The sequence below is a fragment of the Pedobacter sp. Leaf216 genome (assembly GCF_001421515.1).
Classification (GTDB): domain Bacteria; phylum Bacteroidota; class Bacteroidia; order Sphingobacteriales; family Sphingobacteriaceae; genus Pedobacter.
In genome coordinates, this window is sequence record NZ_LMKM01000010.1 from 1 (window position 1) to 57,671 (window position 57,671).

At 37.6% G+C, this 57,671-nt stretch carries 44 protein-coding genes and 1 pseudogene (1 of these 45 running past the window's edge); 19 read left to right on the forward strand and 26 right to left on the reverse strand.

The window, feature by feature from the left end:
• Positions 1–90 precede the first annotated feature (90 nt).
• Together ASE74_RS08845 and ASE74_RS08850 are read right to left on the reverse strand one after the other, a co-directional pair.
• Positions 91–1,803, reverse strand: a complete 1,713-nt coding sequence (locus ASE74_RS08845) for a RagB/SusD family nutrient uptake outer membrane protein (protein ID WP_157255384.1) — start codon at positions 1,801–1,803, stop codon at positions 91–93.
• A gap of 16 nt (positions 1,804–1,819) precedes the next feature.
• Positions 1,820–5,089, reverse strand: a complete 3,270-nt coding sequence (locus ASE74_RS08850; RefSeq protein WP_082458711.1) for a TonB-dependent receptor — start codon at positions 5,087–5,089, stop codon at positions 1,820–1,822.
• 592 nt (positions 5,090–5,681) lie between these two features.
• Here ASE74_RS08850 and ASE74_RS08855 point away from each other — a divergent pair.
• Entirely contained in the window at positions 5,682–6,983 is a 1,302-nt protein-coding gene (locus tag ASE74_RS08855; protein WP_055907362.1) for a DEAD/DEAH box helicase, read from the forward strand.
• Between the two features lie 214 nt (positions 6,984–7,197).
• Here ASE74_RS08855 and leuS read toward each other — a convergent pair whose 3' ends face one another.
• Positions 7,198–10,026, reverse strand: coding sequence for a leucine--tRNA ligase (gene leuS, locus ASE74_RS08860; RefSeq protein WP_055907365.1), 2,829 nt, complete (start codon positions 10,024–10,026; stop codon positions 7,198–7,200).
• A 196-nt stretch (positions 10,027–10,222) separates the two neighbouring features.
• On the opposite strand from leuS, the gene ASE74_RS08865 reads away from it, so the two are divergent.
• Together ASE74_RS08865 and ASE74_RS08870 are read left to right on the forward strand one after the other, a co-directional pair.
• Entirely contained in the window at positions 10,223–10,393 is a 171-nt protein-coding gene (locus ASE74_RS08865; RefSeq protein ID WP_157255385.1) for a hypothetical protein, read from the forward strand.
• Entirely contained in the window at positions 10,375–10,674 is a 300-nt protein-coding gene (locus ASE74_RS08870; protein WP_055907371.1) for a type II toxin-antitoxin system RelE/ParE family toxin, read from the forward strand. Before ASE74_RS08865 ends, ASE74_RS08870 begins: the two co-directional genes overlap by 19 nt.
• Before the next feature lie 150 nt (positions 10,675–10,824).
• Here ASE74_RS08870 and ASE74_RS08875 read toward each other — a convergent pair whose 3' ends face one another.
• Entirely contained in the window at positions 10,825–11,232 is a 408-nt protein-coding gene (locus ASE74_RS08875; protein WP_157255386.1) for a hypothetical protein, read from the reverse strand.
• Between the two features lie 199 nt (positions 11,233–11,431).
• On the opposite strand from ASE74_RS08875, the gene ASE74_RS08880 reads away from it, so the two are divergent.
• The 13 genes and pseudogenes from ASE74_RS08880 to ASE74_RS08945 all read left to right on the forward strand — a co-directional run bounded on the left by ASE74_RS08880 (position 11,432) and on the right by ASE74_RS08945 (position 22,010).
• Complete coding sequence (locus ASE74_RS08880) at positions 11,432–12,310, forward strand: ABC transporter permease (RefSeq protein WP_055907594.1); 879 nt, start codon at positions 11,432–11,434, stop codon at positions 12,308–12,310.
• Positions 12,310–12,537 carry a DUF3098 domain-containing protein gene (locus ASE74_RS08885; RefSeq protein WP_055907377.1) on the forward strand — a complete coding sequence of 76 codons (228 nt, stop codon included), beginning with the start codon at positions 12,310–12,312 and terminating at the stop codon, positions 12,535–12,537. The genes ASE74_RS08880 and ASE74_RS08885 overlap by 1 nt, the downstream gene beginning before the upstream one ends.
• 38 nt (positions 12,538–12,575) lie before the next feature.
• Entirely contained in the window at positions 12,576–12,779 is a 204-nt protein-coding gene (locus ASE74_RS08890) for a DUF2281 domain-containing protein (protein WP_055907380.1), read from the forward strand.
• Positions 12,779–13,165 carry a type II toxin-antitoxin system VapC family toxin gene (locus tag ASE74_RS08895; RefSeq protein WP_055907382.1) on the forward strand — a complete coding sequence of 129 codons (387 nt, stop codon included), beginning with the start codon at positions 12,779–12,781 and terminating at the stop codon, positions 13,163–13,165. Before ASE74_RS08890 ends, ASE74_RS08895 begins: the two co-directional genes overlap by 1 nt.
• Positions 13,166–13,182: 17 nt before the next feature.
• On the forward strand, positions 13,183–13,977 hold the full coding sequence (locus ASE74_RS08900) for an undecaprenyl-diphosphate phosphatase (RefSeq protein WP_055907385.1): 795 nt from the start codon (positions 13,183–13,185) through the stop codon (positions 13,975–13,977).
• A 133-nt stretch (positions 13,978–14,110) separates the two neighbouring features.
• On the forward strand, positions 14,111–14,842 hold the full coding sequence (gene truB / locus ASE74_RS08905; RefSeq protein WP_055907388.1) for a tRNA pseudouridine(55) synthase TruB: 732 nt from the start codon (positions 14,111–14,113) through the stop codon (positions 14,840–14,842).
• Positions 14,839–15,699 (forward strand): YitT family protein, encoded by an 861-nt coding sequence (locus tag ASE74_RS08910; RefSeq protein ID WP_055907391.1) that lies wholly within the window; start codon positions 14,839–14,841, stop codon positions 15,697–15,699. The genes truB and ASE74_RS08910 overlap by 4 nt, the downstream gene beginning before the upstream one ends.
• Before the next feature lie 109 nt (positions 15,700–15,808).
• A complete protein-coding gene (locus ASE74_RS08915; protein WP_055907395.1) occupies positions 15,809–16,804 on the forward strand; it encodes a bifunctional riboflavin kinase/FAD synthetase in 996 nt (331 codons plus the stop codon).
• Between the two features lie 651 nt (positions 16,805–17,455).
• Positions 17,456–19,669, forward strand: coding sequence for a cation:proton antiporter (locus ASE74_RS08925; RefSeq protein ID WP_055907400.1), 2,214 nt, complete (start codon positions 17,456–17,458; stop codon positions 19,667–19,669).
• A gap of 137 nt (positions 19,670–19,806) precedes the next feature.
• The gene (locus ASE74_RS08930) at positions 19,807–20,841 is read left to right on the forward strand and encodes a DUF2157 domain-containing protein (RefSeq protein ID WP_055907403.1); all 1,035 of its coding nucleotides are present in this window, start codon (positions 19,807–19,809) and stop codon (positions 20,839–20,841) included.
• 68 nt (positions 20,842–20,909) lie between these two features.
• A complete protein-coding gene (locus ASE74_RS08935) occupies positions 20,910–21,398 on the forward strand; it encodes a DUF1016 N-terminal domain-containing protein (RefSeq protein ID WP_055907406.1) in 489 nt (162 codons plus the stop codon).
• Complete coding sequence (locus ASE74_RS25090; protein WP_055907409.1) at positions 21,389–21,583, forward strand: PDDEXK nuclease domain-containing protein; 195 nt, start codon at positions 21,389–21,391, stop codon at positions 21,581–21,583. The genes ASE74_RS08935 and ASE74_RS25090 overlap by 10 nt, the downstream gene beginning before the upstream one ends.
• 4 nt (positions 21,584–21,587) lie before the next feature.
• Positions 21,588–22,010: pseudogene (locus tag ASE74_RS08945) on the forward strand (secondary thiamine-phosphate synthase enzyme YjbQ).
• Positions 22,011–22,012: 2 nt separating this feature from the next.
• Here ASE74_RS08945 and ASE74_RS08950 read toward each other — a convergent pair.
• The 4 genes from ASE74_RS08950 to ASE74_RS08965 form a co-directional block, all read right to left on the reverse strand.
• On the reverse strand, positions 22,013–22,984 hold the full coding sequence (locus ASE74_RS08950; protein WP_055907412.1) for a YihY/virulence factor BrkB family protein: 972 nt from the start codon (positions 22,982–22,984) through the stop codon (positions 22,013–22,015).
• Between the two features lie 155 nt (positions 22,985–23,139).
• Positions 23,140–24,459: a DUF3887 domain-containing protein gene (locus ASE74_RS08955; protein ID WP_055907415.1), complete on the reverse strand. Its 1,320-nt coding sequence runs from the start codon at positions 24,457–24,459 to the stop codon at positions 23,140–23,142.
• A gap of 154 nt (positions 24,460–24,613) precedes the next feature.
• Positions 24,614–24,991 carry a DoxX family protein gene (locus tag ASE74_RS08960; protein WP_055907418.1) on the reverse strand — a complete coding sequence of 126 codons (378 nt, stop codon included), beginning with the start codon at positions 24,989–24,991 and terminating at the stop codon, positions 24,614–24,616.
• Positions 24,988–25,407 carry a VOC family protein gene (locus tag ASE74_RS08965; RefSeq protein WP_055907422.1) on the reverse strand — a complete coding sequence of 140 codons (420 nt, stop codon included), beginning with the start codon at positions 25,405–25,407 and terminating at the stop codon, positions 24,988–24,990. Before ASE74_RS08965 ends, ASE74_RS08960 begins: the two co-directional genes overlap by 4 nt.
• A gap of 132 nt (positions 25,408–25,539) precedes the next feature.
• Here ASE74_RS08965 and ASE74_RS08970 point away from each other — a divergent pair, with 132 nt between their 5' ends.
• Complete coding sequence (locus ASE74_RS08970; RefSeq protein WP_055907425.1) at positions 25,540–26,526, forward strand: GlxA family transcriptional regulator; 987 nt, start codon at positions 25,540–25,542, stop codon at positions 26,524–26,526.
• Between the two features lie 237 nt (positions 26,527–26,763).
• Here ASE74_RS08970 and ASE74_RS08975 read toward each other — a convergent pair whose 3' ends face one another.
• The 16 genes from ASE74_RS08975 to surE form a co-directional block, all read right to left on the reverse strand.
• Positions 26,764–27,153 carry a hypothetical protein gene (locus tag ASE74_RS08975; RefSeq protein WP_055907428.1) on the reverse strand — a complete coding sequence of 130 codons (390 nt, stop codon included), beginning with the start codon at positions 27,151–27,153 and terminating at the stop codon, positions 26,764–26,766.
• A 327-nt stretch (positions 27,154–27,480) separates the two neighbouring features.
• On the reverse strand, positions 27,481–28,170 hold the full coding sequence (gene rpiA, locus ASE74_RS08980; RefSeq protein ID WP_055907431.1) for a ribose-5-phosphate isomerase RpiA: 690 nt from the start codon (positions 28,168–28,170) through the stop codon (positions 27,481–27,483).
• A 304-nt stretch (positions 28,171–28,474) separates the two neighbouring features.
• Entirely contained in the window at positions 28,475–30,448 is a 1,974-nt protein-coding gene (locus ASE74_RS08985; protein ID WP_055907434.1) for a c-type cytochrome, read from the reverse strand.
• 11 nt (positions 30,449–30,459) lie between these two features.
• Positions 30,460–31,869: a DUF1080 domain-containing protein gene (locus ASE74_RS08990; protein WP_055907437.1), complete on the reverse strand. Its 1,410-nt coding sequence runs from the start codon at positions 31,867–31,869 to the stop codon at positions 30,460–30,462.
• 148 nt (positions 31,870–32,017) lie between these two features.
• Positions 32,018–34,306: a GH92 family glycosyl hydrolase gene (locus ASE74_RS08995; protein ID WP_055907439.1), complete on the reverse strand. Its 2,289-nt coding sequence runs from the start codon at positions 34,304–34,306 to the stop codon at positions 32,018–32,020.
• Between the two features lie 40 nt (positions 34,307–34,346).
• Complete coding sequence (locus tag ASE74_RS09000) at positions 34,347–35,018, reverse strand: basic secretory protein-like protein (RefSeq protein WP_055907442.1); 672 nt, start codon at positions 35,016–35,018, stop codon at positions 34,347–34,349.
• A 281-nt stretch (positions 35,019–35,299) separates the two neighbouring features.
• On the reverse strand, positions 35,300–36,271 hold the full coding sequence (locus ASE74_RS09005; RefSeq protein ID WP_055907444.1) for a basic secretory protein-like protein: 972 nt from the start codon (positions 36,269–36,271) through the stop codon (positions 35,300–35,302).
• 259 nt (positions 36,272–36,530) lie between these two features.
• Complete coding sequence (locus tag ASE74_RS09010) at positions 36,531–37,406, reverse strand: ROK family protein (protein WP_055907447.1); 876 nt, start codon at positions 37,404–37,406, stop codon at positions 36,531–36,533.
• 67 nt (positions 37,407–37,473) lie between these two features.
• Complete coding sequence (locus tag ASE74_RS09015) at positions 37,474–39,741, reverse strand: GH92 family glycosyl hydrolase (protein WP_055907450.1); 2,268 nt, start codon at positions 39,739–39,741, stop codon at positions 37,474–37,476.
• 105 nt (positions 39,742–39,846) lie between these two features.
• Entirely contained in the window at positions 39,847–42,291 is a 2,445-nt protein-coding gene (locus tag ASE74_RS09020; RefSeq protein WP_055907453.1) for a glutaminase family protein, read from the reverse strand.
• Positions 42,292–42,511: 220 nt separating this feature from the next.
• Positions 42,512–43,516, reverse strand: coding sequence for a LacI family DNA-binding transcriptional regulator (locus ASE74_RS09025; protein WP_055907458.1), 1,005 nt, complete (start codon positions 43,514–43,516; stop codon positions 42,512–42,514).
• Positions 43,517–43,711: 195 nt separating this feature from the next.
• Positions 43,712–45,382 carry a RagB/SusD family nutrient uptake outer membrane protein gene (locus ASE74_RS09030; RefSeq protein ID WP_055907461.1) on the reverse strand — a complete coding sequence of 557 codons (1,671 nt, stop codon included), beginning with the start codon at positions 45,380–45,382 and terminating at the stop codon, positions 43,712–43,714.
• Positions 45,383–45,392: 10 nt separating this feature from the next.
• On the reverse strand, positions 45,393–48,551 hold the full coding sequence (locus ASE74_RS09035) for a SusC/RagA family TonB-linked outer membrane protein (protein WP_082458712.1): 3,159 nt from the start codon (positions 48,549–48,551) through the stop codon (positions 45,393–45,395).
• Positions 48,552–48,762: 211 nt separating this feature from the next.
• Positions 48,763–49,866 (reverse strand): lipid-A-disaccharide synthase, encoded by a 1,104-nt coding sequence (lpxB, locus tag ASE74_RS09040; RefSeq protein WP_055907464.1) that lies wholly within the window; start codon positions 49,864–49,866, stop codon positions 48,763–48,765.
• 150 nt (positions 49,867–50,016) lie between these two features.
• Positions 50,017–50,289, reverse strand: a complete 273-nt coding sequence (locus tag ASE74_RS09045) for a hypothetical protein (RefSeq protein ID WP_055907467.1) — start codon at positions 50,287–50,289, stop codon at positions 50,017–50,019.
• 12 nt (positions 50,290–50,301) lie between these two features.
• Positions 50,302–51,141 carry a 5'/3'-nucleotidase SurE gene (gene surE / locus ASE74_RS09050; protein WP_055907469.1) on the reverse strand — a complete coding sequence of 280 codons (840 nt, stop codon included), beginning with the start codon at positions 51,139–51,141 and terminating at the stop codon, positions 50,302–50,304.
• A 223-nt stretch (positions 51,142–51,364) separates the two neighbouring features.
• Between surE and ASE74_RS09055 the strand changes: the two genes are divergently transcribed.
• Entirely contained in the window at positions 51,365–54,298 is a 2,934-nt protein-coding gene (locus tag ASE74_RS09055) for a pitrilysin family protein (RefSeq protein WP_055907472.1), read from the forward strand.
• Positions 54,299–54,511: 213 nt separating this feature from the next.
• Here ASE74_RS09055 and ASE74_RS09060 read toward each other — a convergent pair whose 3' ends face one another.
• Both ASE74_RS09060 and ASE74_RS09065 read right to left on the reverse strand, forming a co-directional pair.
• Positions 54,512–55,561, reverse strand: a complete 1,050-nt coding sequence (locus tag ASE74_RS09060) for a glycoside hydrolase family 130 protein (protein ID WP_055907475.1) — start codon at positions 55,559–55,561, stop codon at positions 54,512–54,514.
• 63 nt (positions 55,562–55,624) lie between these two features.
• The gene (locus ASE74_RS09065) at positions 55,625–55,810 is read right to left on the reverse strand and encodes a CsbD family protein (RefSeq protein ID WP_055907479.1); all 186 of its coding nucleotides are present in this window, start codon (positions 55,808–55,810) and stop codon (positions 55,625–55,627) included.
• A gap of 199 nt (positions 55,811–56,009) precedes the next feature.
• Here ASE74_RS09065 and ASE74_RS09070 point away from each other — a divergent pair, with 199 nt between their 5' ends.
• Positions 56,010–57,671, forward strand: the 5' portion of a protein-coding gene (locus ASE74_RS09070; protein ID WP_055907481.1) for a TonB-dependent receptor. 1,428 nt of this gene lie beyond the right edge of the window; only the first 1,662 of its 3,090 coding nucleotides appear in the window; its start codon is at positions 56,010–56,012; its stop codon lies off the right edge, out of view.

Consider the following 57,671-nt stretch of genomic DNA (forward strand, 5'->3'; position numbering starts at 1 on the left):
TTTGGTACCTGCTCCTGTAAGCCGATACCGAGGGGCCTACCCTCATCAATCAGACAGCACTGATTTGCTCGCGCAAATCATTCATGTCGCTCAATAACCCGGACTTTGTTTCAGTACTCCTTTACTTCTATCAATCTGATCTTGTGGTAAAGGGAAATAATCATCTCTGCTTTCGATTGTAATTCCTTTTAGGTAATTAAAGTATCCACCTTCAAAAGAAAAATAACTCTCAAGCGTTTGTTTAGCGATGCCCCAGCGTACAAGATCGAAAAAGCGGTGGCCTTCCAATGCCAATTCCAACCGGCGTTCAAAACGCACTGCATTTCGGGCATAGGTATCATTCGGAAATGATAAGTACTCACTAACTTTATACGCGGCAGCTGGTGCACCATTTATAGTTTTAGGTGTTATTTTTGCTGCACGCGCCCTCACAATGTTTACCAAAATTAAAGCCCTTGCCAAATCGCCTTTTTCTACTGCGCATTCTGCAGCCATTAAATAAACATCACCTAACCTTATCAGATTTACATTTAACCCGGTTACGTTTGTATTACCAGGGGCTGTTCCGCTCGAAATTTGCGCAACATCAATGGTGTTTTTAACGGCAAGGAAAGGGCCGCCGTTACTTGCATCACGAATCCAGGTATCACCAGGCATTAAACCCCAATCGCGGTATGGCACCCCACGTCTGCCAATTGTCGATTCAATTCGTGGATCAAGAGGCAAAGTTTGGTCAACAGTGTAACTGGTTTTGTCTGCAACGCTTAAGCCATAATCAGATTTATACGGGTTAGTGCGGTAACTACCATCCAATAACGGTAAACCAGTAGTACTTACCTTAAATGAGTTGGCCAAATCAATGGTTGGTTGGAAAAAGCCACAACAGTTAACCGGTGCATTACCATATGGAAAGTTAAGCATATCACCAACATTTCCATTGTCTCCGCCGGTACCATCTGTTCCAACCGAATGCTGAACAGACATAATCGTTTCAGGGCCATCTTCTTTGGTAATGTCGAAGTTATCGGTATAAGGCATATCAACTAAGCTTGGTTTTGCCAATATCACCGCATTCAAAAGGTCATAAGCCTCGGTATATTTCTTTTGGTATAAAAATACCTTTCCCAAATATGCCTGGGCAGCATATTTATCTACACGGCCTTTCTGGTTTTTGGGTTTGGTTGTACTCAGGTTGGCAACAGCAAACTGAAGATCATCTACAATATTTGGATAGATGTCTTTATCATTTGCAACAAAAGTACCACTTGTAGTTTCGGTAATGTAAGGCACAACTTTAAATATCCGTACCAAGAAGAAATAGTAATGTGCCCGAAGTAATCTTGTTTCGCCCTGGATTTCTTTTGCACGGGCATCGCTAAATTTTGCAGTTCCTTGGCCGGCCTGTAAATTGGCTAAAATTTTAAGGGTATTGTTACACCGTTGAATGCCTTCAAAACACCTGTCCCAAATATTCGATAAATTATCATTGGTACTGGTTGGTGCATGTTGTTCTATCGCATTCATTGGTGGCTGATCGCCTATTTCACTTCCTTTATGTGCATTATCCGAAGCAACCTCCCCAAACAACCATTGGCTTGGTGCTGCGCCATAATTGCCATATGTTCCATTTACGTTGCCATTTAGCAAGCCATAAGCCCCTACCAATAAACCTTCAACACCATCTTGTGTGGTAAGCTGATCTTCTGTTAATTCACCCTGTGGCTGAAGCGTTAAAAACTCCTTTTTGCAGGAAAAGGTACTGCAAATTAATAGGGAGAGCAGAATATATTTTATATGTTTCATTTTGATATATTTTTAATTAAAATCCAACATTAATACCGATTAAAAACTGACGTGGTGAAGGATACACCCCTTTATCAACCCCTAGTGCAGAAAAAGTATCTGCCGGAGGACCTGAACTGCCAACTGAAGAAGCAGCATCCCTGGTTTGACTTACCTCTGGATCCAGACCTGTGTATTTGGTAATGGTGAAAAGATTGGTTGCACTTACGTATACCCTTAACCTGTTGATACCCGCTTTTTCGCCAAAGGCTTTAGCTACCGGAATTGAATATCCAATTTGCAAATTCTTTAATCGTAAAAAACTACCATCCTGAACATAGTAACTAGAAGAAGCCAGTTCAACATCTGATGCACCTACATAAGCTGATGGGATAAGGCTCGATGGATTTGATGGGCTCCATGCATTTAACAACCTGGTGCTTTTTGCACCTGCAAACGATGGGAAATCGGTAAAATAACGCGTAGCCTCAAATAACTCATTGCCTTGTACACCATATACAAAAGCAGAAATATCGAAGTTTTTATAAGAAGCATTTAAGTTTACACCGTAGGTAAAATCAGGGTTTGGGTTACCAATAATGGTTCGGTCTTTAGGATCGATTATACCATCGCCATTAATATCCTCGTAACGCAAACCACCAACCCTTGCACCCGCATACGATGGGTTGTTGTTTTTATCTGCAGTACTCTGATAAATTCCGGCAGTTCTGTAACCAAAGAAAGATCCGAAAGCTTCTCCCTCTTGTAATACACTGGTTTGTAAGCTTCGGTAATTACCATAAATCTGATTAAAAATACCAGGTGCCAACCTTACGATTTTATTGTCGTTTTTAGAAAGGTTTAAACCGATATCAAATTTAAAAGGATGCTCTGCTGTTCTTCCATAATGATAGGCTATGTTAAATTCGACGCCTTTATTGCTCATATCGCCAATGTTTACATAAGGCGAACTTCCTAAACCTACTACGCTGGAGGGTAGAGGCAGATTATAAAGCATATCGGATGTTTTTTTGCTGTACCAATCTAATGATCCATCAACAGCACCTCCTAAGAAAGTAAAATCAAGACCAATATTTAGTGCTTTTAACGATTCCCATTTTACATCAGCATTTTGATAGGCATTTTGCCAAACACCAGTAGTAAGGCCGTTAACCCCGCCAACAGCATAAGCCGAGTTAACAATAGAACTTTGGTACCTGTTGATGTACTGGTATGGAGGAATCCGTTGGTTACCCGTTTGGCCATATCCAACGCGTAATTTTAAATCACTTATCCATTTAACATCCTTCATAAATTCTTCTTCAGATAACCTCCAGGCTGCACTTGCTGCCGGATAATAACCGTATTTGTTTGCAGGCCCGAAGTTGGAAGAACCATCGCGGCGAATGGTAACGCTCGCTAAATAACGGTCGTGATAAGAATAATCTGCCTTTGCAAACAATGAAAAGAGTGATCCTATTGATCCATAACTCGAATTGCTGATGTTAGACGAGCCTGTATTGAGGTAATAATAATCCTGACTGCCTAAAATGAAATACCCATTTCTACCGGCATTGAGTTGCCTTGTTCTCGATCGGATGGCCTCCGTACCAACCAATACATTTAACCTGTGTTTTTCATTAAAAACTTTACTGTAATTTAAAGTGTTCGTCCAGGTCCATTCTGTGTTATATCCCTGGTATTCATTGAGGCTATTTGAGTTATTACCTTCAGAAAATTCAAGATTCGGGTAACGCATCGATAAACCGTTAAAGTTCTCATAGCGGATACCAAAATTTGTTTTTAAAACTAAGCCGGGAATGATATCGCCTTCAGCATAAACGTTACCAAAAAAGAAATTACTTTTATTCTTATTGTCTTTCGCGCGATAAAGAAAAGCAACAGGATTTTCTGCATTTCCTAACTGACTGCCGCGGCTCCCTGCAAAATTGCCTGCAATATCGTAAACAGGAATAATGGTAGGAATCCGGTATGCCCAACCCAATGCACTCCCCTGATCCTGGTAATCGCCAGAAACATTGGGATTTACTCCTAAACCAAAACCCTCAGAATAACTGTACTGAGCATTTTCGCCAAAACGAACCCTCTTATTAAATGCCGAGATATTGGTGTTCGATCTGAAATTATACCGTTTAAACCCGGTATTTTTAATTGTTCCTTTTTGATCAAGATAACCTCCTGAAAAGGTATATGTGGCATTTTCACCCCCTCCTGTAGCACTGATTTGATAATTTTGAACAGGTGCAACCTCAGTAATTTCATCAAACCAGTTGGTACCGGCCTTATTTGCTTTTGTAATTTGATAAAAAAGATCAGGATCGCGGTTATAATTGTATTTAGAAGGATCAGCATCGGCTGCAGTAACATCCTGGCCGAGTTTTAAACCAGCTACCAAATAATCTGGCAATACAGGTACAGAACCTGATCCATAATTTTTTCCTGCGGCAACAGGTAATCCTGCATTGGTATAACCATCAAATATATACTGAGCATATTGTTGAGGGTTCATCATCTCCGGAAAACTGTTTTTCCTTGGCACCTGGGTACCATAATAAGAATCGAGGGTAATTCTTGGAGCCCCTACCACACCCTTTTTAGTGGTAATGATAACAACACCATTATTTGCCCTTGAACCATAAATAGAAGCCGATGAAGCATCTTTCAATACCTGAAGGCTTTCGATATCATTTTGGTTAAGCCATGATAATTTACCTTCAAAAGGCACGCCATCAATAACATATAGCGGTTCGTTATTATTAATAGTACTAATACCCCTAATTCTGATCTGTGGTGTAGATCCTGGTGCACCATCATTAATAATTTGTACACCAGTAGCTTTACCCTGTAAGGCTTCTACTGCACTTGCCGCGGGTTGAGCTTTTAACAAGTCCATGTTTACCACCGCAACTGCACCGGTTAAATCTTTTTTGCGCTGCGAAGAATAACCCGTTACAATAACTTCTGTTAGGTTGTTATTATCGGCTTGTAGTACTACGGTGATATTGGTTTGTTTACCAACAGCAACTTCTTTGCTGCCATAACCAACAAAGGAAATTACCAAAACATCAGTAGGTTTTGCAGTTAACGAGAAAGCTCCGTTTTCATCTGATGTGGTGCCTCCGGTTGCATTTTTAATTTTAATTGAAGCACCAATCACAGGTAGTTTATCATCACTGCCGATAATTTTACCCGTAATTTTTGATTGGGCCGTTGCGCCAAGGGCAAATAACATCCCCAAACACAAGAGAAGAAAACTCCTCTTGATAAAAGATAGATTTTGTTTCATAGTTTATAAGTGATTAGGTGAATAAGCTTACTCATACAGCTGACCTGCTTAAAGATTTAATCTTTAAAACAGCATCAGTTCATTGTCGTAGTTTTTACGGCAACAGATCGGGTATTTTGGGTTGTAAGGGTATTGAATTGCCGAAAATTAGGCGCGTATCCAAAAAGGAAAGATTTCTCCTGATAATGGGTAGTTTTGTTCTCATAAGGATTTTGGTTAGTTAGGGATATTTGGTTTTTATTGATTAATTACATATTGGTATTTTTTAGTCAACAATTTGCTAGTGTACAAAATACACTTCAATTAAAATAAATATACATATAATTAATAATTATACTACAAAAAATAATTTAGCAAAAAGATTAATTGATTCTTATTTATATTTAATGCTTTGCATGGCATATAAAGGGAGATCTTAACAATAATCCAGCGCAACATTTATCATTAAGCGGATTTTGAAACATTTTATGTATATTTGCCCCCGAAGCAGGAATAAGGGCTTGTCGTTCTCAATGGCATATTCTCTCCGCAAGTTAGTCCTTCAATAAATGATCGTTCTAGCTTCTTCGATAAATATTACATAAAAACATACATGTTATTCAAAGAATTAAACCTCATTGAGCCAATTTTAAAGGCCCTTGAGACCGAAGGTTATACTCAACCTACACCAATACAGGAGCAATCCATCCCAACAATATTACAAGGCAAAGATTTATTAGGCTGCGCACAAACCGGAACCGGAAAAACGGCCGCTTTTGCTATCCCAATGTTGCAGTTATTGCACGAAAAACACGTTAATACCAAAGCTACAAAAAACATTAAAGCTTTAATTTTAACACCAACCCGCGAACTTGCCATCCAGATTGAAGAAAGCTTTAAAGCTTACGGCCGTAACTTAAACTTACGCCATCTGGTAATTTTTGGCGGCGTAAATCAACACTCACAAGTAGAATCGCTTAAAAAAGGGATTGATATTTTAGTGGCTACACCAGGCCGTTTACTGGATTTAATGAACCAGGGTTTTATCAATTTAAATACCATTGAGCTATTTGTGTTAGATGAAGCTGACCGTATGTTAGATATGGGCTTTATTCACGATGTGAAAAGAGTTGTGGCTAAATTGCCTGCAAAACGCCAGACTTTATTTTTCTCTGCAACAATGCCAGATGAGATTCAGAAGTTGGCAAATACCATCTTATCCAACCCAACCAAAGTAGAAGTTACCCCTATTTCTTCTACCGCAGAAACAATTGTACAATCGGTTTATTTTGTTGATAAGCCAGATAAAAAGAAATTACTCATCCATCTGCTAGAAGATAAAGATATTCAAACAGCACTGGTTTTTACCCGTACCAAACATGGTGCAGACCGGATAGTAAAAGATTTAGCCCATGCCGGCATTAAAGCAGCAGCAATTCATGGAAATAAATCTCAAAACGCCAGACAAAGGGCATTAACTGATTTTAAAGATAGAAAAATCCGTGTGTTGGTGGCTACTGATATTGCTGCGCGTGGTATAGATATCGATCAGTTATCGCACGTTTTCAATTTTGAATTGCCGAACATCCCTGAATCTTATGTACATAGAATTGGCCGTACCGGACGTGCGGGTGCTAACGGAATTGCAATATCATTCTGCGATGCCGAAGAAAATGAGTACTTATTGGATATTCAGAAACTGATTAAAATTACCCTACCTGTTGTTGATGATCATCCTTACCCGTTAAGCTGGGAAAGCATGTTGGCTAAAAACCAGGTGAAACGCAAACCACAAGCACAATCAAAAGGTGGCGGTGGTGCTAAAAAAAGTGGCGATGGCAATATGAGTGGCAAACCACGCAACGCCAGCAACAATAGAAGATTTGGTGGAAACAGAAAAAGAGGTGAAAGATAGAAGCTCAAAGACCAAAGCAGAAAGACTAAAGTTTTAATGCTCATCTTATAAAAACCCGAGTTGTAATACAGCTCGGGTTTTGTTTTTCACCCCCATAAATGATTCGAAAGCAATGACGAGAAATAAGAAAACCCGAATTAATCTCTTAACCGGGTTTTCTCTTTATCAACTGTTTAGGAAAGCTTTCCGCTTTAGTCTTTAAGCTTAAAACTCCTTAAACAACTACATTAATAATCTTTCCTTTAACGAAAATGATCTTTTTGGTGGGTTTTCCGTCCAAAAACTTCTGGAATTGCTCATCAGCTAATAAAATACTTTCTACTTCTGGCTGAGCCAAAGTTAAGCTCAAATTCAGGTTCATTTTCATTTTACCATTAAGAGAAACCGGATAAGCAAATTCATCTTCTACCAGGTATTCTGGCTTAAAGGTAGGGAATGCAGTGTATGACAATGTTCCAGCCTCATTACCCAATAATACCCATAATTCTTCACAGATGTGTGGCGCATAAGGGGAAAGAATTACTACCAAATCTTTCAAAACCTGACGGTTTTTACATTTCAGATCTGTTAGTTCATTTACCGCAATCATAAAGCTTGATACCGATGTATTAAATGAAAAACGCTCAATATCATCCTGTACTTTTTTAATAATTTTATGAAGTGATTTTAATTCTGCTTTTGTAGGTTCATTGTCGTTTACATGGAATGCCCACTCTTCATTGTGGAACAAACGCCAAAACTTACGCAAGAACTTAAATACACCTTCAATACCATTGGTATTCCATGGTTTGCTCTGCTCCAAAGGCCCCAAAAACATTTCGTACATCCGTAATGTATCCGCACCATAACGCTCAATCAAATCATCGGGATTAACCACATTGAATTTTGATTTCGACATTTTTTCAACTTCCACACCGCAGATGTATTTTCCACCTTCGAGTATAAATTCTGCATTTGCATATTCTTCTCTCCAGGCTTTAAACTTAGTAATATCTAAAGTATCGTTTTCAACAATGTTCACATCAACATGCAATGCCGAAGTTTTATATTCTTTTCTTAAACCAGCAGAAACATATGTATTGGTAGGTTTTCCGTTTTCATCATTAATGCGATAAACAAAATTACTTCTACCCTGGATCATCCCCTGGTTAATCAGTTTTTTGAAAGGTTCTTCTTCTTTGGTATAACCTAAATCTTTTAAAAATTTATTCCAGAAACGACTGTACAATAAATGGCCTGTAGCGTGCTCAGAACCACCGATGTATAAATCAACATCTTTCCAATATTCAACAGCTTCTTTTGAGGCAAACTCATTGTTGTTATTGGCATCCATATAACGGTACCAGTACCAACTGCTTCCTGCCCAACCTGGCATGGTGCTTAATTCGTAATGCCCACCATCTTGAGGTAACCAGTTTTCGGCCCTGGCCAAAGGTGGCTCCCCGGTTTCAGTTGGTAAGTATTTATCAATTTCTGGCAACAACAATGGCAACTCTTCTTCTTTTACCAAATAAGGTAAGCCATCTTTAAAATAAACTGGAATTGGCTCACCCCAATAACGCTGACGACCAAAAATTGCATCACGCTGGCGGAAATTCACCTTTGCTTTACCTACTTTTTCTATTTCTAACCAATTATTTAAAAAGGAAACAGCTTCTTTATATTCCAATCCGTTAATAAAACCAGAATTGATGTATTTCCCTTCTTTTGTTGGATCAGCCTGTGTATCAATATCTTTCTGACCGTCCAAAATCTGTATAATTGGCAGATTGAAGTGCTTCGCAAATAACCAGTCGCGCTGATCGCCACTTGGCACACCCATTACAGCACCTGTTCCATATCCAGCCAAAACATAATCAGCAATCCACAGTTGAACGCGGTCGCCACTTACCGGATTAATTACATAAGTACCTGTAAAAGCACCTGATACTGTTTTGGTATCGGCCATACGGTCTAACTCCGATTTCTTTTTAGTTAAGGCAATATAGTCGGCAACTTCCTGTTTTTGCTCAGGTGTGGTTAATTCTGCCACCCACTCATGCTCTGGTGCCAAAACAAGATAAGAAACACCAAAAATCGTATCAACTCTCGTTGTAAAAACCTCTATATATTTTGCAGTTTTCGGTTTAGCATTTTCAGTATCTTCAACTGCAAACTGTGAATTGTCGACAGCAAACTTTACCGATGCCCCAACGCTTTTACCAATCCAGTTGCGTTGCATTTCTTTAATCGGCTCCGGCCAATCAATGGTATCTAAGCCTTGCAACAAACGGTCGGAATATGCGGTGATGCGCATGCTCCATTGCATCATTTTCTTTTGTTCAACAGGAAAACCCCCACGTTCAGAAAAACCATCTTTCACTTCATCATTAGCTAAAACAGTTCCTAAAGCAGGGCACCAGTTTACGGTACTTTCGCGAAGGTATGTTAACCGGTACTTTAACAGTTCTATCTGTTTTTCTTCATCAGTAAAGGTAGCCCAGTCGCTCGGAAGAAATTCTTTGGTATCTTCATCACAAACGGCCTTAACATCTGCAGTACCAGAAGCATTAAATTTTTCAATCAATGTGGTAATATCCTCTGCCCTATCGTTTTCGATATTATACCAGGAGTTAAACAACTGCATAAAAATCCACTGCGTCCATTTGTAATAAGATGGCTCACTTGTGCGTACTTCCCTGCTCCAATCGAAAGAAAAACCAATTTGATCTAACTGGCGGCGGTAGGTTGCAATGTTTGCTTCAGTGGTAATTGCCGGATGCTGACCGGTTTGTATGGCGTATTGCTCTGCTGGTAAGCCGAATGAATCGTATCCCATTGGGTGCAATACATTAAAGCCCTTAAGGCGTTTGTATCGAGAAAAAATATCAGATGCAATGTAACCCAGTGGGTGACCAACGTGTAAACCTGCTCCTGATGGATATGGGAACATATCTAACACATAATATTTTGGTTTATCAGAATTACTTTCGGCCTTAAATGTTTGATGATCTGCCCAGAATTTCTGCCACTTTTGTTCTATTTCTTTGAATTGATAATCCATTGCACGTTTTAAATTTTTAAAGGTGCAAAAATACGGAAATTAAGGGGCTTTAAAAAGGAGATTCATTATAATATTTTGCCGACAGAAATGCAGAATCAGAAGATGTTAGGATTGAAATGCGGTGTTTTAACAATGGAACAAAATCAGGTTAACATTTATTAATTATTTATTATCTTCGTATATAAAAATGAGTGTTATGACACATCTTACTATCGAAAATAAGAAATACGTACTCATTCCTGAAGAAAATTATCAAGAGTTGCAAAAAAATGCAGCTTTGAAACATCATCCTGAAAAAACATTTTCTATTAATGAGGCAAGAGCCCATAGTAAAAATTTAATCAGGAAATGGTCAGCAGAAAAATAGTAATTAAGCAAACCGTTGCAGAAAGTATTGCGGAGGTTTCGTGGTATTTAGAATCTGAAGGTTTACCTGCTACCGCAGAAAAATTTGCAGATGACGTTTATGATTTTATTGAAAGATTAGGAGACAACAGGAAGAGATATAAAACTTGTAGAGAGCCGCAAAGAACACTGATGGGCTATAAGTGCATATCTTACAAAAAAAAATACACTATTGTTTTTATCGAATTAGATGCTGAAATCATAATATGTGAATTTATTCCATCAAAAATGATTCACTGGTAATCTCTTTTTGCTCCGTTTTCAGTTTATGCTTTATTAGAAGGATTGAGGAGAATGTATTTTTTTGCGTCAGTACGGAGAGAACAAACAAAAAAAATGCGCCATTGATATTAAAAACCAATGGCGCAAGCAAATAATCGGGGGATTAAGTTCTTATCTTGATAAAGAGTATACTTTAGTAACATTTGTTTTATCAATTTTGGCAGTAAATTCCAATTTATTGGCATTGATACTATTGATTTTACAATAATTCAATCCATCATTGATGCTCATGCTAAACTGATCAGAATAAATGATCACATATTCACCAATTGTCCTGTTTCCTGATAAACTGATCTCCACTTGGTCATCATTATTTGATTTGAAGTCGATGTAATCAGTTGTTTTACCATAAGTAACCGCTCCATTAAGTTTATCATCAGTATAACCTGTAGTTACAATCTTATTTAAGGTCCACCGGCCCAACATTTGTGCTTTTAACGAAGTATCATCTTTCTTGCAAGAAATAATTGATGACGCGACTAATAGTAAGAGGCTAAGGATAGTAATTTGTCTTTTCATAGTTAAATTTAGTTTTAAGATATCCATAATTAACGGCGTTTTAACAAATTTCGTACCGTGATTTTAGAAAAAGTGAATTTCATTAACGAATTAATGCTCAAACTAAAAGCTTTACTGATTCGTTTATATTCATTTAACAATCATTAATTGGTGTTTATCAGGTATAATTTATATTTTCGCAGAAACAAAAATGAAATACATGGAAGAATTCGAAGTAAGTGATGCATCTAAAAAAACCAAAACCGTTTATATATCTACTATAATTAGTATTGCGTTGGTTTTATTGATGCTGGGGCTGCTTGGGTTGGTACTTGTACATGCCAAAAACCTGTCTAACTACGTTAAAGAAAACATTGTTTTAAACATTATTGTTGATGAAGGTGCAAAAGAAGCCGATGTTCTTGCTTTTCAGAAAGAGCTGAATACGAACCCTGCGGTAAAGCAAACACAATATGTAAATAAGGAGCTTGCTGCCAGAAATTTAACCCAGGATTTAGGCGAAGATTTTGTTAACTTTTTAGGTTACAACCCGCTAACCTCTACTTTCGATGTGTATTTAAAAGCAGAATATGCCAACAATAAGAGCATTGATGCATTAAAAGCAAGTATTTCTAAAAATCCGGTAGTTAAAGAAGTGGTTTACCAAAGTTCTTTAATTGATATGGTTAATAAGAATATCAATACCATTGGTTTAATTATTTTAGCCTTTGCTGCATTACTTCTTATAATTTCTATTGCACTGATTAACAACACCATAAGACTTGCAATTTACTCGCAACGCTTTTTAATTAAAAGTATGCAGCTGGTTGGTGCAACTAAAAATTTTATCCGACGTCCTTTCTTACTGTATGCTGCTTTACATGGTTTAATTGCTGCGTTTATTGCCATCATCATTTTATTGGCTACGCTAATTTATGCCCGTAAAGAAGTGCCGGAGATAATTATTTTAAATAACTACCAGGAGTTTGGCTTTGTGTTTATAGGCCTTTTAATTGTTGGTATTTTTATAACAGGCATTAGTACATGGTTTGCAGTAAGCAGATATTTACGTTTAAAATCTTATCATCTTTATAGATAATGGCAGAAAAAAAAACAAGTCCGATTGTTAAGGACGTTAAAAATGAATTGGTTTTTACCAAAAAAAATTATCAGTTATTATTGATCAGCATTGCAATTGTGGCTGTTGGTTTTATCCTGATGATGGGTACAACTGGCGATATCTACGATTTTAGAAGAACTTTATTGGCTCCTGTAGTGGTGCTGGCGGGTTTTGCTTTCGGTATTTATGCAATTTTAAAAAAATAATTGCTTGTAATAACTAGCGTGTTTTTTAACTTTCTATTATGACTACAACAAGTTTGCAAATCGAAATAAATTCACTTCCCCTAAACCTTGGGCAGGAAGTTGCAGATTTTGTAGAATTTTTGAAAACCAAGCATCCAAATAAGCCAAATTTAAAATCACGCGAGTTCGGATATGCAAAAGGTAAAATCAAACTATCTGATGATTTTGATGAACCGCTGGAAATGTTTGCTGATTACATTTAATGGCATATTTACTAGATACCCATGCTTTTTTGTGGTTTGTAGCCAAAGATGATCAGTTGCTTGCTTCTATCAAAAAAACACTATCTAATGTTAGCGAATCCTGTTTCTTGAGTATCGCCTCACTTTGGGAAATCGCGATAAAAAAACAAATTGGAAAGCTCTATTTACAAATAAACTTTGATGAACTTTTCCGATTTGCTGAACGAAATCAGATCGAAATAATCGCTATTAACGAAACGCACCTTACAACCTTATTAAAACAGGAGTTTTTCATCAATGATCCTTTTGATTGTATAAATGTTTCGCAAGCCATTTCTGAAGATTTAACTTTAATCTCAAGAGATAAAAAATTAAATAACTATAACGTAAAATTACAATGGGATTAACCCATTAACTAAACAATATGAACTCTTTCGAAGCCATTGTCCTTGCCATTGTTGAAGGATTAACCGAATTTTTACCTGTATCGAGCACCGGGCATATGATTATTGCCTCATCTTTTATGGGCATTGCATCAGAACCTTTTGTAAAACTTTTTACCATAGTAATTCAACTCGGGGCCATACTTTCGGTGGTGGTACTTTACTTTAAAAGATTTTTTAAATCGATAAACTTCTATATCAAATTATTGGTTGCATTTATCCCGGCAGCAGTATTTGGTTTACTTTTAAGCAAAAAAATCGACGAATTGCTGGAGAGTCCCATGGCTGTTGGTATTTCCCTCTTAGTTGGTGGCATTATTTTATTGTTTGTTGATAAATGGTTTAATAAGCCAACCATCAATGAAGAAGAAAATATAAGTTATTTAACTGCATTAAAAATTGGCTTTTTTCAATGTATTGCCATGTTACCTGGTGTATCACGTTCAGGAGCGACCATTGTTGGCGGTATGAGTCAGAAATTAAGCAGAAAAGTTGCTGCAGAGTTTTCATTCTTCCTTGCCGTACCCACCATGTTTGCAGCAACAGCCAAAAAACTTTACGATTTTTACAAAGAAGGACATACCATAACCCAAGATCAAACCAACCTCTTAATTATTGGTAACGTTGTTGCGTTTGTTGTGGCACTATTGGCCATTAAAAGTTTTATCGGTTACCTGAATAAAAATGGCTTTAAAGTATTTGGATGGTACAGAATTGCAGCAGGCTTAATTATTATCATCTTATTATTGAGCGGCCACAACTTACAAATTATATAGATATAGAAACAACTTAACCACGATAAAAAAGGATAGAAACAGAGAATAAGCATCTGTGTCTATCTGTATACATCTGTGGTAAAAAAACTTAAGCAAACCACATCGAATCTGTATCTTTGCGCAAAAAAGATTTGTGAGTACCGAAAATTCAAAATTTAAAGATTTCAATTTTGCTGAAGGCGAATTGCTTTTAATCAACAAACCATACAAATGGACTTCATTTGATGTGGTAGGCAAAATCCGTAATTCTTTAAAACCATTAAAACTGAAGGTTGGCCATGCCGGCACTTTAGATCCCCTTGCCACAGGCTTATTAATCATTTGCACTGGCAAGTTAACCAAGCAAATAGACACTTTTCAAGCTGAAGAAAAAGAATATACAGGCACCATGATTTTAGGTGCTACAACCCCATCATTCGATATGGAAACTGAGGTTGATCAAACTTTTGACATCAGCAACATTACCGAAACGGAAATTTATGCAGCTTGCAAACCTTTTATTGGCGATATTGAACAATATCCGCCGGCACACTCTGCAGTTAAAGTAAACGGTGAGCGTTTATATGTAAAAGCACGCCTAGGTGAAGAGGTAGAATTACGTAAACGTTTTGTTAGTGTTCCGGAATTTGTGATCACCCGGATCGAGCTGCCGGAAATTGATTTCAGAATTGTTTGCAGTAAAGGCACATACATCCGTTCATTAGTGTCTGATTTCGGCAAACAATTAAACAGTGGCGCGTACCTTTCCGAACTTACGCGCACCCGAAGCGGAAACTTTTTACTTAATGATGCGTTTGAGGTATTAGAACTTGTTAATTATATTCGTAGCAAGAAAGAAGAAGTTAAAACTGAAGCTCAACCATGAACCACATTAAAAACAGAAAAACCAGGTTTATCAAAGAAATTCTGTTAATTATTGCAGGTGTAACTTCGGCATGCTTCGGTTTAAAAAGTTTTTTAATGCCAAGCCACTTTATTGATGGTGGTGTAACCGGTATCTCACTGCTATTAAGCACCTTAACCGGCTGGAATTTATCGTATCTTATTGCCATTATTAATATTCCGTTCGTAATTTTGGGTTACAGGCAAATTGGTAAAGGTTTTGCAATTAAAACGGCTATTGCCATCGCTACACTTTCCATAGCCCTAATTATACTGCCTTTTCAGCCCATTACACACGATAAATTGCTCATCGCATTTTTTGGAGGCCTGTTTTTAGGTGGTGGTATTGGTTTAGCCATGCGCGGCGGCTGCGTAATTGACGGTACTGAGGTTTTGGCACTTTACATCAGTAAAAACAGTATTTTAACTGTCGGAAATATCATTCTAATTTTAAATATCATCATTTTTGCCTTCGCAGCCTATTTTTTAAACATCGAAACTGCACTTTATGCTATATTAACGTATTTGTCAGCTTCGAGCACCATCGATTTTATCGTTAACGGAATAGAACAATATACTGGTGTAACGATCATTTCAGAACATCAGGAAGACATTAAAAATTTTATCATCAACGAAATGAGGCGAGGTGTTACCATTTACAAGGGCGAAGGCGGTTACGGAGAAAAGAAAGATATCGATATTATTTTCACTGTAGTAACCAAGCTGGAAATGAGCAAATTACAAACTGCTATCCGGCAGATTGATTCGGATGCTTTTGTGATTCAACAACAAATTGCCGATTTAAAAGGCGGGGTGGTAAAACGCCATGCCTTACATTAATAAACAACAGAAATTTGGGTATGCACTTAAGCTATTCCAAGGTTCGGGTTGTATGCTAACCTGCTACCTACCCGCATGCAAAACCCAGATGAATAAATAGATTTTACCATTGAAAATATATAATAACCTTTCGGATTTTAAAAAATTAGACAATGCCATTGTAACCATTGGTACTTTCGACGGTGTACATTTCGGACATCAAAAAATCATTAAACAACTTGTAGAAAAGGCAAAGGCTGATCATGGAGAAAGTGTAATTTTAACATTTTTTCCGCATCCACGGATGATTATCGATCCTGAAAACCAGGATTTAAAAATGATCAATACCATTAATGAAAAAGCAGAAATTTTAAAAGGTTTGGGTGTGGATCATCTGATTATTACACCATTTACAAGAGATTTTTCCAATCAGTTGCCTGAAGATTATATTAAAAATATATTGGTTAATACTATTGGCACCAAACATATTATAATTGGTTACGACCACCGTTTTGGTAAAGACCGGTCAGGTAATTTAAGCGATTTAAAAGCGGCTGGTTTGCATTATGGCTTCACGGTTGAAGAAATAATGGAACAGGATATTCACGATGTTGCAGTAAGTTCTACCAAAATCCGTCAGGCACTTTTGGCAGGCGATGTGGGTTTAGCCAGCGATTACCTCGGTTATCCGTTTTCTATTTTCGGGAGAGTAATTAAAGGCGATAAAATCGGCAGAACAATTGGTTTCCCTACTGCCAATATATTTGTGGAAGAAACTTATAAATTGATTCCTGGTGATGGCATTTATGCAGTAACGGTAGAGATGAGCGCCGAATTTAAAGAAGAAGGTTCAGAATCAACAAACAGACTTCAGACTACGGACTCCGGACTTCGGACTTACAAAGGCATGGCCTACATCGGGCAGCGCCCAACCATTAACGGGATGACCAGAAACATTGAGGTAAATATTTTCGATTTCAACCAGGAAATTTATGGCCAGGATATTAAGATGAATTTTTTAAAATTTCTTCGTCACGATGTAAAATTTACGGGGTTAGAAGCGCTGACTATTCAATTACAAAAAGACAAGGAAGCAACACTCGCTTATTTTAATGGATTAAATTAGATCTCAAACATGCGTCACCCTGAATTTATTTCAGGGTCTGTAGTATTAAAAATAGATGCTGAAATAAATTCAGCATGACGTAAATTATAATAAAACCTAAGATTACAATAAAAGCTTATAGAAGCCAAAAAGGATTTTTAAATCACATTTCCCTTTCAAAAAAGCCTCTTTTTCTTTATATTAGCAGCAATGAGGCTTATTTACATCATCCTTCTTCTTATTATTTCCACTAATTTTTCGTCATTCGCAACGCAGGGAAATAGAAATGATGCACCAGCCAAGAACTTAAAAATAAGTTTCATCACCGATAAAAAAATCAATAAGCTTAATTCAGATTTTAATCAGGACTATGAAAGCTTGCAAAAAGATTTTATTAACGCTTCAATTGTAAAAATATCTTTCGCCGCTTTTATACTTCTTTCTTTTTTGATGTTTCTTTTTTTAAAAAACAAAGCCATCACTGCTAAAGTTGTAATAAGAAGGTTAAAACATAATTATTGGTGCCATTTTAAAATGCTTTATCCAAAACATGTTTTTTGGTAAGTAATTTCATTTATTTGAACCACATCAGGTGGAATTTTCAGTAAAATTCCAGGTTATAACTATTGCCTGGCAATAAATTATTTAACCCATATTACCTATTTTTTATAGATGCATTTACCCGATTTGATAGCCGATTTAGGATTAATTCTTGCCGCAGCAGGAATTACCACACTCATATTTAAAAGAATTAAGCAACCCCTTGTTTTAGGTTACATACTTGCCGGCTTATTGGTTGGCTCGCACTTGAAATTTTTTCCGTCCGTTACAGATACAAAAAGCATTAATATTTGGGGCGAAATAGGTGTAATTTTCCTATTGTTCAGTCTTGGTTTAGAATTCAGTTTTAAAAAACTGGTTAAAGTAGGCGGCTCTGCCTCCATTACCGCAATTGTAAAAGTATTATTTATTATTCTGGCCGGTTACCTGGTAGGTAAAGCCATGGGCTGGAAAGATATGGACAGCCTGTTTTTAGGAGGAATATTATCGATATCATCAACTATGATTACGATTAAAGCTTTCGAAGAACTTGGTTTAAAACATAAAAAGTTTGCTGGCTTGGTTTTCGGGGTGCTAATTGTTGAAGATCTTGTAGCCATTTTATTATTGGTACTATTTTCCACGCTGGCCGTAAGCCAGCAATCGGCAGGTACAGAAATGTTATATTCCATATTAAAACTGGCTTTTTTCCTGGTACTTTGGTTTTTAGGAGGAATTTTTCTGGTTCCATCATTTCTTAAGGCAACCAAAAAATTAATGAATGATGAAACAATGCTGGTTGTATCATTGGCTCTATGCCTCGTAATGGTTTTGCTTGCTGATAAAGTAGGTTTTTCTCCGGCACTTGGGGCTTTTATTATGGGATCTATTTTGGCCGAAACTACTCAGGCCGAAAGAATTGAACATTTAACCAAATCGGTAAAGGATTTATTTGCAGCCGTATTTTTTGTTTCTGTTGGCATGTTGATTGATCCTTCCATGTTGGTTAAATATGCAGTTCCAATTTTAGTAGCCACTCTGGTCATTATTTTAGGAAAAATTATTTTTACCATACTTGGGGCATTGCTTTCCGGTCAGCCATTAAAAACTTCTGTCCAATCAGGCATGAGTTTGGCGCAAATCGGCGAATTTTCTTTCATCATTGCATCCTTGGGTTTAACCCTTAAAGTAACGAGTGATTTCCTTTACCCTATCGCAGTAGCCGCAGCTGCAATTACAACATTTACCACTCCTTATTTAATTAAATTATCTGAACCTTTTTACCAGTACTTAAACCGTATTTTACCCAAAAAATGGCTTGATGGCATTGATAGATATAGCTCCAGTACTGAAGGCATTACCACATTAAGCGATTGGAAGATTTTATTACGATCCTATATTTTTAATACCATCATCCATTCTGTAATCATCATCGCAATTATCTATTTAGCTTACCGGTATGTGCAACCTTTTATTGTGCGCAACATTGCAAATAGTTTAACTTCAATTATCATCAGTGTAGTGGTTTCGTTTATATTGATGTCGCCATTTTTGTGGGCCTTATCCATCAGAAGGATTCAAAGAACAGCTTATTCTCACCTTTGGCTAAATAAAAAATATACGCGTGGACCATTAATTGCAATCGAGTTTTTTAGGGTGGCCTTAGGGATTTTCTTTGTAGGATTTCTGATGTACGAATTTTTCGACACCTGGGTTGCAGCTGTAATTGCACTAGGTTTAATTATCCTCGGAATGGTAATTTTCTCGCGGAAATTGCAATCATTTTACGATAAGCTGGAAAGACGTTTCATGCTGAACTTAAATGCACGTGAAAATCAGAAACCGAATATTTTACCCTGGGATACCCACTTAACTGAGCTTACCGTCTCTCCTGAATCGGAAGTGGTAGGAAAAACACTTACTGAATTAATGATCAGGGAAAAATACGGGGTTAATATTGCTTTAATAGAACGTGGAAGGAACAACATTCCGACCCCAGGAAGAGATGAAAGGCTTTATCCAAATGATAAACTGTTATTAATTGGTGCTGATGATCAATTGGCTGCCGTTAAAGCCCTTTTAGAAGTAGATGCACCAGCAATTGCTGAAGAAAACAATTTTCCAAATAAAGAAATGACACTTCAAAAGGTGGTTGTACATACCGAATCGCCGGTTTATGGGTTAAGCATTAGAAATGCAGGGATCCGAGAAAAAGCGCAGGCCTTAATTGTTGGGATTGAACGGGGTTCTGATCGGATATTGAATCCTTCATCTGATTTCGTTTTCGACAATGGTGATATTATCTGGATTGTAGGGAACAACAGGAAGATTAAAGAGGTTATATAAAGGTATTCATCGTTATGACATAGTTTTTTAGCGGGCAAAGCAATCTAATTAAGGTAAATTATATGAAGAGATTGACTACCAATGCCTACATACATCAATAACGATCAAATTTTATATCTTCGTGTATAACCTAACCTATGAAAGTTGACAGAGAAAAAAGTGAGTTTCTGGATGATATGATTGAGCAGTGGCAGAATGATGGCCTGATCAATGATGAAACCGGTAATAAGCTCCGTAAAAGTTATGAAGCCAAAAATTTCGATTGGCTCCGGCTGGCGCAATATGCCTTTTGGGTAGCTTTAGCCTGTGGCTTTATTGCTCTCGGATCATTACTGATTGATAATTCGATTTTAAATTACTTAAAAAGAGTTTATAACACCCCAAACATTGTAATTGCCATTGTATCTGGTGGCTTGGCAGGATGGCTTTATATTCTTGGCTTCAGGAGGAAAAAGAAATTATCACATTTAAAATTTAGCAACGAGGCCATTGTGTTTTCTGCCATTTTACTTACTGCAAATGCCATTGCTTATTTCGGAAAGGCAATAGATAACGGCTCGGGTAATTTCTCTATCCTCATTCTAATATCTGTTTTTATATATGGCGCTTTAGGATATATCTTCAATTCGCGGTTAATCTGGATTTTTGCGTTAATCTCATTAGGTGCATGGTTTGGTACTGAAACAGGTTATTTAAGCCGGTGGAACTATTATTTTCTGGGCATGAATTATCCGTTACGTTTTGTGGTTTTTGGTGCTGCATTAACTGCTGCATCATTTATAATGAAAGCTTTTCCTAAAACACAGCATTTCTTTCAGGTAACCTATATAGCTGGTATGGTTTATTTTTTCGTATCACTTTGGGCCTTATCAGTATTTGGTAATTTCGCCAGTTTAGAAGAATGGTATACGGTTAGGCAATTAAGCTTATTTTATTGGGCTTTAATTTCCGCCGTCATTTGCCTTGCTAGTACTCTTTTTGGTTTAAAATACCATGATGATATTGCCCGTGAATTCGGAATTACCTTTCTCTTTATCAACCTTTATACACGTTATTTCGAATATTTTTGGGATAGCTGGCATAAAGCATTATTTTTTTCAGTGCTGGCTGCTTCTTTTTGGTTAATTGGCAGAAAAGCAGAAAAAATCTGGAATGTGGAGTTTTTGAGGTAAGACAATACTTGTTTGATTCGAAAACATCATTTTTCAATTTATAGACCTAATATTTTCTATTGTAAAATATGCAAATCCAAAGGCAAAATTTATATACCAAGGTTATTGAATTGCTGAATCAAGCGAGGCAGAATGTAACACAGACTATTAATAATGCAATGGCTACCGCATATTTCGAAATTGGTAGAATGATTATTGAAGAGGAGCAGCAAGGAAAAGAAAGGGCAGAATATGGCAAACAAATTTTAAATGAGCTTTCTGAAAGATTAGTTGTTGAACTCGGTAAAGGTTTTTCTAAGAGAAATTTAGAACAAATGCGTCAGTTTTATTTAACTTATTCAATTGCGCAGACAGTGTCTGCGCAATTCAAACTCACATGGTCTCACTATCTTAAATTAATGAGAATAAAAGACCTAAATGAGCGTAATTTCTATGAAATAGAAGCATTGAAGAATAATTGGAGTTTACGAGAATTACAGCGCCAATATGATTCAGCACTATATACACGGTTAACATTGAGCAAAAATAAAAAAGAGATACTATCACGATGTATGTAAACTATTTCGATAGAGAATCAAAACTTGAGGACGAAAACAAGACGATTGGCATTATACTTTGTCAAGATAAAAGTGAATCAGTAGTACGATACACGCTTCCAGAAAATAACGACCAAATTTTCGCAAGTAAGTATTTAACTGTTTTACCTAGTGAAAAGGATTTCATTAAAATTATCGAGAATTGATCAAATGAAAATATACCAACAAACCTTATCGCTTAGAGAACGTAGAAGGGGTTTCCACATTATTACGGAGGAGATTGAAGATGCTTTACCCCAATTGGATGAGATAAATATTGGCATTTGTCAGGTTTTTATACAGCATACTTCTGCTTCACTTACCATAAATGAAAATGCTGATCCTACGGTTCGGACAGATTTTGAAATGTTCTTTAATAAAACCGTTAAGGAAAACGATCCTAATTATGAACATGATTACGAAGGAGCGGACGATATGCCTGCGCATTTAAAATCAGCACTTTTGGGTAGCTCAGTAACCATTCCGATTAGAAATGGAAGATTAGCACTCGGGACCTAGCAAGGCATTTACTTATGCGAACACCGCAATCGTGGCGGACAGAGAAGATTGATTGTTACGGCTTGGGGAGAATAACTTTAAGCTTTTTTAACTTCTTCTTTAATTTCTGGATGATTATCCTGAATAGATTTACCCTCGGTTTCTACTTCAATTTCTTTAGTGGTAACTGCGTAATGTGATGGATAAATTTCCGACCCGAAGGCAACCGCATAGGCTTTGGTAAATTCGGCTCCGAAGTATAAAATGATCGAAGAATAATAAGTCCACAGCAAGATTACAATTAATGAGCCAGTTGCACCATAGGTACCGCCAACATTACTTTGCCCAATATATAATGAGATGGCAAATTTACCGATCATAAATAGAATTGCGGTTACTACGGCTCCGGCCAATACATCGCGCCATTTAATAATAGCATCGGGCAAAACTTTAAAAATTACCCCAAATATTAAAGAAATAACAGCAAGCGTAACCACCTGGTTAATAATATAAAATACAACTACAGATACCTCTGCAAATCTTGCCTGCAAGCGATCGCTAAAGGCGTCTAGCAAAGCGGTAACACCTAATGAAACCAACAACACAAAGCCCAGGCTAATAATTACCGAAAATGATAAGAAGCGGTTTTGCAGCATCTTTACCCATCCCCTTTTGGGTTTCGGTTTTAAACCCCAAATGGTATTAATGGAATCCTGAACATCACCAAAAATTGTAGTTGCGCCAATCAACAAAGTGATTATACCGATAATTAAAGCGATAGTACTTTTACCATCCAGGTAGGCATTTTTAATCAACTGTTGTAAAGAAACAGCCGATTCTCTACCTAAAAAACCTTCAAGCTGTGCGTAAACTTTGCCCTCGGCGAATTCACGACCTAAAAATATCCCACACAAAGAAATAATCACTACCAATAGCGGTGCCATAGAAAATACGGTATAGTAAGCCAAAGAACCACTAAGTTTAGTAACCTTATGATCATTAAACCCTGTAAAAGACGCTTTTAAAACGCCCCATATTCCCTTTAAAGTGATTTTATTCTTTGCCGCCATAACTATTTTCTAAAATGTATCCTATAATTTTAAACCGCATATTTTTTGAATTGTTTTTATTCATTAGCAATAGCGGAATATAATAGCATTTTAAAGCAAAAAAAAGCTCCGATTATTAGTCGGAGCTTTTACCTATCAAGGATATTAAAATATTGTTATTTACCTTTAATCCATAGGGCAATATCATTAACCAATGGTTCTGATACACTTACAGCGGCCTGGTATTGGGCCATTGTGCCTTTTCCTGTTTGCGAACTCAAAAGGTGATTCAAATCAGGATAAAATTTTAGACGAACATTTTTCTTTTTCTCTAGAGCTGCATTCCATAAATCGAAATCTGTTTTGCTCACCTGGAAATCATTGCCTCCTTGTAAAATATAAATTCTTTGTTTCGACAGGCTTTTTGCCACTGCAACCTGGTTATAAGTATTTAAATCTGTCCAGTATTTTGCAGGCAAACCCAAAATAGACGAATCAGGCTTTATTGTTGTTCCCAATTGCGTTATTTTACTTTTATCGATTTCTGTTAAGGCATCCGTAAGTTGTTTTTTACCTGCCGCGGTGGTATCGTTGGCTAAATCGAACATGTATTTATTCTGATCGATAATAATGTCGGTTAATTTTCTTGCCGGTGCAGCTGCTAAAATAATTCCAGCTAAATCTGGCGTAAGTATTGCCATTTTAGGTGCCAGCATTCCTCCTAAACTATGGCCAAATACATATATATTTTTTGGATCTGCACCAACTGTTGTTCTTGCTATGGCAATAGCAGCGGTTGCATCGTCTAATACTTCTTCTTTTACGGTATAAGCGTTTGTAAATTCGTTTGGATAAATTAAGGTCCTCTTTACATAACGGACGGAAGCTATTCCTTTTGATGCCAAGCCTCCTGCTAAATCTTTGAAAGGTTTATTCGGACCAACGGTCTCATCCATATCTCCAGGACCGGAGCCGTGTACAAAAACAACTATTGGGAAATTCTTAACATTTTTTGGCGTAGTAATAATGGCCGCTAATTGTTTTCCAGCAGGACCTATATATACCGATTTTTCTTTATACAAACTGGTATCTACGTAAGTCGGTTTTAAATATACGGCAGTTCTTTTCGGCGGTGCCAGAAATATGCCAACGATCTTTTGCATTTTATTAAAGCCTAAAATAAAATTCTGATCGCCCTTTGCAAATTTACCTTCAACGGTTACCGCAAAAAAATCGCCCTGAGCCTTGCTTTGAATTGCATCTAAAGATTCGGCTTTGCCATATTTGTTTCCTATGTCGCCCCATAGTTTCTTTAAGCTTTCTTCTGTTAATTTGGTTTTTAGGGTATCATCAAAAAATGCATGGGCATCTTTAAATTTCTCTTCCTGCAACAGTTTAAAAAAATCGTTTGCTCCATTAAATAACTGGATTACATTTTGAGAAAATGCTGTTGTAGTAAATAATAAAGCGATTATGAATAAAAGGCTCTTTTTCATCCGTGTTCTTGTTTTTTTTGGTAGTAAAATTGTCGATTTACCTTTTATAGCGGCTTAAATTCAACATTTCACTAATTGTGTTTGGTTGTTTACAATACCCAAAGTTAACAATATTTGGTTCTCAAAAATCCTTAACTAAACCCTCCGTTTCTTTTTAACTTATTTTAACATTTGGTTCTAATTTCTTCCACAAAACATAAGGAATAAACATAATAACCAGCGCAACAATAGGCGGAATCAGCAATGATATTTCATCACCCACAAACGCTCTGGATGCAAAAGCCCCGATAAAATTAATGGCAAAACCTGCATAAGCCCATTCTTTAATGGCTACAAATTTGTTTTGAAGAATAGAAGCTGCACCAAGCAATTTGGCCATGCCAACAATGATCAGCAGGTACATAGGGTAGCCAAGGTGTTTAAGCACTTCTTTACCGGCTTCCTGCTGCGTTATTCCACCAACACCATCCATTATCATCATTAGTGCAAAAATAATTGTCGCAATCCAATACCAGGTGTTTAACTTTTTCATGTGTATTTATTTTTATCGTAATTAATTAACCATGTGTTTCCGAACCGATCTGTTAAATCGCCGAATAATGCACCCAAAAATGTTACTTCTAGAGGGTGTGATGGCTGCCCACCTGTTGAAAGTTTGTTGTAAAAAGACCGGGCTTCTTCTTCTGAGCTGCAACTGAGCATCATCGCAATAGCATTTCCCCTTATTAAGCCACGTTCTTCAACCATATCAGTAGCCATAATTACGAGCTCATCTTTTGCTAAAACAGCATGCATAATGCTTCTTTTCATATGGTTGGGCATTTTATCGGCATGCTCCGATTCGCCAATGGTTTCGAAACTTAATTCTCCTCCCAGGCAATGCTGATAAAAAGTCATTGCTTCCCTACAGTTGCCATTAAATGTAAGATATGAGTTTATACAAGTCATTGATTCTATTTTTATGTATCCAAGCCACTAGTGCTACAATGCAAACATACGTGCAGAAATTAACAGGCTGAATATGGAGAAACGACAATTGCGGGGGTTGTTTACGACAAACAGGCTCGTTATATTTGGATTATGAAACATGTATCTATCTTAATTCCAGAGACTGCCGTGATCGAAGCCATTGCAGATCCACGCTATTTATTTACCGCTGTTAACGAGTTCTTACAGGCTTCGGGCAAGTTGCCACTGTTCAAAGTTGAGCTTGTTGGGATGACAAAAGAGGTGAGGTTAAATAACAGCCTTTTCTCGGTACATGTAGATAAGCTGTTGCACGAGGTGGATCAAACGGATTTAATTTTTGTACCGGCCATTAGTGGTAATATCGGTTATGCCATGGAAGCGAATCAGGATTTGTTGCCGTGGATTATAAAACAACATGCTAAAGGTGCAGAAGTAGCTTCACTTTGTATGGGTGCTTTTTTACTGGCTGCGACGGGTTTATTAGATGGCCGCAAATGCTCTACACACTGGTTATTTGCCAACCAGTTTAGAGAAATGTTTCCGGCTGTAACGCTTGTTGATGGTAGTATTATTACTGATGCTCAGGGTTTATACTCCAGCGGTGGGGCCAATTCGTACTGGAATTTACTTTTATACCTTGTAGAAAAATATACAGACAGGGACACGGCCATTTTAGCGGCCAAATATTTCGCTATTGATATCGATCGCGAGAGCCAGCTGGCTTTTATGATGTTCCAGGGGCAAAAAGGCCATGAGGATGCAAAAATTAAAAAAGCACAGGAATTTATTGATGGCAATTATCAGGATCGGATCACTGTAGATCAATTGGCAGATATGCTGGCTTTGGGAAGAAGGAGTTTTGAACGCAGATTTAAAAGTGCCACCAAAAATACTGTAATCGAATATATCCAAAGGGTAAAAATTGAAGCTGCAAAACGGAGCTTTGAATCGAGCAGAAAGAATATAACAGAAGTAATGTTTGATGTAGGTTATACAGATACCAAATCGTTTAGGGATGTTTTTAAAAAAATAACAGGCTTAACACCGATTGAGTACCGCAATAAATACCATAAAGCAGTACCGGTATTGCAGGTTTAATTGTATCTGCAGAAAAAAAATTAGCTGTACACAATATATTCTATTTACAGCGTTTATGTATGTGAGAGCGTTAATTTAGATGACGGGGATACTGCCTAAGGGTGGAATCCCCGTTTCTTTTTTTATAAGGGAAAATGCATATTGCATCGCCCTCTAAGCCTGCTGCTATTGAGCACAAAAAAAGGGACATTGTTCAAAAACGTCCCTTTGTTAAAATATATGATGGAGTTAAGAATTTTAGCTTTCTTTTTCAGTAAAGTCAACAGGTTTCTTTTCAAAATAAGGATCGAAATTTTGAACCTTTTTAGGTTTAAGAATTACATATAATCCTAAGCCGATTAGCATCAAAGCTGTACTGATCCGTGATAAATCGAAATCGAAAATACTGATCGCTTTCAGGGTAAATAAACCACCAATTATTGTTAAGGCCAACCAGCTGCTGCCCTGAAAGTTTTTACGGTAACCCATCCACAAACCTACACCTAACATGATGGTATGCCATTTTAAAATCCAATGTGGAACATCGATACCTGAGTTTCTTAGTAAGAATACTGAACCGATTGTGATGATTAAAATACCTAAACCGAATTGTTTATCTGCGTGATTTTTTTTGATGAAATTTTCCATGACCGTTTTGTTTTATGAATCAAATGTAGCACAGAAACCAACGCCGGGGAATGGCTTTTCTCTTAGTTGGGAGGTTTTATCGGTGAGTGAAATAAAACCGTCGGTAAAAAAATTTGGGTGTTTTTAAAAATTGAATTTTATCGGTGAAATTCTGGATTACTTCAAAGTCGACTAATCGTTTAATTAAACAACCGATAAACTAATGACAAGTAAACCATTAAAAGATCGCTTCACACTGCCCGCTACCTTAACCCTTCAGTTCGCAATAACGTTGAATATGAACCAGTGATGAACAAACTAATGACCAAATGACAAATCAACCAACTATTATTCAAAAATGATAATATCTTTTCCTTCGCTCATGATCACCTTTGAAGTAATGTTTACGAAAAGGCCGTGAGCGAGCACTCCATTAATCTGATTGAGATCGAATGATAGCTTTTGAGGATCGGCAATTAAGCCAAAGTCTGCATCGATAATCAGGTTTCCGTTATCGGTAATATAATGCTTCTCCCCTGCCAATCTTAATATTGCTTTGCCGCCAAGTTTATTGATTTGGTCTGATACATATTGATAAGCCAGGGGAATAACCTCAACCGGAACAGTAAAAGCACCCAGTTTTTTAACTTTTTTAGAGGCATCGGTAATGACAATGGTATTCTTACTTAAGGATGCGATTATTTTCTCTCTAAATAATGCTCCTCCACCACCTTTAATCAGATCGAGGGTCTCTGTAAATTCATCTGCCCCATCAATACTGATATCAATTTCGCTTAAACTTCCAAGATCTAAAATTTGGATGCCCAAAGATATGGCCAATTCTTCCGTCCGGATTGAACTTGCCGCAGCAGTAATTTTTAGCCCATCTTTTACGCACTTACCCAATTCATTAATGGCAAAAGTTGTGGTAGATCCTGTACCCAACCCTACAACATCGCCATCTTTAACAAATTTTACTGCAGCCAGGGCAGCAGCCAGTTTTTCTGCATTCTGTTCGGTTTGATTTATCGTAGCCATAAAGTAAAAGTAGGTTTAAATGGTAAATATCCCAAAAACGAAAAAAAAATTACAGCTGATGCAATAAATCCATTATATAGCGTTTATGTATATGAGAGCGTTAATTTAGATGATGGGGATTCTGCACTAGTGGAATCCCCATTTCTTTTTTAAGTTCCGATTCATATCCGGTCGGTGATGCACTAATTGATAGCATGAAAACTGAAGAACAGGCGTATAAACAATATAATGCTCTTCATTTTTTCTTATAAAAATAAAAAACGGCTGGCATTTCTACCAACCGTTCATTAACAACTAATCTAACTTATTTATTTAAGGAATTTATCCATCCTGCAATTTTCAACGCTTCTGCTTTGGTTACCTGCGGCATTGGCGGCATTTCGGTTGAGTAACCCGGCCAGTTTTGCGGTTGTGGGTTATGAATTAACTGAAATATTTTTTCAGGTGAATATTTGCGTTTTGCAATTTCAGCGAAGGGCGGGCCAATCTGTCTTTTGGTTGGATTGTGGCAGGCTAAACAGGTGTTTTTAGCGAGCAAACCTTCTACCTCTTTATAAGTTGGTGCCTTTGTTGAAGTAGTAGTAACAGTAGTAGGTTTCGCTTCGGTTCCTGCTGGTCCTTTTGCTTCAGGTGCTTTACGTAATGTTCCTTTAGGCACAGCGGTTTTCTTTGCAGGCGCAGCTGGAGTTGCCGAATTTTTAGTACTTACCTCGCTGGCAGATAGTTTATTTCCATCCGGAATCTGGTTCAGCGTGTAATAAGCTACAGGATGAATCAATGAGTAAAAACCGTTCTGCGATCTAATTCCATCCAATGTTAAGGTATGAATATAATATTGACGGAGATTAGTAACTATAATTCTGGCTTTTAAGCCATCAGCTGAAACTTTAACACCAGAAATTTTTAATTTCTCTGTATTAACAGGAGGTGAACCATAAACTGGATGATATTTATAAATGAAACTTTCAACATTGTACGAAGCTAAATCTTCAGCCGATTTACGATCGACAGGCATGGTAAATTCCACCTCAAAACCATCAGGCATTGCCCTTACGGCTTTCATTTCGAAAGGTGTTTTATTGTTGTAAACCAATCTTTCTAAACCTTCGTTTGCGTCGCCAGCAGATCCCCAACCACGGTTGGTTTCTCCAACAAATAAAGATCCGTCAGTACCCCATTCCAATCGCAATACTCCTGAACGGAAACCTTTGCGGAAAAGGAAGGCTGCACCTTGCTCTTCACCTTTTACGGTTTCCATAAAAATTCTCGAAATGATACTCATTCCCTGATCGCCAACTAAAATCTGACCTGCAAATGGACCAAATGTATTTTCAGGAATTTTAACTGGTTCGGCAGATGAGATACCCAAAATGCCATAAGGCAACCAAACTGAAGGTAAACGCAGCTCAGGAAACACTTTTTTCATTTCGAATAAGGTTTTGAATTTCTCGTTTACCCTATTTTCTGGTTTGATGTATCTTCCTTCTTCGTTTTTGGTTCTTCGCTCATCTATTTGCGAGTAAAAGAAATCTGACTGTAGTTTAACTGGAGAATTTGGTAAGTTAGTCCACCTTAAACTAGCCGGGTGACCCATAAAATCGCCCTTATTTACTTTCCATAAACCACCTGATCCTACCCAGTCGCCCTGGTTTTCGGTATAATAAAATTTGCCATCAATACTCCCAATTCCTGCCGGCGAGCGGAAACCTGCAGCATAAGGGCTCATTTTTCCATCTTCGGTAATATTCATTGCCCAGCCACGCATTGGCACACGACTTTCTGCGCGCCACCATTCTTCATCACCAAAAGCAACATTTGCGGTAACCATAAAAGTACCATCAGGCATTAATTTGGGGCCAAAACTATATTCGTGGTAGTGACCGCTTAAAGGCCATGCATAAACGGTTTCGTACACATCGGCTTTGCCATCCTGATCTTTATCAACCAGTTTGGTTAATTCGCCACGCTGTGCTACATAGATTGCACCGTTTTTATAGGCTATACCTAAAATTTCGTGTAAACCGTAAGCAAACCTGCGCCAATAGGGCTTTGCACTGGTTGGGTTTTCTACAATGTAAACATCGCCCCTACGGGTAGATACTCCTAAATCTCCATTTGGAAGGGTTATTAAGCCACCAACTTCTAAAATAGGGCCTTCGGGAACGCGTACTTTATTTATTTTGAAAAAATCTTCTTCTTTCGGTGTTTCCTGTGCAAAAACTGTGGTAAAGCTAAAACTTAATGCCAGTATTGCTAATTTTTTAAATGTATTTCTCATTGTGATTCCAATTAAAACAAAATGGTATAATTTAACTTGCTTCCAATAGCTACAATAATCTCTTTTTTACCATCAACATCTCTGATTACCGGCTTTGCAGATCCATCAGCTAATTGGATGTAATAAGATTTATCATCAATCAGGTACAAACCTTTTGTTACTTCTTCGATATTTGAAGCAGTTGCCAATAGGAAATATAAATCTTTTGATGGTTTATCCACTGTAACTTCTCTTGTTAAACCTTGTCCATTTTCCATTACCTTAACGGCATCGGTAACATTTGTTCCATTGATGATATACTTAAATTCCGGGCGGTCTTGTTTATCTATTACATAACCTTTGGTTCTGAAACCAGTACCTGCGGTATCGGCAACCCATTTAGCCTGATCGTTTGTTAATTTTGCAATGGCCAGGATAGGTTTTTGGGTAAAACGGGTTACACTGCCCAAAGCACGCGAAGTTCCGTTTCCACGGCCATCCCACATTGGTGTAGCATCTATAAAATCACCGTGCCATCCTTGCAATAGGGTTCCATTATCTAAATCATAGCTATAAGCAGTTTTTTCTGGTCCACCTACCGATATGGCATGTACCGAACGTACGCGTGGTGCCACATCAACAAAGCTTCTAATCATATTGTTGCTTGCCGCATCGATATAGATTGGATCTGCACCTCCGTTTTGATTTGCTTTAGGAATTTCTGATAGTTCTTTAATTTCGATATTTCTGAACGCTACCGAACCGTGATCGCCCTGCAAACGCAAAGGGCCTTTTGCTTTTTCAGCACCGGCTGCTCCTCTTGTTGCGCCGAAGAGTTCAACATTTTCGTGAATAAGCACACCATTCAATTCTACACTGATGATTTTAGCATTCTGTGTTTTTGTTCCGGAAGCATCAAATTTTGGTGCCTGGAAAATGATTTTAATGTGTTGCCATAAACCTGGTGCTTTACTGGCATTCTGACGTGGTGCAATGCCTCCAAATCCCTTTTCTGCTTCTGGCTTGCTGTCATCCCAACGTTGGTAAATGCCACCGTTATTTGATGATGTTGCATTTTTTAATCCCCATGCATCATCAATCTGAATTTCATAATTACCTTGAAGGTAAATTCCTGAATTTGTTCCTTTTGCAGTAAAATAATCCAGTTCTACTGCTACATCACCATACTCATTAACTGTGTATAAATCTGCTCCGGATTTTTTGGCTGAAGATTGATTGACGAGAATACCTTCACCTTTGGTAGTTTTTAAAACATTTTCGGCATTAAGATCAGTAACAACATTTTGCGCTAATGACCATGAATTTGAAGGATTTTTGAAGGCTGAAAGATCTTTGAGATCAATACGCTGGCCAAATGCCAGCAGGGTTCCGCATAGCCAGACAATGGCTGTAAAACCCGTCTTCGAGACGTTGATGTTCATATATTTGGTTTTAGTTTGGCCTTAATTAAGAACCAATTGTTATTTTAAAATGAGACTGTATCATAAAGTTGAATTCAAATTAATCATGCACAAGTGCTTATGCGCTCTTTATGACAATTTTATTTTATGATACAGTCTTAATCTTTTTCTATTTTTCTGTTGATAATGAATAAGGGAAATCAGCAGGATTTGAACCTCTGGTTTTGTTAGGCGTGGCTGTCATATTGAAATTGAGCACGGCACCTTTTTGTAAACCACTATGGCTAATCCAGTTTTTAGAATAAGGCTTACCATTCATTTGCAACGATTGTACATAACGGTTATTATCGCTATTTGCAGCAGCATTTATGACAACAGTTTTACCGTTTTCTAAAGTAACTGTTACCTTTTTAAATAAAGGTGCGCCTAAAACATATTGATCTACAGCTGGTGTTACCGGGTAAAAACCCATGGCCGAAAATACATACCATGCAGAAGTTTGTCCGTTATCTTCGTCACCACAATAACCATCAGGAGTGGCTTTGTACATCCTGTTCATGGTTTCTCTCACCCAATATTGTGTTTTATAAGGTGCACCGCCATAATTATAAAGGTAAATCATGTGTTGAATCGGTTGGTTACCATGAGCGTACTGACCCATGTTTGCAATTTGCATTTCACGGATCTCGTGAATTACGCCACCATAAGCACTTTCATCAAATACCGGAGGCATAGAGAAAACTGAATCCAATTTATTTACAAACTTACTGTGGCCGCCCATTAATTTGGCTAAACCATCAATATCCTGAAAAACCGACCAGGTATAGTGCCAGCTGTTACCTTCAGTAAATGCACCACCCCATTTAAATGGACTGAACGGACTTTGGAAAGTTCCATCCTGATTTTTACCACGCATTAAACCAGAAGCCGGATCGAAAAGATTTTTATAATTCATGGCTCTTTTCTTGTAAATATCAATTTCTGAGGCGGGTTTGCCTAAAGCTCTTCCCAATTGATAAATGGTGAAGTCATCATAAGAATATTCTAAGGTTTTAGCTGCATTTTCGTTCTTTTTAACATCGAAAGGCACATAACCTAGTTCGTTGTAATATTTAACCCCATCACGGCCAACGGCTTCCATAGGGCCTTCGTTGTTGGCACCATGTTTTAAAGCAGACCATAAAGTTTCGATATCATAACCACGCATACCTTTAATGTAGGCATCAGAAACAACTGAAGCTGAGTTGTTACCCACCATAATATTGGCATAACCTGGGCTGCTCCACTCTGGCAACCAACCACCTTCTTTATAATCGTTGATTAACCCTTGCTGCATTTCTTTGTTGATTGAAGGATAAACAAGGTTTAAGAAAGGATATAAAGCCCTAAAAGTATCCCAGAAACCGGTACCGGCGAACATATAGCCTGGTAATACCTGACCATTATATGGGCTCCAGTGTACAATCTGGTTCTGTGCATCAACTTCGTATAATTTATTTGGGAAGAACAATGTGCGGTACATAGCCGAATAGAAAGTACGTGTTTGATCGATTGTACCACCTTCTACGCTGATTTTGCTTAAAGTTTTGTTCCATGTTGCGCGGCCTTTTGCTTTTGTAGCATCGAAACCGTCATTGGCCAACTCTCTTTTCAAGTTTAAATCGGCTTGCTCAAAACTGATAAACGAAGAGGCAACTTTAGCAATTACCTGCTCGCCTTTTTGAGTGGCAAAACCGATTACTGCACCTGCATGATCTACTGTTAACTCTAAATCTTTATCGTTTAATTTTTTATCATCCCAGGTTTTAGCCAGTTTAAAATCTTTATTGAAATAGATTACAAAATAGTTTTTGAAGTTTTTAGGCAGCGGACCACGGGCATATTTAGTAGTATAACCAATGATTTTTCTTTCTGCCGGAATGATTTTAATATACGAACCCTTGTTTTGGGCATCTACCACTACATAAGAACTATCGGTTTTAGGAAAAGTAAACCTAAATTGTGCTGCTCTTTCTGTAGGGGTAATTTCGGTGGTTACATTAGCATCTGCTAAATAAACGCTATAGTAATATGGTTTAGAAATTTCGGCTTTGTGGCTGAACCAGCTTGCGCGATCATCATCAGTAAACCTAAGCTTGCCCGTAACAGGCATGATAGAGAAAGCACCGTAATCGTTCATCCATGGTGATGGTTGGTGGGTTTGTTTAAAACCTCTGATTTTATCTGCATCGTAAACATAAGCCCATCCATCGCCGTTTTTGCCGGTTTGTGGCGACCACATGTTCATTCCCCATGGTAAACCGATTGCCGGATAGGTATTCCCGTTTGATAGATCCGGTTTGGATGCTGTTCCCATTAATGGGTTTATCCAATCAACAGGATCTGTAATTTTCCCTATTGTTTGCGCAAAGCTGGTTGATGCCGCAACACTCAATAAGGCGATAAGTAATTTTTTCATTTGTCGTGTTTGTGTTTTTTTATATGCTTGGAATTATTTTTTAAACTTCAGAATTTTTAACGTAATCTGCCCACAGTGCATCCAAATCTTTACCTGTTAATTTTTCCCAGATATTTTTGGTGTAGGTATGGTCTCTTAATGCGGCATCTACGGCTTTAATGGTACCTTGTTTTACATTTTTCTCCATCCAGGCAAAAAATGCAGCGGTAATGCGGTAGCTGTTTTTATAAGAATGATCTGGCTTTAATACTGGCAGCGACCATTTGGCACCTTCATTATCTACACCGAATTTGTAACGTGCATAATCCGCAATACCTTCTGTTAACCAACCCGGGCCAACACTCCTTCCATAATCCTGTACAATGTGCATCACTTCGTGGGTAACCACATCAATATCTTCAGGATGCTTTATCATCCACATCGAACTGAAGGTTACTTTGCCATCGGCAGTTGCAGCAACACCATCGTAAGCAGTATCTACAAAAAACTTTACCTCTTTAACGGTTGATGGATTGTATTCTTTAGCCAGTTTAGGATAAACTTCGAAGAAAGTTTTGATCAAACGTTTTTTCAGTTGAGGATCAAGTGCTGCAAAATTACTCTCGAAAGAAAGCGTATAACCGTTTTTTTTGGTAATTTCCTGTGCTTTTAACTGTACGGAGAAAGTAGAAACAAGGGCTGCGAAAATTGTAAGAATAAATATTTTTTTCATTTATTAGGGATATTATTACTTTGGTTAGCGCATTTAGTTCTGCAAAATAAATATAATATGTAAAACGTTTTAGTAAATGATCAAAAATTTTACTTTAAGGATGGTTATTTTTACAAAACAGCGGTCGTCATTTGTAGCGGACCCGAAAGCTAGCGGGTGCAACGGAGTGTTCAGCGAAGCTAAATCTGTCTGGATAAATCTCTTTTTGGTATGTATCCAAAGAGAAGTCAAGTTTGCCTTGTCACATTGCCTGTAAAACTTGACTTTCTGTAAATTTCTTTTTATGATTTCTTACTGCTGTAGGTAAGGGTTACTTTTTGGGGTTCTTTGCCGTAATCGGCCCAAAGTTGATCTAGTGTTTTTCCAGTTAAAGCTGTCCACGATTGATCTGTATACTGATGTGCTCTTAACTGCTGATCTAAGGTAGCTATTAAACCTGGTTTTACATTTTGTTCTAACCAGGCAAAAAAGCGGGCGGTAATCCGGTAGCTATTGGTATAATTCTGCTTTTCGTTGTAGGCTGGCAGGCTCCATTTAGAGCCCACATTATCGACGCCGTATTTATAGCGAACATAATCTGCAATACCTTCGGTTAACCACACCGGGCCAGCGCTATATCCATACCCTTGTACAATGTGCATGGTTTCGTGTGTTACCACATCAATATCGGTTGGATGTGCTTTCATATAACCCGCGCTAAAAAGAATTCTGTTTCCGCTAGCTTCGGCAACCGCTTTGTAGGCAGTATCTACCACAAATAATACATCGTGAGTAGATTTTTCGTTAAAGGTTTTAACCAAAGTCGGGTAAATTTCGAAATAGGTAGAAATGAGGTTTTTCCTCACCGCAGGATCTAAATTTGGATCTTTGCTGATAAAAGTTAAGGTATAGCCTTTATGTTTTTCTTGGCTGTAAGAAACCCAGTTTTTGGAAAGTGCTGTAAACAATTCTTTTTCAATTTTCTTTTGAGATTTGTTTTTAACCCAATCGCTGTTTACCTTAATTTCTCCTGCTTTGGCCTTAATGGTAGGCGTTTCGCTGTTGGCAAAAGTTAGTTCGGCTTTTCTCTTGGTCCGGTAGCCATCTGCCATGGCAAATTTTGGATAAACCTGATTAAAGGCTGTATCCAGTTTAACTTTGGTTTTTGCATCAACAACATTATTTTCATCGCTGATGGTTAACCGATAACCTCTTTCCTGAGCAATTACACTTAGCGGCCCTAACAGTAATGCTATGATTAAAAACTTTTTCATTTTGGTTTATTGGTGTGTTTAGGATCTATATGATAATATAAAACGCCTAAATAAACCTGACTAACAGCATTACTAAAACGTTTTATTAAACAATGATAAGCATATTCTTGCAGATGGAAAATTTATTTTATTTTTTTTAGTAACTCACGCTCGAGATGCGCACCAATTAAGGTAATCCAGAAGAGAAACGGGCAATAATACCGCCGTATTGTATTGGAAGAAATTTACTGCAGAATAAGCATCCTGCAGTAATATGAGGTTATGTTAAGCTCAAATCGCAACAGCTGGCTGCACCTATAAGTGCTGCGTGCTCTTTAAGTTCTGAAATTTTAATTTCGGTATCAATACCATTTCCCTTTAGGGTTGCAATTAATTCGGGAGCGAATGCATTGAATGATTGTGCAATATTTCCACCTACAATTACCGTATCAATTTTATGTTTTTTAATAATCGGGATTAAAAACTGCGCAAGGTTGTAGCCAAACTCCATAAAAACCATGGTTGCAAAATGGTCGGTTTCTACAATTTCTACCAATTCCTTAACGCCGTCAACTTCTTTTCCGCTCAATTGCTTAAAACGTTTTACGAACCAGCGTGTAGAGAGGTAGTCTTCTGCAATTCCATCTAAAAATTCAGAATTCCAGAGGTCTGCATCAAATGCTTTATAATTTAAACAAAGTGATGATCCCAGGCCTGTGCCAAGCGTTAAACCCAATACACTTGCATTTCCTTTTGCGGCCCCGGCAAAAACCTCACCCTGAAGAAAGCCTGCGGCATCATTTATAAAATGAATGTTATCGGTAGGAATTGCCAAACGTTTGGCCAATTCTTCTTTAACATTTACCTGGTAAAGTGACTTAAATTTATCCTGATCTTTAATCAGCGAAATGCCCTCGTCATAATTAAATGGCCCCGGCATTGCAATTCCAACATTTCTCGATCCGTTTTTAACGTTTTTAAAAGCCTTGCTGATGATTTCACACCATGCTGATAAAATCACTTCTTTATTCTCCTGCGAGTTCACAGGGCTACGCTTGATGGAATCCTTCACCAAAGTTCTTGTTTCTAAATCCACCAATGCGGCTGTAATGTGCGAGCCGCCAATATCTACACCTAATGCAACAGGCTTTTCCATTCTATATATATTTCTGTTATTTATTCTACTATCCTATATTAATTCGCCAAAAGTAGCGATTCAATATCTATTTACTGAGCGAAAACGGCTTATCTTCTTCCAATAACCCTCTTTTTAACGAAGGTTTAACATTCATTTCCAATTTTAACACGCCACCTTTTAAAATATCACTATGGTTGATGAAATTTTTTGTGAAGTTTTTGCCGTTCAGTGTTGCATTTTCTATATAAACGTGAGATTGATCATTTGCGGGTGCCTCTATCACGAATTTTTTACCATTTTCTAAATTGATGGTCGTTTTTTTAAATACCGGACTTCCTAAAACATACTCTCCTGAACCTGGAGTAACACTATAAAAACCCAAGGCACTTAAAACATACCAGGAAGAAGTTTGCCCCTGATCTTCATCACCCGGATAACCGTTTTCGGTAGCATCATAAAGTTTGTGCATCACCTCACGGGCATGAAATTGAGCTTTCCAGGGTTGATTCGCATAATTATACAGATACACCATGTGCTGTATGGGTTGGTTTCCATGGGCATATTGACCCATATTGGCCATCACCATTTCAGTCATTTCGTGAATCATACCACCATACGAGCCTACATTTACTTTATTGGGTTCGGTAAATACAGAATCCAATTTTGCTGTAAAAAGATCGCTCCCTCCCATTAAATTAATCAGGCCTTTTGTATCCTGAAAAACCGACCATTGCCAGTGCCAGGCATTGCCTTCGGTAAAAGGACCGCCCCACTCTGTCGGGTCGAAATTTGGCGTCCACTTGCCTTCTGCATTTTTGCCCCTCATAAACTTGGTTGAAGCATCATAAACATTTTTATAATTGTACATCGGTTTTTCGAAAAGCTCCATGTAATGTTTATCACCGGTCATTCTGGCCAATTGGTATGCACAGTAATCATCGTAGGCATATTCTAAAGTTTTTGCGGTAGCCTCTCTATATTTCGGATATGGAACATAGCCCAACTGGTTATATTCTGTAACACCATCTCTTCCGTTTGCTGGCCCCCAAGGCCCCTTATTCATTGCTTCATGGTAATAAGCATCCAATGCTTTCTTAGGATCGAAGGTTCTGATCCCTTTTGCCCAGGCATCAGCCAATAAAGAAATGGCGTGGTTACCGATCATACTTCCAGCTTCGCTAGGGAAAGACCACGAAGGCAACCAACCACATTGTTCATAAGCATCAAGCATGGCTTGCATGTATCTACCATGCATTTCGGGCTGTAGCAAAGTATTTAATGGAAACTGTGCACGGAAAGTATCCCAGAAACCGGTATCGGTAAACATATAACCGTTGTGTACTTTACCATCGTAAGGACTAAAATAATAGGGTTTGCCGGCTTCATTAATTTCATAAAATTTTCTGGAAAACAGGCTCGCCCTGAAAAAGCACGAATAAAAAGTTTCCATATCTGCTTTAGAACCACCTTCTACTTCTACCTTACCCAGTGATTTATTCCATACCGCAGCGGCATTTGCCTTTGTATCTTCTACTGTTTTATCGTTGCCTAATTCCTGTTTTAAATTCAGTTCGGCCTGTTTTAAACTAATGTAGGAGGAAGCCGTTTTCACCTGAACTTTTGAGCCCGATTCAAATTGCACAAATGCACCTTTTCCTAATCCTTCGGCTAGCAGCGAATCTTTATTTATTGTATTACGTTTGTTTTCCCAGGTGCCGTAAGATTTGATCGGCTGATCGAACTGGATGACGAAATAACTTTTCCAGCCCCTTTTAAAGCCTTCGCCATTGTTTACCCAACCGGTTATTTTATTTTCTTTCGGATAAATCTGAACACCGCTCAACCTGGTATATCCATCTAACACTAAAAAGCTCCTTTTACCTTTTGGATAGCTGAAACGGAGGTGCGCTCCACGTTCTGAGGGCGAAATCTCTGTTGTGATCTCGTTTTCAAAGGTTACTTTATAATAATTTGGTTTTGCAATTTCATCTTTATGGCTAAATTTTGCCTCCCGCTGATTTTCATCCACAATTAGCTCATCAACCACTGGCATTAATGAAAATACAGCGTAATCTCTGGTCCACGAGCTGCATTGGTGTGCTTGCTGAAATCCCCTGATTTTATCTTTAAAATACTGATATTTCCAGCCATCGCCATTTCTCCCGGTTTGTGGAGTCCAGGTGTGCATACCAAAAGGTAATGCAGTTGTGGGATAGGTGTTTCCACGTGTGAGTTCATGCTTGGAATTGGTGCCCTGGAGGGTGTTTACATAGTGAACCCAATCTTTCTGCTGCGCTGATATACCTTGGGCGGCCATGCAGCATAAAATTGTTGTAATTAATTTAAGTTTCATTGTTTGTTTGTGTGTATTTTTTCAGCCAATGACAATCAGACTGCATATTTTAAAATCAGGTTTTGCCTGTATGTGTACTATTCCAGGCGAAAACTAAATCATGTTTTATTTAATATTCCATTTATCGGCCAGCATTTTAATAAAATAACCTCCAACAACGCTTCGTGCCTGAAAACCTACCATTTTACCGTTTGTGGTTTCATGCCAGTCGCTTAAAGGAACCTTGCTTTCTGTTTCAGTAGCAAAACGGTAAATCGGCTGAATAAATTTTTGAAAGTCGGCGTCATTATCGGCTAAGGTAGCAGTCCACATAATCCAATCTGATTTGGAGTAAGTTTTACGGCTATCTAATGGTAAGCCAAAATCTTTTTGCTTGGTGAGGTAAAAATTAATCTCTTTTTTGTATAACTCTTTCGGAAAAAGATCGAGTTTTAACAACTTATCCCATACCAGGTTATACTTCTGGCTCCAGGTATTCTTATCATTAAAGGTTAAGGCATAGTGATCACCATCATCAGCAAGTTTCATCCAGTTCTGCGCCATCTGTAAAGCAGCTGTTCTGTATTTTGTAGCGATATCGGTTTTACCTAACAATTGCGCCATTTGCGCATAACCGCCTAAAGCCACAATTGCCTTTACCGATAAGTTGGCGTTGCGGGCGAGGTGACCTGCAAAATCATCAGTACACAATTGGTTAGCGGGATCGAAACCTTCTCTTAAAAGATAATTTGCCCAAACGGACAGCACTTCCCAATGTTTTTCGGCATACTTAGCATTGCCCTCGGCTTTGGTAATGGCTGCAGTTAAAATAATCATGTTGCCAGCTTCTTCTACAGGCATATCTTCACCATAGGTTTGTCCGTTTGCCAGTGGATAAGTACCTAAATCGTGTGCAGCAAAAGGTTTTTTCCATTTTCCGCTTTCTGAATAATAAAAGATGCCATTTAGCATTCCTTTTAGCAATTCAGGATTATATACTAAAAATTGCGGTGCCGATGGGTAGGTTACATCCACCGTATTGATTGATCCGTTGCTAAAGTTTTCTTTTGATAAAAAAAGAATATCGCCATTAGGCGCATAAACAATTTTATGTGCGGCAATAGCCTGCCTGTAAGCCAATTTGCACATTGCGGCGTATGATTTGCCACCTGCTTTTTCGGCATCGCTATAAAGTTTGGCATCAAAAGCTGCACACTTACTTTTTAATACTGGGTATTGCGTGTTTGCCTCGGCCAATTGATCTTCAAATTGCTGGCTGCCTGATTTTCTCCAAACGGGAGATAGTTTTTCGCCAAAATATTCAACCGATTTTAAATCGTCATAACCAATCATAACGTATTTTTCTACCTCTGTTGAAGCCACCTGGCCAAAAGGAATTACGCTACATAGATTTAAATTTTTCGAATTGGAAACCTGATTCTGACTAGGATATTGAGTACTCATGAAACTTTTTAAACTTTCATTTTCTGTCGCTATAAATTGAGTGGAGTTAAATTTGGTTGGAACGGCTACATATAAATAACCCCAATCTATACGCACATCTTCACCGCGTTTTTTGAGTACAGGTTGCTCCACAGTGCCCGTTTTTAATATAGAAAGGCTATTTTTTGAGGTTTTCCACGCAGAAACAGGTTGATTTGGGGTATTTACGGCAATATTTGATGAAGCTCCAAAGAAAACATCAACTTTATGCAGTTTGCCATCAGTAGATTTTACCGCATAATTAATGTAACTGATTGGCCTGGCGGTTAATTTAATATCGTTAAGTAATAATGGCGAGGTAAAATTCACTTGTAATTCTACCTTACCTGCTGTAAAAGTATATTTTGTAGTGGTAGCCTCAATTTTTACATTGGTTTGAGTGGCAGATGCAATTGTTACATTTTTTGTATCCTCCTCCACTATTCCGGCATCCAAATGCCTGCCACCAGCGGTATTTTTGCAATGGATGGCCAATACATTTTTTCCTTTTTGTAGTATGCCATCTTCAATCGGCAGGTAGATGTAATCTGAAACCCATCCACTTTTTCTGTAAATAAGCTTACCATTTAAATACACCTGCACATTATCATCATGGTTAAGTTTAAGGTACTTTTTAGCTGTGGTTGGATTTGCAACATCAAAAGTTCTTCTAAAATAAAGGTCGTCGGTATTCCATTTTGTTTTGCCGGCGCGGTCATCACCAAATGGTGCTTCGCCCTTTTTCCATGCAGCATCATTATATGTTACGCTTTCCCAATCGCTTTCTGGTTTATCGAAAGTATAACTGGCCTGGTATTTTAATTCATCTGCGGCAGGCAGAATTGAAATGTAATTTTTGGTTTCCTCACCCAAAAAGCGATAAAATTGATCGTCAACTTTTATAACTCCTAATAGAGATTGTTCTTTCCCTGTCCAATGTTTAGTTACGGATTTGTTTAATCCATCGCCGAAAGACCAGATGCTGAAATAGGCATCGTGTGTAATTAATGGATAAGCTGGGGCTTTGTCTTGTGCTTTAACTGAAAGTCCTAAAAACAGACATAGCAATAGTAAGGAAAGGTTTCTCATAGATAAATATTTGGTTCATTGTAAAATAATAAATCGTTTTACTTGATTTATTCACCAGATATTTATTCCAAATTTAGAATTTAAACAAGGTAGATAATTCTGCTTTAGCTGATTTTAGTTAGCGAAAGCCACATTAAAGTAAAACGTTTTACTAATTCAATATTAGAGAAATTAAAATCATATTAAAATAGCCTTTCGTAACATTTAAGTTACTACGCAATTAATCCCTGATGATGAGTCTGGCAGGAATGATAACCTGTTGATTTTCGATTTTGGTTTTGGATGACAGTTGTTTAAGGATCAACTTGATTACATTTTCGGCAATTTCTTCTAACGGCTGCTGAACGGTAGAAATACCTGGAGTATGCAGTTCGAAAGCTTCGTGATCATCGTATGCAATTACAGCAAAATCATCTCCAATTTTCTTATTGATCTTTTTAAGCACTTTTAAACCACTTATGGCTAAATAATTGGTTGCAAAAAGAACAGCATCAACCTTTTTATTTTCCAAAAGGACTTTAATCTGTTCAATTGTTTCACTTTCTTCCTGATTGAAGTGAATTTTTAAAACGAGGCTTTCATCATATTTAATCCCGTTATCTTCGAGTGCTTTTTTGTAACCCTCATAACGTTCTACAATCTGCTCAACATTAATATCGGTGGTAACCAATGCAATGTTCTTTTTGCCCTGATCGATAAAACTTTGGATCGATTGATGGGAAGCATTAAAATGATCGGCACCTACGTAACTGGTATTAACATCTGGTAAATTCCTATCGAATAAAATTACTGGATTACCATCGTCTATAAGCATTTTTATATCTTCTTCTATCCCTTTAATTGGCGAAATAATATATGCATCAACTTTACGCGATTTAAACATATTGATTAATTCCTTCGCTTTTTCTACACTATTTTCGGTGCTTGAATAAATAATCTTATATCCTTTTTTGTAAGCCTTATCTTCTATTAGCCTGGCTATCCGGGAGAAAAATGAATTGGAAATATCTTCAATAATCAGTCCGATAATATTCGAGTTACCTGTGCGCAAACTCCGTGCAATCTGATTTGGCTTATAACCGCTTTCTTCAATAATTTTTTTTACTTTCTCAATTACCGCCTCACTTATCGATTTCTCCTTTGCTTTACCGTTAATAATAAAAGACACTGTGGTAATGGATACGTTTGCTTTAACAGCTATATCTTTGATAGAAAGCGATTTCATTTGGTTGGAATTCTTTTAAGTAAACAATTAAAAGCTAAACAAAAACTACTGTTTTTAAATTTTAGCCCATTATAAAAGATGCAATTTAGCATTTTTTATATTAATCATTTTAGAAACGGCTTTTAATTGCCGTCCATTTTAATTATGTTGGTTTAAAACAACAAAAGGCACTATTTAAGTGCCTTTTGGACGGAATTAATATCCCGGATTTTGTTTAAGTTTCGAATTTAAATCTATTTGCCGCTGTGGAATCGGGAATAGATTTCTATTGGCTGATGATGGATTGTGGTCCCACCACTTGGTTGTTGTGAATTTCCCAAACCTAATCAGGTCATTTCTTCTAAAGCCTTCAAAAATAAATTCTCTTCCTCTTTCTGCCAAAAGCTCGTCTAAAGTTAAAGTTGCAGTTGTATATGCATGGCTTGGCCATGTTGTTTTAGTATATGCCCTTTTTTTGACATCGTTAATTAAGGTTACGGCATCGGCAGTTGCAACACCTCCATTTTTACGCATTAAGGCTTCTGCCTTAGCAAAATAAACCCAGGTTAAACGGTAAATGTTCCAGTCGGTATTGTTGTAATTTGGATCAGGCAATACAGGGATGGTATCCGTTCCTTTAACAACATAACCAGGAATCGAATTTCCTAATTTATATTTATTAAAACGTACACCACTATTCTCTTCTCCTTCGCTCATATTTGAAACAGTAGAATTTTTAGAGTTTTTTTGGATGTTATCAACAAATACGAGTGGTTTACCTGCATATTCTACAGTTCCTTCTACTGGTGCTTTTGGATTTGCAAATTTAAATTGTGGACCAATAAGCAACCATTCTTTTTTCCTTAAATCCTCATCATCATAAGTTGTATATACACCTGGGATCAATACCACACCATCGTTACCATTTCTACCACCGCCATATATGTCTTTTTGGGCAAAGTGGAAAAAATCTGCTGCAAAACCCGGTTCAAAATTGGCCCGCTTATAATCGTATGCGATTGAAAAAATCACTTCTTTTGATAAATCATTAGTGGTATTGAACTGGTTTACAATATTGGTATCTAAAGCCATGGTACCGTTCTGGCCGCCAGCCTGATTGGTAATCAATTTATCAGCGGCAGCAATACAATCATCCCAACGCGGTGTACCTGTCCAGGTTTCGGCATTCAGATAAAGCTCTACCAGCATGGCATAACCACCAGCCTGGGTCATTCTGCCTAGCATTGAACGCGAAAGCTTTGGTGTTTTTTCAATATTTTCCCTGATTTCTTTCTCTATAAAATCAAATACTTCTTTTCTGCTTGATGTAGCAGGGTATTCGCTTGTGGGTACACTTCCTGTTGGTACGTTAAGGCTTATGGGAATATTGCCAAATAAATCCATCAGCTTTAAATAATGGAATGCCCTAAGGAGTTTCAGCTCAGCGATATAGGAGTCTTTTTCAGCTTGGGTAATGCCCATTTCAGAAATACTTCTGTTTTCGAGATTTTGTATCGGGCTATTGCACAAGCCCATTCCCCAATACATTAAGTTCCATGCATTGTTATATCCTGATTCATCAACCGTCCAACTGTGATAATGCAACCTTTTCCATTGGCCTCCATCTTCACCATGCGGGCCTTTGGTTGGCCAGGCCAACTGATCTGCAGAAAGCTCGGCCATTCGCCACCAACCATTTTGTCCGGCCGGGGCAACCCATGCATTTGCATGTGTATATGGGCGTAGTACCGCCGATAAAACTTCATTTTTATTGGTATAGAAAACATCTGCCGGAATCTGATCGTAGGCATTTTCATCTAGTTTAGTACAGGAGAAGCCTAGTCCTACAAGCACAAACAATACTATATATTTTAAATTCTTTTTCATGATATTAAGTTTAAAAGCCAAGGTTTAGTCCGAACAAGAATGACCTGGTACTTGGGTATGCATTTCTGTTATCAACACCAGGACCTAAGCCAGAATCGAGCACGAAATCAGGATCGTTTCCGGTATAGCCTGTAATTGTAATTAAGTTTTGGCCGGTGGCGTATACCCTTAAATTACGGATCAACTTTGTTTTTAACTTAAAGTTGTAACCGATTGTGATCTCATCAATTTTAAGGTTTGTACCATTTTCTAAATAATAATCAGAATACTGGTAGGTATCATTAATCTGGCTGTACTTATCGAATGCTGAACGCAAGTAGTTACTTCCTTTGATGGATGGGTTACCATAGGATAATGCTGTGGTATTTAAAATTTGGTAATCAAATTTTCCTCTTACAAACATTCTGAAATCCCAGTTTTTGTACGCTAGATTTGCTGTAAATGAGGCATAATATTTAGGTATGGCATTACCAATGCGCACCAAATCGGTAAGGTTGGGATCTTTTGAATAGTTTATCTGATCATTGCGAACAGCAACACCGTTTCTATTGTAGAATAACCATTTTCCTTGTGCATCAAAACCTGCGAAACGTTTACCCCAAAACTCTCCGAGAGGAGCACCTTCGTAAGTGGTAATGGCATCGCCTAAATCGCCTGAGCCACCAATACCGCCAAATGTTTTATATTTAACATCAAAAATATCGTTAGAATAACTTACCAGCTTGTTGCTTAAGGTACTTCCTGTAAAATCCATGCTAAAAGTTAAATCCTTTGTTTTAATGGCTTCATAGCTTAAAGCCAATTCGATACCTTTAGATGATATTGTACCCACATTGGCATAAATATTTGATAACACATAAGGTGGTTGTGGCGTAGTGTACTGATCTAACAAATCTTTGGTTGTACGATCGAACACATCCAGGGTACCTTTAAGCTTACTGTTAAACAGGGTAAAATCGGCACCAATGTTTAATTCCCTTTTGGTTTCCCATTTTAGATCAGGGTTTACATTTGTTGTTGGCCCATAAGTTTCGCGGTATGTTCCATCTGGATAGATGTACCTACCACCACCACCTAAAACTACCCTCGAAGCATTATTTGAGAAACCTGAATTACCTGTTACCCCATAACCCGCACGTAATTTTAAATAGTTAACCCATTTAATGTCTTTCATAAAATTCTCGTCAGATATGTTCCATCCAACCGAAACTGCCGGGAAATTCCCCCACTTGTTGTTAATACCAAAACGGGATGAACCTTCATGTCTTAAAATCAACTGCAATAAATATTTATTATTGAAAGCATAATTGATCCTTCCAAAAAAAGCAATCAAAGTATTGTCGTTTTTAAAACTTGTTGCTGTGGCTCTTCCATCGGTTAAGGCGATACCGGTAGTCAGGTTATCCTCATGAAACTGATCGTTTATGAAACCACGGTTACTTGCCGATTGTCCTTCTTCTACATTGTACCGATAACTGTATCCGGCTACGGCAGAAATGGAATGCTTTTCTTTAATAATGGTGTTGTATTGTAAGGTAGGTTCGAAAGCAAAAGCCTGCGATAAGAAATTTCCTTTACTTGCGTAGCCACCGCCAGGATAGTCAGCATCCTCTACAGAACGTTCAGAAAAAATAGATGCCCAAGCCCCATCGGTATAACTATCGCGCTGAACAGATCCGAAAATTGATCCCTTTAATCCTTTTGCCAAATCTATATCTGCTTTAATATCTGCAGAGCTTGTTTGCTGTTGCCTTTTGCTTCTTTCTTGCTGTAACCTGGCATATTGGTTTGTACTTTGGTTATCAAAATAAAAAGTGCCGTTTGGATTATAGATTCTTTTGGTTGGATTTTTAACCAGTTCTTCTTCCCAACCACTCCCGCCTAATGTATTTGCATTGTTGAAGTTGGAAGCCAGGTTCATTTGAATATTTAATTTATCGTTAAAACCTTTCTGGTTTACATTTAACCTAACGGTATATTCTTTCCTGCCATTTTCTAAACCAATGCCTTGCAAATCACGGTAATTTAAACTTGCACGATAATTTGTATTATTTGTACCGCCGGATAACGAAAGATTATGATTTTGAGACAAGTTATCTTTATTGATCAAACTGCCATACAAATCTTCATTTCCTCCATAATCCTGCGCATCCAGAGCTTTAGAATTAATTTTTTGTCTAAACTCATCTACAGATAGAAAATCCAATCTGTTCTGAATGTATTCTTTACGGAAATAAGTGGAGTAATTAAATTGTGGTGCGCCGGGTTTTCCTTTTTTTGTAGTGATTAGAATTACACCAGCATTTGCGCTGGTACCGTAAATTGCCGCACCAGAACCATCTTTAAGTACATCAACCGAGAGTATATCATCCTGTTGCAACAGATCGGGGTTACCACCCGGGATACCATCAATTACAAATAATGGGCTCGAGCTCCCTGTTACAGTTACCGCACCCCTAAGCTGTACGTTTACACCAGAATTTGGATTGGAACCGCTCGTTCGTGTAAGGTTTAAACCAGCAACTTTTCCCTGTATCAGATCGAGCGGATTACGCGCGCCGCTTTGTCGAAATTGTGCGGTATCTACGTGTGCAACTGATGAGGTAACTTCTTTGGTTTTCAGTGTACCATATCCAACTACCACAACATCACTTAAATTTTGTGCTCCTGATGGCGCCAGGCTAACTGTTAAGGGTGCAGCCCCATTACCAGCCGGAATAGATTTGCTTTGGTAGCCGATATAACTGAATACCAGCACATCTGTTGGCGAAGTTACATTGATACTGAACTTACCGTTTTCTTGTGTTACGGCACCGCCGGTTTTGCCTTGGATTTTAATCCCGACGCCAGGTAAACCGATTTTCTTCTCATCCACAACAATACCGGTAATTGTTTTTTGTGATGCAGCTGTTGCGGGTGCAGCTGTAGTTGCAGGCGTTGTGGCTGTAGGCACTGGTGCAGGGGTAGTAACCGGCCGCGCACCACCTAAAGGATTCGCAGGTGCTTTTACCGTATCGGCAGGCTTTGCAACAGGAACTTTTTTGGTTGTGTCTTGTTTTTTAGTTGTGTCTTGCTGAAAATAATAGCGGTTAAAATTCTTTTTTTCGCTCGTAATTTTTGCAAACAACTGGGGGCTTGAAAGTAGGAACAGGCATAGGAATCCTGACATCCTGAGTAAAATGTTTCTCATTGGCACTCACTAGTTTAGTTTATAATTAGTTACGCAATGCGGCCAACCTTTTACCAAATTAATAAGAGCGATAAGAATTAATTAGTGTTACTTAGGATTTCCGCAAAACGATTTAGTAACGCCTTAAACCGTGTTTTGTTTTAAAAAAAATGAAAAAACCTTAAATTGTTACGTTCGCGGAATGCCTAACTTAATGGAGATACTTAGAAATTAATCCAGCTGTTTTTGCAGAAGCTCCAGGTTTTCCCATGAGTAAAAGTAGCTCATCGTAATGCTTTAACATCTCATTTCTACCTGCTCCATTTAAGATAATTCCGAGTGCTGCGTTTACTTTTTGAGTATTGCAATCTTCCTGAATAAGTTCGGTTACAATCTTTTTGTTTACAATGAGGTTAACCAATGAAATGAACTTAATTTTTACCAGCATCCTGGCAATTGCTATCGAAATTGTACCTCCTTTATAAACTACAACCTGAGGTATTTTAAACAATGCAGTTTCGAGTGTAGCCGTTCCTGAAGCTACAATTGCAGCATGGGCATGGTGCAATAAATTATAAGTGTTGTTAAAGAGTAAATGAACATTCTTATTGCCTGTAAACTGGCGGTAATAATTTTCGGTAAAAGTTGGTGCAGCAGCAATGGCAAAAATATAATCAGGGTAATTTTCGGTAATGCTTAACATTACCGGGAGCAGGCGTTCTATTTCCTGTTTGCGGCTACCGGGCAATAAAGCAATAATTTTCCCATTGCCCAGCCGATTATTTTCGAGGAAATTTAAATCAGGTGTAAATTGTGCAATTTCATCCAACAGCGGATTACCAACATAATCTACTTTCATCCCCCACTCTTTGTAGAAATCTACTTCAAAAGGCAAAATGCAGAACATGTGATCTACTACCCTCTTAATATTCAGTACCCGCTTTTGATTCCAGGCCCAAACTTTAGGCGAAATATAATAACAAACCTTTATACCATTTACTTTTGCAAACTCCGCAATTTTTAAATTAAAACCTGGAAAATCGATCAGAATCAGCACATCGGGTTTCCATTTTAGAAGATCTTCTTTACAAGCTTTTAGATTTTTAAATATGGTTCTTAAATTTAACAGCACTTCTGTAAAACCCATAAAAGCCATATCGGCATAGTGTTTTACCAATTCGCCACCCTCGGCCTGCATTTTATCGCCTCCGAAATACCTGAATATAGCTTCGCCATCCTCAATTTTTAAGGCTTTCATTAAGTTGGCACCATGTAAATCGCCAGAGGCTTCTCCGGCTACGAGGTAGTATTTCATGTTATAATTTTTATAGAAAAAACGTCATTGTATGTAAGAAATAAACAATCGTCATTGCCGCGTAGGCGGAAAGCTTATAGCATTAGGATTATCAATCAAGTTGGGAATGACAAACCGACTTGATCAGTCATTGTCATTCTTGTAATTCTCTTAAAAAACCTTATAAGCAAAAAACGCAAAAGCACATAAAAATGTTGCGGCCAATATGCCCCTGCCAATATTTTCTTTATTGTACTTAAAAAAGTATTGCATTGTATAAGCATTTATAGCAATGCCACCAATGTACAACAGATCGGCTTTTGCAAGGTAGTTAACATGGTTAATAATGTACCAGGCAATTGTGCAAAGTATTGCTGGCAGCAATAAGCCAACACCTAAACCTACCCAAACGGAATTGTTTAATTTTTTTAAATGATCAATCATCACAACCAACAATTAACCTAAATTAATTCCATCTGGAGCAGAAACTTTGCTTCCCGAAGTTTTATCATCCTTATTACCGATAAAATCCCAACTGTTAAGGGTTTGTATGGCATGGTGCGCCGTTAAATCGAACTGTACCGGAACGATAGAAACGTAATGATGCGCTAAAGCCCAAACATCGGTATCTTCACCTTTGTCAAAATTTTCGAAAACCCCTGTTAACCAATAATATGGGCGTTTATAAGGATCTGTCCGTTCATCAAATTCTTCCATCCATTTGGCATTGGCCTGGCGGCAGATTTTAACGCCCTTTAAATGATCTCCTTTCGGGAAATTCACATTTAATAAGGTGCCCTCTGGCAAACCATTGGCCAAAACCTGCTCACAAATGTTTTTAATGTATTTTTTAGTATGGCTAAAATCAGCATCAGCAGCAAAATCATCTAAAGAAAAACCAATAGAAGGGATTTTTTCAATTGCACCTTCTACCGCAGCCGACATGGTTCCTGAATACAATACGTTAATCGAATTATTTAAGCCATGATTGATTCCTGATACACATAAATCAGGTTTTTTACCTTTAAAAATCTTATTCACTGCAATTTTAACGCAATCAACAGGTGTTCCGCTGCATTTATACATTTCAACACCTTCGTAAAGCTCAACTTTATCAAAACGGATCGGTTTACCTATTGTAATGGCATGTCCCATTCCACTTTGTGGACTATCTGGTGCAACAACAACAACGTTACCCAGCTCCTGCATTACTTCCATTAAGTTTTTAATACCTGTAGCTGTAATTCCATCATCGTTTACAACTAAAATATTTGGTTTTGTGCCCTGTTTTGTCATGGCGGTAAAAATACAGATTATAATTTCAAGGCACAATAAACGGTGATTTATATGCAAAAATCATTTATTCCTTAATTTTTAGTTTTGGAAATCAAAATTATTTTCATTCAATAACAGAAAGCATATATATTTGAATAAATAACTTATTAAAAATGAACGCTGTATTTGGATTTTTCCTTAACTGCCAGATACCCACTCATTATCATAAACCAAAACAAACTCAATGAAATTGAAACTATTTACTTTGGCTTGTTTTCTTATTTCAGGTTCTTTAGCGAAAGCACAAACAACCTACCAATGGAAAACAGGAACTTCTGGTGGCTATACGTACAAGTATGTAACCAACGACCCGACTAAAACACGTTTTTATACCCTAAAAAACGGTTTAACCGTAATTTTATCACAAAATAACAAAGAGCCAAATATTACTTACAAAATGGCCGTAAGGGCGGGTAGCAATACCGATCCACGTACAAATACTGGTTTGGCGCATTATTTAGAGCACCTTTTATTTAAAGGAACTGATAAATTCGGAACATTAAACTACGCCAAAGAAAAACCGCTTTTAGATAAAATTGAAGCACTTTACGAAACGTACAACAAAACAACCGATCCGGCAAAACGTAAAGAAATTTATAAGGAAATTGATAAAACATCTGGTGATGCCTCTAATTATTCTATCGCGAATGAATACGATAAAATGATGAAATCGATCGGCAGTAACTCCACAAACGCACATACTTCTGTAGAAGAAACCGTTTATGAAGAAGATCTTCCTTCAAATGCCATCGATAAATTTTTAGCTGTACAGGCAGAACGTTTCCGCGCACCTGTTTTCCGCATCTTCCACACCGAACTGGAAGCTGTTTATGAAGAGAAAAACATTGGCATGGATAACGATAGCCGTAAAATGTATGAGAAAATGCTTTATGCTTTGTTTCCAACACATAATTACGGACAACAAACAACCATTGGTACCATTGAGCATTTAAAAAACCCATCATTAATCGAAATCAGGAAATATTACAACAAATATTATGTGCCTAACAACATGGCGCTGATTATGAGCGGTGATATTAACTACGACGATCTGATTAAAAAAATTGATAAAGATTTTGCCTACATGGTATCAAAACCTTTATCGCTTTATAACCCTGCACCCGAAAAACCTTTAACTCAGGTTCAAAAGGTTGATATTTACGGTCCGAGTGCTGAGAACTTATACGTGGCCTACAGAGGCTTTGCCCAAAATACACACCAGAGTTTGTTGTTGGATTTAATTGGCAGCATTTTGGCCAATGGCAAAGCGGGTTTAATGGATATCAACATCAATAAACAGCAAAAAATGTTAAGGGCAAGTGCCGGTTACAACTCAATGAAAGATTATGGAATCTTCATTTTATCTGGTTCACCAAAAGCAGGACAAAGCCTGGAAGATGCTCAAAAGCTGTTATTAGAACAGGTTGAATTACTTAAAAAAGGCGAATTTGATGAAAGCTTGATTAAAGCTACAGTGGCCAACATTAAATTGGCAGAACTACAGAGTTTTGACAATAATGATGTTCGCGCAGATTTTGCTATGAATGCTTTTATCCAAAACCGTGGTACAGAGTGGGATAAAACCCTGGCCTCTACCGATGCAATGGCTAAAGTAACTAAAAAGGAGATTGTAGATTTTGCCAATAAATTTTTCATCAATGATTATGTTTCCATCTTAAAACATAAAGGCGAAGATAAAAGCATTGTTAAAGTTGAAAAACCAACCATTACCGCTGTAAAAACAAATGTTAATGAAGTTTCTCCTTTTACGAAAGACATTATTGCGGCTCCGGTAAAACCCATTGCTCCTAAATTTTTGGATTACACTAAAGACCTTAATTTTGGTAAAGCAGGTATTGCTGATGTAATTGCAGTGCAAAATACGGAGAATGGAATCTTCCGCATGAGCTACCGTTTTGATATGGGTTCTTACAACTACAAGTTATTGCCTTATGCTGCTCAATATCTATCTTTTTTAAGCACCGATAAATATTCGGCTGAAGATATCAGTAAAGCTTTTTATAACATTGCCTGTAGCTATAGTGTTAACGTAGGTACTGATGTAACAACCGTTTCGATCAGTGGGTTACAAGAAAACTTTGATAAAGCCGTTGCTTTACTTGAAGATGTACTGGCGAACTGCAAACCAAACGAAAAAGCCCTTGAAGATTTAAAAGGCCGTTTATTAAAATCGAGAGATAATGCAAAATTAAACAAATCATCAATTTTGGGTGGTTTAATGAGTTATGCACAATTTGGTGCCGATAATCCATTTAATTATGGATTAACCAATGATGAAATTAAGAATATGAAATCAGCCGATTTGATTTATATCCTTCATAACCTTACCAATTATAAACATACCATAACGTATTATGGTCCAAAAACTTTAGCGGCCTTTTCTGCAGATATTGTGAAAGCACATCCATTGGCGAAAGAATTTACCGATGCAGCGCCAATCAAGAAATTTGTTTACACCAAAACCGATTCTAACAAAGTATACTTTGCTGATTACGATATGGTGCAGGCAGAAATCCGCTGGGTACGTAACGGTGGATTATATGATCCTGCTAACGCTGCTAAAATTGCTTTATTTAACAATTATTTCGGTGGTGGCATGGGTTCTGTAGTTTTCCAAACCATCCGCGAATCTAAAGCACTTGCCTACTCTACTTTTGCAGTATATTCTTCTCCAAATACCAAAGAAAAAGAAAATTCGATTATTGCTTACGTAGGTACACAGGCTGATAAAATGAATGAAGCAGTTGCGGGAATGAATGAATTATTGACAACGCTGCCAGAATCAGATAAATCGTTCGATTTATCCAAAACCAATTCATTAAATGGTATTGAAACAAGCCGCATTACAAAAGATGGAATTATTTATAGCTACCTGGCAGATAAAAAATTAGGTTTCGACCATGATTCGAGAATTGATGAATATGCCAACCTAAAACCATTGACATTTAATGACGTAAAATCTTTCCACCAGACCAATCTTTCTGGCAAACCTTACACGTATTGTATCGTTGCTTCTGAAAAGAAAATCAACATGGCTGATTTAGCTAAGTTTGGTCCGGTAACTAAATTAAGCTTAGAACAGATTTTTGGATACTAATAAAGTTAAGGATAGAAAGCGGAGGGTTAAGGTGAAACCTGATGCTTTAATATTATAATTAAAAGCGATTCCCATTTCCGGGAATCGCTTTTTTTATTTAGTTTCAGTAAGTCATTGGTTGCCATGTGCTGAAAAACCGTTGTGTTTTCGAGGCTTGGTGGTAAAAGACTAAACAACATTTTCGGTGTTATTCAGTGATTCTATGGCAAAAAATTACACATATTTCAATGTCTCCAAAATTTCTGCTATCGAGAACTTAGCTCCACATACAAATTCATCTGCAGCACCGTAATAAATTGTTAATTCATCTCCGCTAACTAAATGGCCATTGGTAAAAACTACTTCACCAAAAAAACCATGCAGCTCATAATCAGTAGTGGGCACCATTATAGGTTGATCTGTTCTTGCCAATACTTTAGCCGGGTTGTTTAAATCCAGCAAAAAAGCACCCAGGCAATACTGATGTTTTTCGTTTGCACCATGATAAATTTCAAGCCAACCTGCTGCTGTTTTTATAGGTGCAGCACCCGCACCAACGCGTGCACTATCCCAAAAGCCCGCTCGGGTTTTAATGATACATTTATGGTTGCCCCAATGAATGCCATCAGGCGATTCGGCCAGCCAAATGTAGTTACCGCCTAAAGCAACACTACTTGGCCGGTGCAAGGCATAAAATTTGCCATTAATTTGTTCTTCAAATAAAGCGCAATCTTTATTATGAGGTGGAATAATCATGCCATGGTACTCAAAGGTTTTCCAATCTTTAGTGCTACGCATGCCTACCCCAACACCGTGTTCAGAAACAGCCGTAAAAGTTAAATAATAAGTACCGTTAATTTGGGCTACCCGGCAATCTTCAATACCAAAGGTTTCATCCTCACCTTCTCCCTGTAATAAAGGATAAGCATCCGGTTGATAAAAATGTATCCCATCATCGCTGCACACCAGCCTTAAATGAGAAAGTGTGGTTAAATAATCTGCTCCCTTATAATTAATCACCCTTGGGTCGGTTGCATTCAAATCCGGATCGCTTTCTGCTATGGCCAAAATCTCTATTCCCCCTTTTTTAAGTACAGGGAAAGAGATTACGTTTTCCTGTTGGGCTGGTCTTTCAGCCACGCGGATCAGCAACCATATTTTACCTTCAAAAGTAAAAACACCAGGATTTAACAAACATTCGATTTCTAGTCCGGCGCTGCTCGGCAAAAGGTCTTTTGGATGCAAGATTGGATTCTCGACAAATCTTTTGGCAATATCTGTCATAAAAAATGGTTTTAAAGCAAACAGGCGACCGTATAGGCCGCCTGTTTATTCATAGAATTGATATTATAATGAGTTGATCCATTTTACAAGTTCATCTCTTCCCTTTCCGGTTTTTTGTTGAAGTTTCCCCAATAACTCATCGTCTTGGCCCTCTTCATGCGCTAAATCATCATCAGTTAAATCAGCATAAGCTTGTTTAACCTTTCCTTTTATTTCATTCCACTTTCCTTTTAATTCTAACTTATCCATGCTTGTGTTTTTTAATAAAAAAATGCAATTTATATACCAATCAACATTTGTTTTCAATGCTTTGTTTTGGTTTAATTGCTTATTAGCCTAACATAGCCAAATTTTAACCTATTCCTCAAGGTTTTGAGCATATTATTGATTATATTAAGAGTATCATTTATACAAACTATTAAACATTACTAACTTAACTACCATTTTGATGAAAAAACTACTCTTAAGTATGCTTTTGTCTCTCTGTGTAATTTCACTTGCTTTCGCACAAGGCAAGGTTATCACGGGGAAAGTAACGTCGGCTTCTGGACCAATTCCAGGAGTTAGCGTATTTGTAAAAGGCTCACCAGCAGCGGGCACACAGAGTGATGCCTCCGGAGCCTTTAAACTAACAGTATCAGACGATGCTAAAACACTCGTTTTTAGCTTTATTGGCTACAAAACAAAAGAAGTGCCGATTACCGGAGCAACGATTAACACCAGTTTAGAGGAAGAAAACAATACCTTATCTGATGTGGTTGTTGTGGGATACGGCACGCAGAATAAACGGGATGTAACGGGATCGGTAGCTTCTGTAAAATCGAAAGACCTGGAAAACTTACCTGTAACAAGTTTTGAACAAGCCTTGCAGGGAAAAGCAGCAGGCGTACAGATTGCGGCTCAAAATGGAAAATTAGGGCAAGGAATAACGGTAAGAGTAAGGGGGGCGGCCTCGGTAACTGCAGGTAGCGAGCCACTTTACATTGTTGATGGAATTCCTATTACCTCGGGCGATTTTTCCAGTACAACTGCACCAACCAGTGCTTTAGCTGATTTAAACACCAATGATATCGAATCTATAGAAGTTTTAAAAGATGCCTCTGCATCTGCAATATATGGCGCAAGAGCCTCAAACGGTGTAGTATTAATCACAACTAAACAAGGTAAGGCAGGCAAAACACTTATTCAGTTCAATGCACTAGGTGGAGTTAGCTCCCCTTCTAACCATAGGGATTTTTTAAATGCAGAACAATATGTTCAGTTAGAGCGTAGAGCTGGGCAAGGCCAGGCTAAACAAGACTTTCTGAATGGAGAATATGCAACTTTACAAGAAGCGTTAGATGATTACAGTGAAAGTGTAGAAGCGCGTTTAAACCGATATTCAGCCGGAAACAATGATTACCAAACTTATAAAGTAAACTCTAATTGGGAAGCTGCCTCTTTTCAAGACAAGCCCGTTACACAACAATATGATCTGAATTTAACAGGCGGAAATGAAAAAACTAAATTTTACATCGGCGGACAGGCATTAGATCAACAAGGAATTGTAATTGGAAACAGTTATAAACGCTATAGCGGCAGGTTAAATCTTACTAATAAGGTAACTGATTTTTTAGAAATGGGTGTTAATCTTAATTTTTCTAATAGCATTAACAATAGGTTATCAAATGATAATGCCTTTTCAAGTCCACTGCAATCTGTTGCACTTTCTCCTATTACCCCTTTTATAGATCCAAGATCAGGCTTGGTTAGCGGAACATTACCAGGAGCAGCCTCCAACTATCCAGTATATTATAACCCATTTATTAGTGTCGATAATGCATTTTATAAAGCAACGGTATATAGAACAATAGGAAAAGCTTTTGCAAACATTAATATCGCGAAAGGCTTAAAATTTAGCACAGATTTCTCTATTGATAACTTGAATCAAAATGAAGAAAGTTATTACGGTGCTTTAACTTTCAGAAACACAGGCACTACAAATGGTTACGGGCAAAATATTTCGACTTTTGTAATTAATAGCAACACAAACAATTTTTTCAGTTACAATAATACAATTGGAAAAAGTGCTTTTGACCTGATTTTAGGAACAAGTTACCAAAAATCGACT

Bases quoted from the DNA above. Each gene is read 5' to 3' on its own strand.
- ASE74_RS08895 (WP_055907382.1), top strand. From the start codon at position 12,779: ATGGCATATTTACTAGATACCCATGCTTTTTTGTGGTTTGTAGCCAAA.
- ASE74_RS08955 (WP_055907415.1), bottom strand. From the start codon at position 24,459: ATGAAAAAGAGCCTTTTATTCATAATCGCTTTATTATTTACTACAACA.
- ASE74_RS08950 (WP_055907412.1), bottom strand. From the start codon at position 22,984: ATGGCGGCAAAGAATAAAATCACTTTAAAGGGAATATGGGGCGTTTTA.
- ASE74_RS08880 (WP_055907594.1), top strand. From the start codon at position 11,432: ATGGAAGAATTCGAAGTAAGTGATGCATCTAAAAAAACCAAAACCGTT.
- leuS (WP_055907365.1), bottom strand. From the start codon at position 10,026: ATGGATTATCAATTCAAAGAAATAGAACAAAAGTGGCAGAAATTCTGG.
- ASE74_RS08870 (WP_055907371.1), top strand. From the start codon at position 10,375: ATGGTCAGCAGAAAAATAGTAATTAAGCAAACCGTTGCAGAAAGTATT.
- ASE74_RS08965 (WP_055907422.1), bottom strand. From the start codon at position 25,407: ATGACTTGTATAAACTCATATCTTACATTTAATGGCAACTGTAGGGAA.
- ASE74_RS09020 (WP_055907453.1), bottom strand. From the start codon at position 42,291: ATGAGAAACCTTTCCTTACTATTGCTATGTCTGTTTTTAGGACTTTCA.
- rpiA (WP_055907431.1), bottom strand. From the start codon at position 28,170: ATGGCTACGATAAATCAAACCGAACAGAATGCAGAAAAACTGGCTGCT.
- ASE74_RS09010 (WP_055907447.1), bottom strand. From the start codon at position 37,406: ATGGAAAAGCCTGTTGCATTAGGTGTAGATATTGGCGGCTCGCACATT.
- ASE74_RS08925 (WP_055907400.1), top strand. From the start codon at position 17,456: ATGCATTTACCCGATTTGATAGCCGATTTAGGATTAATTCTTGCCGCA.
- ASE74_RS09060 (WP_055907475.1), bottom strand. From the start codon at position 55,561: ATGACAGATATTGCCAAAAGATTTGTCGAGAATCCAATCTTGCATCCA.
- ASE74_RS08865 (WP_157255385.1), top strand. From the start codon at position 10,223: ATGACACATCTTACTATCGAAAATAAGAAATACGTACTCATTCCTGAA.
- ASE74_RS08970 (WP_055907425.1), top strand. From the start codon at position 25,540: ATGAAACATGTATCTATCTTAATTCCAGAGACTGCCGTGATCGAAGCC.
- ASE74_RS08850 (WP_082458711.1), bottom strand. From the start codon at position 5,089: ATGAAACAAAATCTATCTTTTATCAAGAGGAGTTTTCTTCTCTTGTGT.
- ASE74_RS08910 (WP_055907391.1), top strand. From the start codon at position 14,839: ATGAACCACATTAAAAACAGAAAAACCAGGTTTATCAAAGAAATTCTG.
- ASE74_RS08995 (WP_055907439.1), bottom strand. From the start codon at position 34,306: ATGAAAAAATTACTTATCGCCTTATTGAGTGTTGCGGCATCAACCAGC.
- surE (WP_055907469.1), bottom strand. From the start codon at position 51,141: ATGACAAAACAGGGCACAAAACCAAATATTTTAGTTGTAAACGATGAT.
- ASE74_RS08845 (WP_157255384.1), bottom strand. From the start codon at position 1,803: ATGAAACATATAAAATATATTCTGCTCTCCCTATTAATTTGCAGTACC.
- ASE74_RS08935 (WP_055907406.1), top strand. From the start codon at position 20,910: ATGCAAATCCAAAGGCAAAATTTATATACCAAGGTTATTGAATTGCTG.
- ASE74_RS09055 (WP_055907472.1), top strand. From the start codon at position 51,365: ATGAAATTGAAACTATTTACTTTGGCTTGTTTTCTTATTTCAGGTTCT.
- ASE74_RS09035 (WP_082458712.1), bottom strand. From the start codon at position 48,551: ATGTCAGGATTCCTATGCCTGTTCCTACTTTCAAGCCCCCAGTTGTTT.
- ASE74_RS08985 (WP_055907434.1), bottom strand. From the start codon at position 30,448: ATGAGAAATACATTTAAAAAATTAGCAATACTGGCATTAAGTTTTAGC.
- ASE74_RS09025 (WP_055907458.1), bottom strand. From the start codon at position 43,516: ATGAAATCGCTTTCTATCAAAGATATAGCTGTTAAAGCAAACGTATCC.
- ASE74_RS25090 (WP_055907409.1), top strand. From the start codon at position 21,389: ATGTATGTAAACTATTTCGATAGAGAATCAAAACTTGAGGACGAAAAC.
- ASE74_RS08885 (WP_055907377.1), top strand. From the start codon at position 12,310: ATGGCAGAAAAAAAAACAAGTCCGATTGTTAAGGACGTTAAAAATGAA.
- ASE74_RS09045 (WP_055907467.1), bottom strand. From the start codon at position 50,289: ATGATTGATCATTTAAAAAAATTAAACAATTCCGTTTGGGTAGGTTTA.
- ASE74_RS08975 (WP_055907428.1), bottom strand. From the start codon at position 27,153: ATGGAAAATTTCATCAAAAAAAATCACGCAGATAAACAATTCGGTTTA.
- lpxB (WP_055907464.1), bottom strand. From the start codon at position 49,866: ATGAAATACTACCTCGTAGCCGGAGAAGCCTCTGGCGATTTACATGGT.
- ASE74_RS08855 (WP_055907362.1), top strand. From the start codon at position 5,682: ATGTTATTCAAAGAATTAAACCTCATTGAGCCAATTTTAAAGGCCCTT.
- ASE74_RS09030 (WP_055907461.1), bottom strand. From the start codon at position 45,382: ATGAAAAAGAATTTAAAATATATAGTATTGTTTGTGCTTGTAGGACTA.
- ASE74_RS08990 (WP_055907437.1), bottom strand. From the start codon at position 31,869: ATGAACATCAACGTCTCGAAGACGGGTTTTACAGCCATTGTCTGGCTA.
- ASE74_RS09065 (WP_055907479.1), bottom strand. From the start codon at position 55,810: ATGGATAAGTTAGAATTAAAAGGAAAGTGGAATGAAATAAAAGGAAAG.
- ASE74_RS08890 (WP_055907380.1), top strand. From the start codon at position 12,576: ATGACTACAACAAGTTTGCAAATCGAAATAAATTCACTTCCCCTAAAC.
- ASE74_RS08960 (WP_055907418.1), bottom strand. From the start codon at position 24,991: ATGAAAAAGTTAAACACCTGGTATTGGATTGCGACAATTATTTTTGCA.
- ASE74_RS09000 (WP_055907442.1), bottom strand. From the start codon at position 35,018: ATGAAAAAAATATTTATTCTTACAATTTTCGCAGCCCTTGTTTCTACT.
- ASE74_RS08875 (WP_157255386.1), bottom strand. From the start codon at position 11,232: ATGAAAAGACAAATTACTATCCTTAGCCTCTTACTATTAGTCGCGTCA.
- ASE74_RS08900 (WP_055907385.1), top strand. From the start codon at position 13,183: ATGAACTCTTTCGAAGCCATTGTCCTTGCCATTGTTGAAGGATTAACC.
- ASE74_RS09015 (WP_055907450.1), bottom strand. From the start codon at position 39,741: ATGAAACTTAAATTAATTACAACAATTTTATGCTGCATGGCCGCCCAA.
- ASE74_RS08930 (WP_055907403.1), top strand. From the start codon at position 19,807: ATGAAAGTTGACAGAGAAAAAAGTGAGTTTCTGGATGATATGATTGAG.
- ASE74_RS09005 (WP_055907444.1), bottom strand. From the start codon at position 36,271: ATGAAAAAGTTTTTAATCATAGCATTACTGTTAGGGCCGCTAAGTGTA.